The sequence below is a fragment of the Caballeronia temeraria genome, from assembly GCF_001544795.2.
Lineage (GTDB): Bacteria > Pseudomonadota > Gammaproteobacteria > Burkholderiales > Burkholderiaceae > Caballeronia > Caballeronia temeraria.
In genome coordinates this window covers 1-56,629 of the sequence record NZ_FCOI02000037.1, presented here as the reverse complement: position 1 = coordinate 56,629, position 56,629 = coordinate 1, and the positions used below count along the sequence as shown (strand labels likewise).

The 56,629-nt window shown below is 63.8% G+C and carries 50 protein-coding genes and 5 tRNA genes (1 of these 55 cut by a window edge); 14 read left to right on the top strand and 41 right to left on the bottom strand.

The genetic code is table 11. The features are described from left to right. From odhB to typA, 3 genes are all read right to left on the bottom strand, one after another. Positions 1 to 1,010: the 5' portion of a 2-oxoglutarate dehydrogenase complex dihydrolipoyllysine-residue succinyltransferase gene (odhB, locus tag AWB76_RS33110; protein ID WP_061164326.1), read on the bottom strand. The gene continues 292 nt to the left of window position 1, outside the view; only the first 1,010 of its 1,302 coding nucleotides appear in the window; it begins with the start codon at positions 1,008 to 1,010; its stop codon lies off the left edge, out of view. A gap of 85 nt (positions 1,011 to 1,095) precedes the next feature. Then, the gene (locus tag AWB76_RS33105) at positions 1,096 to 3,954 is read right to left on the bottom strand and encodes a 2-oxoglutarate dehydrogenase E1 component (protein WP_061164325.1); all 2,859 of its coding nucleotides are present in this window, start codon (positions 3,952 to 3,954) and stop codon (positions 1,096 to 1,098) included. 333 nt (positions 3,955 to 4,287) lie between these two features. Next, entirely contained in the window at positions 4,288 to 6,114 is a 1,827-nt protein-coding gene (gene typA, locus AWB76_RS33100) for a translational GTPase TypA (RefSeq protein ID WP_061164324.1), read from the bottom strand. A gap of 339 nt (positions 6,115 to 6,453) precedes the next feature. Between typA and AWB76_RS33095 the strand changes: the two genes are divergently transcribed. The 4 genes from AWB76_RS33095 (at position 6,454) to AWB76_RS33080 (ending at position 11,458) form a co-directional block, all read left to right on the top strand. Beyond that, entirely contained in the window at positions 6,454 to 6,969 is a 516-nt protein-coding gene (locus tag AWB76_RS33095; RefSeq protein WP_061164323.1) for a MarR family winged helix-turn-helix transcriptional regulator, read from the top strand. 75 nt (positions 6,970 to 7,044) lie between these two features. Then, a complete protein-coding gene (locus AWB76_RS33090; protein ID WP_061164322.1) occupies positions 7,045 to 8,571 on the top strand; it encodes an efflux transporter outer membrane subunit in 1,527 nt (508 codons plus the stop codon). Positions 8,572 to 8,622: 51 nt separating this feature from the next. Further along, a complete protein-coding gene (locus AWB76_RS33085; RefSeq protein WP_061164321.1) occupies positions 8,623 to 9,885 on the top strand; it encodes an HlyD family secretion protein in 1,263 nt (420 codons plus the stop codon). 13 nt (positions 9,886 to 9,898) lie between these two features. Next, the gene (locus tag AWB76_RS33080; RefSeq protein ID WP_061164320.1) at positions 9,899 to 11,458 is read left to right on the top strand and encodes a DHA2 family efflux MFS transporter permease subunit; all 1,560 of its coding nucleotides are present in this window, start codon (positions 9,899 to 9,901) and stop codon (positions 11,456 to 11,458) included. A gap of 52 nt (positions 11,459 to 11,510) precedes the next feature. Here AWB76_RS33080 and truB read toward each other — a convergent pair whose 3' ends face one another. From truB to AWB76_RS33035, 9 genes are all read right to left on the bottom strand, one after another. After that, complete coding sequence (gene truB / locus AWB76_RS33075; RefSeq protein WP_061164319.1) at positions 11,511 to 12,434, bottom strand: tRNA pseudouridine(55) synthase TruB; 924 nt, start codon at positions 12,432 to 12,434, stop codon at positions 11,511 to 11,513. Continuing rightward, positions 12,435 to 12,812 carry a 30S ribosome-binding factor RbfA gene (gene rbfA / locus AWB76_RS33070; RefSeq protein ID WP_008349233.1) on the bottom strand — a complete coding sequence of 126 codons (378 nt, stop codon included), beginning with the start codon at positions 12,810 to 12,812 and terminating at the stop codon, positions 12,435 to 12,437. A gap of 94 nt (positions 12,813 to 12,906) precedes the next feature. Further along, on the bottom strand, positions 12,907 to 15,921 hold the full coding sequence (gene infB, locus AWB76_RS33065) for a translation initiation factor IF-2 (RefSeq protein ID WP_061164318.1): 3,015 nt from the start codon (positions 15,919 to 15,921) through the stop codon (positions 12,907 to 12,909). Positions 15,922 to 16,014: 93 nt separating this feature from the next. Then, positions 16,015 to 17,490, bottom strand: coding sequence for a transcription termination factor NusA (gene nusA, locus AWB76_RS33060; protein ID WP_061164317.1), 1,476 nt, complete (start codon positions 17,488 to 17,490; stop codon positions 16,015 to 16,017). Then, positions 17,487 to 17,945: a ribosome maturation factor RimP gene (rimP, locus tag AWB76_RS33055; protein ID WP_061164339.1), complete on the bottom strand. Its 459-nt coding sequence runs from the start codon at positions 17,943 to 17,945 to the stop codon at positions 17,487 to 17,489. Before rimP ends, nusA begins: the two co-directional genes overlap by 4 nt. 365 nt (positions 17,946 to 18,310) lie before the next feature. Continuing rightward, a complete protein-coding gene (rluB, locus tag AWB76_RS33050; RefSeq protein ID WP_061164316.1) occupies positions 18,311 to 20,206 on the bottom strand; it encodes a 23S rRNA pseudouridine(2605) synthase RluB in 1,896 nt (631 codons plus the stop codon). Positions 20,207 to 20,337: 131 nt separating this feature from the next. Next, positions 20,338 to 21,285 (bottom strand): SMC-Scp complex subunit ScpB, encoded by a 948-nt coding sequence (gene scpB, locus AWB76_RS33045; RefSeq protein WP_061164315.1) that lies wholly within the window; start codon positions 21,283 to 21,285, stop codon positions 20,338 to 20,340. 322 nt (positions 21,286 to 21,607) lie between these two features. Further along, positions 21,608 to 22,825, bottom strand: coding sequence for a pyridoxal phosphate-dependent aminotransferase (locus AWB76_RS33040; RefSeq protein ID WP_061164314.1), 1,218 nt, complete (start codon positions 22,823 to 22,825; stop codon positions 21,608 to 21,610). Between the two features lie 74 nt (positions 22,826 to 22,899). Beyond that, positions 22,900 to 23,802 carry a LysR family transcriptional regulator gene (locus tag AWB76_RS33035; RefSeq protein WP_061164338.1) on the bottom strand — a complete coding sequence of 301 codons (903 nt, stop codon included), beginning with the start codon at positions 23,800 to 23,802 and terminating at the stop codon, positions 22,900 to 22,902. A gap of 423 nt (positions 23,803 to 24,225) precedes the next feature. Between AWB76_RS33035 and AWB76_RS33030 the strand changes: the two genes are divergently transcribed. Beyond that, positions 24,226 to 24,627: a transposase gene (locus AWB76_RS33030; protein WP_061138582.1), complete on the top strand. Its 402-nt coding sequence runs from the start codon at positions 24,226 to 24,228 to the stop codon at positions 24,625 to 24,627. Positions 24,628 to 24,891: 264 nt separating this feature from the next. Further along, positions 24,892 to 25,149, top strand: a complete 258-nt coding sequence (locus tag AWB76_RS33025) for a hypothetical protein (protein WP_061164313.1) — start codon at positions 24,892 to 24,894, stop codon at positions 25,147 to 25,149. A 242-nt stretch (positions 25,150 to 25,391) separates the two neighbouring features. Here the strand turns inward: AWB76_RS33025 and AWB76_RS33020 are convergent, their stop codons facing one another. Further along, positions 25,392 to 25,703, bottom strand: a complete 312-nt coding sequence (locus AWB76_RS33020; protein ID WP_061164312.1) for a hypothetical protein — start codon at positions 25,701 to 25,703, stop codon at positions 25,392 to 25,394. Between the two features lie 291 nt (positions 25,704 to 25,994). Between AWB76_RS33020 and AWB76_RS33015 the strand changes: the two genes are divergently transcribed. Both AWB76_RS33015 and AWB76_RS33010 read left to right on the top strand, forming a co-directional pair. Next, entirely contained in the window at positions 25,995 to 26,693 is a 699-nt protein-coding gene (locus AWB76_RS33015) for a YdcF family protein (protein ID WP_061164311.1), read from the top strand. Between the two features lie 262 nt (positions 26,694 to 26,955). Further along, positions 26,956 to 27,198 carry a hypothetical protein gene (locus AWB76_RS33010; protein WP_061164310.1) on the top strand — a complete coding sequence of 81 codons (243 nt, stop codon included), beginning with the start codon at positions 26,956 to 26,958 and terminating at the stop codon, positions 27,196 to 27,198. Between the two features lie 85 nt (positions 27,199 to 27,283). Here AWB76_RS33010 and AWB76_RS33005 read toward each other — a convergent pair whose 3' ends face one another. Next, the gene (locus AWB76_RS33005; RefSeq protein WP_061164309.1) at positions 27,284 to 27,700 is read right to left on the bottom strand and encodes a gamma-glutamylcyclotransferase family protein; all 417 of its coding nucleotides are present in this window, start codon (positions 27,698 to 27,700) and stop codon (positions 27,284 to 27,286) included. Between the two features lie 153 nt (positions 27,701 to 27,853). Between AWB76_RS33005 and AWB76_RS33000 the strand changes: the two genes are divergently transcribed. Then, on the top strand, positions 27,854 to 28,696 hold the full coding sequence (locus tag AWB76_RS33000; protein ID WP_061164308.1) for an AraC family transcriptional regulator: 843 nt from the start codon (positions 27,854 to 27,856) through the stop codon (positions 28,694 to 28,696). Positions 28,697 to 28,708: 12 nt separating this feature from the next. On the opposite strand, the gene AWB76_RS32995 is transcribed toward AWB76_RS33000, so the two are convergent. From AWB76_RS32995 to gltX, 7 genes are all read right to left on the bottom strand, one after another. Continuing rightward, on the bottom strand, positions 28,709 to 29,173 hold the full coding sequence (locus tag AWB76_RS32995) for a GNAT family N-acetyltransferase (RefSeq protein WP_061164307.1): 465 nt from the start codon (positions 29,171 to 29,173) through the stop codon (positions 28,709 to 28,711). 165 nt (positions 29,174 to 29,338) lie between these two features. Then, positions 29,339 to 29,415, bottom strand: a tRNA-Asp gene (locus AWB76_RS32990). 68 nt (positions 29,416 to 29,483) lie between these two features. Continuing rightward, positions 29,484 to 29,559 (bottom strand) — tRNA-Glu (locus AWB76_RS32985). A gap of 72 nt (positions 29,560 to 29,631) precedes the next feature. After that, a tRNA-Asp gene (locus AWB76_RS32980) sits at positions 29,632 to 29,708 on the bottom strand. Positions 29,709 to 29,776: 68 nt separating this feature from the next. Continuing rightward, positions 29,777 to 29,852: transfer RNA gene (locus AWB76_RS32975), tRNA-Glu, on the bottom strand. Between the two features lie 154 nt (positions 29,853 to 30,006). After that, positions 30,007 to 30,082, bottom strand: a tRNA-Ala gene (locus tag AWB76_RS32970). Positions 30,083 to 30,218: 136 nt separating this feature from the next. Continuing rightward, the gene (gene gltX, locus AWB76_RS32965) at positions 30,219 to 31,628 is read right to left on the bottom strand and encodes a glutamate--tRNA ligase (RefSeq protein WP_061164306.1); all 1,410 of its coding nucleotides are present in this window, start codon (positions 31,626 to 31,628) and stop codon (positions 30,219 to 30,221) included. A 111-nt stretch (positions 31,629 to 31,739) separates the two neighbouring features. Between gltX and AWB76_RS32960 the strand changes: the two genes are divergently transcribed. Next, positions 31,740 to 32,765: a patatin-like phospholipase family protein gene (locus AWB76_RS32960; RefSeq protein WP_374729968.1), complete on the top strand. Its 1,026-nt coding sequence runs from the start codon at positions 31,740 to 31,742 to the stop codon at positions 32,763 to 32,765. A 72-nt stretch (positions 32,766 to 32,837) separates the two neighbouring features. Here the strand turns inward: AWB76_RS32960 and AWB76_RS32955 are convergent, their stop codons facing one another. From AWB76_RS32955 to AWB76_RS32890, 14 genes are all read right to left on the bottom strand, one after another. Beyond that, positions 32,838 to 34,067: a c-type cytochrome gene (locus AWB76_RS32955; protein ID WP_061164304.1), complete on the bottom strand. Its 1,230-nt coding sequence runs from the start codon at positions 34,065 to 34,067 to the stop codon at positions 32,838 to 32,840. Beyond that, complete coding sequence (locus AWB76_RS32950) at positions 34,064 to 34,636, bottom strand: (2Fe-2S)-binding protein (RefSeq protein ID WP_061164303.1); 573 nt, start codon at positions 34,634 to 34,636, stop codon at positions 34,064 to 34,066. Before AWB76_RS32950 ends, AWB76_RS32955 begins: the two co-directional genes overlap by 4 nt. Then, complete coding sequence (locus AWB76_RS32945; RefSeq protein WP_061164302.1) at positions 34,633 to 37,443, bottom strand: xanthine dehydrogenase family protein molybdopterin-binding subunit; 2,811 nt, start codon at positions 37,441 to 37,443, stop codon at positions 34,633 to 34,635. Before AWB76_RS32945 ends, AWB76_RS32950 begins: the two co-directional genes overlap by 4 nt. Positions 37,444 to 37,819: 376 nt before the next feature. Then, positions 37,820 to 38,017, bottom strand: coding sequence for a Fe-S cluster assembly protein IscX (gene iscX, locus AWB76_RS32940; RefSeq protein WP_061164301.1), 198 nt, complete (start codon positions 38,015 to 38,017; stop codon positions 37,820 to 37,822). A 14-nt stretch (positions 38,018 to 38,031) separates the two neighbouring features. Beyond that, positions 38,032 to 38,373: an ISC system 2Fe-2S type ferredoxin gene (gene fdx / locus AWB76_RS32935; protein WP_061164300.1), complete on the bottom strand. Its 342-nt coding sequence runs from the start codon at positions 38,371 to 38,373 to the stop codon at positions 38,032 to 38,034. A 28-nt stretch (positions 38,374 to 38,401) separates the two neighbouring features. Beyond that, positions 38,402 to 40,267, bottom strand: coding sequence for a Fe-S protein assembly chaperone HscA (gene hscA / locus AWB76_RS32930; protein ID WP_061164299.1), 1,866 nt, complete (start codon positions 40,265 to 40,267; stop codon positions 38,402 to 38,404). A 37-nt stretch (positions 40,268 to 40,304) separates the two neighbouring features. Further along, on the bottom strand, positions 40,305 to 40,832 hold the full coding sequence (gene hscB, locus AWB76_RS32925; RefSeq protein WP_061164298.1) for a Fe-S protein assembly co-chaperone HscB: 528 nt from the start codon (positions 40,830 to 40,832) through the stop codon (positions 40,305 to 40,307). A gap of 83 nt (positions 40,833 to 40,915) precedes the next feature. Next, the gene (gene iscA, locus AWB76_RS32920; protein WP_035501138.1) at positions 40,916 to 41,239 is read right to left on the bottom strand and encodes an iron-sulfur cluster assembly protein IscA; all 324 of its coding nucleotides are present in this window, start codon (positions 41,237 to 41,239) and stop codon (positions 40,916 to 40,918) included. A gap of 49 nt (positions 41,240 to 41,288) precedes the next feature. After that, complete coding sequence (gene iscU, locus AWB76_RS32915) at positions 41,289 to 41,717, bottom strand: Fe-S cluster assembly scaffold IscU (RefSeq protein ID WP_061164297.1); 429 nt, start codon at positions 41,715 to 41,717, stop codon at positions 41,289 to 41,291. A 50-nt stretch (positions 41,718 to 41,767) separates the two neighbouring features. Continuing rightward, positions 41,768 to 42,991 carry an IscS subfamily cysteine desulfurase gene (locus tag AWB76_RS32910; protein WP_061164296.1) on the bottom strand — a complete coding sequence of 408 codons (1,224 nt, stop codon included), beginning with the start codon at positions 42,989 to 42,991 and terminating at the stop codon, positions 41,768 to 41,770. Between the two features lie 84 nt (positions 42,992 to 43,075). Then, positions 43,076 to 43,603 (bottom strand): Fe-S cluster assembly transcriptional regulator IscR, encoded by a 528-nt coding sequence (gene iscR / locus AWB76_RS32905; protein WP_061164295.1) that lies wholly within the window; start codon positions 43,601 to 43,603, stop codon positions 43,076 to 43,078. Positions 43,604 to 43,742: 139 nt separating this feature from the next. Beyond that, positions 43,743 to 44,225, bottom strand: coding sequence for a low molecular weight protein-tyrosine-phosphatase (locus AWB76_RS32900; protein ID WP_061164294.1), 483 nt, complete (start codon positions 44,223 to 44,225; stop codon positions 43,743 to 43,745). 109 nt (positions 44,226 to 44,334) lie between these two features. Beyond that, positions 44,335 to 45,573, bottom strand: a complete 1,239-nt coding sequence (locus AWB76_RS32895) for a patatin-like phospholipase family protein (RefSeq protein WP_061164293.1) — start codon at positions 45,571 to 45,573, stop codon at positions 44,335 to 44,337. A 14-nt stretch (positions 45,574 to 45,587) separates the two neighbouring features. Continuing rightward, positions 45,588 to 46,382 carry a 3-hydroxybutyrate dehydrogenase gene (locus AWB76_RS32890; RefSeq protein WP_061164292.1) on the bottom strand — a complete coding sequence of 265 codons (795 nt, stop codon included), beginning with the start codon at positions 46,380 to 46,382 and terminating at the stop codon, positions 45,588 to 45,590. A gap of 289 nt (positions 46,383 to 46,671) precedes the next feature. Here AWB76_RS32890 and AWB76_RS32885 point away from each other — a divergent pair, with 289 nt between their 5' ends. Then, positions 46,672 to 47,517: a 23S rRNA (adenine(2030)-N(6))-methyltransferase RlmJ gene (locus AWB76_RS32885; RefSeq protein WP_061164291.1), complete on the top strand. Its 846-nt coding sequence runs from the start codon at positions 46,672 to 46,674 to the stop codon at positions 47,515 to 47,517. A gap of 18 nt (positions 47,518 to 47,535) precedes the next feature. Here AWB76_RS32885 and AWB76_RS32880 read toward each other — a convergent pair whose 3' ends face one another. Further along, a complete protein-coding gene (locus AWB76_RS32880; RefSeq protein ID WP_061164290.1) occupies positions 47,536 to 47,907 on the bottom strand; it encodes a hypothetical protein in 372 nt (123 codons plus the stop codon). A 112-nt stretch (positions 47,908 to 48,019) separates the two neighbouring features. Here AWB76_RS32880 and copM point away from each other — a divergent pair, with 112 nt between their 5' ends. Next, a complete protein-coding gene (gene copM / locus AWB76_RS32875; RefSeq protein WP_061164289.1) occupies positions 48,020 to 48,418 on the top strand; it encodes a CopM family metallochaperone in 399 nt (132 codons plus the stop codon). Between the two features lie 89 nt (positions 48,419 to 48,507). On the opposite strand, the gene AWB76_RS39625 is transcribed toward copM, so the two are convergent. Both AWB76_RS39625 and cueR read right to left on the bottom strand, forming a co-directional pair. Continuing rightward, positions 48,508 to 48,654: a DUF3563 family protein gene (locus AWB76_RS39625; protein ID WP_074169005.1), complete on the bottom strand. Its 147-nt coding sequence runs from the start codon at positions 48,652 to 48,654 to the stop codon at positions 48,508 to 48,510. A gap of 235 nt (positions 48,655 to 48,889) precedes the next feature. Then, positions 48,890 to 49,276, bottom strand: a complete 387-nt coding sequence (gene cueR / locus AWB76_RS32870) for a Cu(I)-responsive transcriptional regulator (protein ID WP_061164288.1) — start codon at positions 49,274 to 49,276, stop codon at positions 48,890 to 48,892. 97 nt (positions 49,277 to 49,373) lie between these two features. Here cueR and AWB76_RS32865 point away from each other — a divergent pair, with 97 nt between their 5' ends. Both AWB76_RS32865 and AWB76_RS32860 read left to right on the top strand, forming a co-directional pair. Next, positions 49,374 to 49,580 (top strand): heavy-metal-associated domain-containing protein, encoded by a 207-nt coding sequence (locus tag AWB76_RS32865; RefSeq protein WP_061164287.1) that lies wholly within the window; start codon positions 49,374 to 49,376, stop codon positions 49,578 to 49,580. Further along, complete coding sequence (locus AWB76_RS32860; RefSeq protein ID WP_061164286.1) at positions 49,577 to 50,515, top strand: dTDP-4-dehydrorhamnose reductase family protein; 939 nt, start codon at positions 49,577 to 49,579, stop codon at positions 50,513 to 50,515. Before AWB76_RS32865 ends, AWB76_RS32860 begins: the two co-directional genes overlap by 4 nt. Here the strand turns inward: AWB76_RS32860 and AWB76_RS32855 are convergent. Genes AWB76_RS32855 through imuA form a run of 3 tightly spaced genes read right to left on the bottom strand, consistent with a single transcriptional unit; the run spans position 50,509 to position 56,347 of the window. Then, entirely contained in the window at positions 50,509 to 53,961 is a 3,453-nt protein-coding gene (locus AWB76_RS32855) for an error-prone DNA polymerase (protein ID WP_082864581.1), read from the bottom strand. The two genes, AWB76_RS32860 and AWB76_RS32855, sit on opposite strands and share 7 nt — an antisense overlap. Before the next feature lie 6 nt (positions 53,962 to 53,967). After that, positions 53,968 to 55,539 (bottom strand): Y-family DNA polymerase, encoded by a 1,572-nt coding sequence (locus AWB76_RS32850; RefSeq protein ID WP_061164285.1) that lies wholly within the window; start codon positions 55,537 to 55,539, stop codon positions 53,968 to 53,970. Beyond that, entirely contained in the window at positions 55,484 to 56,347 is an 864-nt protein-coding gene (gene imuA / locus AWB76_RS32845; RefSeq protein ID WP_061164284.1) for a translesion DNA synthesis-associated protein ImuA, read from the bottom strand. The genes AWB76_RS32850 and imuA overlap by 56 nt, the downstream gene beginning before the upstream one ends. Between the last annotated feature and the right edge of the window lie 282 nt (positions 56,348 to 56,629).

The following is a 56,629-nucleotide window of genomic DNA, read 5'->3' as shown; positions in this document are numbered from 1 at the left end:
CCGTCCTTGGCCTTCTGGCCGAATTCGGCGATTTTCTTCTCGATGTCGGCGAGGCTCATCTGATCTGCGTTGCGCAGGATTGGCACGACCAGGCCGCGCGGCGAACCGACCGCGATACCGATGTCGAAGTAGCCGTGATAGACGATGTCGTTACCGTCGATCGATGCGTTCACGAGCGGGAACTTCTTCAGCGCGTGGACGGCCGCCTTCACGAAGAACGACATGAAGCCAAGCTTCACGCCGTGTTCCTTCTCGAAGCGGTCCTTGTACTTGTTGCGCAGGTCCATGACCGGCGCCATGTTGACTTCGTTGAACGTCGTCAGGATGGCGTTGGTTTGCTGCGATTCGAGCAGACGCTCGGCGATACGCGCGCGCAGACGCGACATCGGCACGCGCTGTTCCGGACGGTCCTTCAGCCACTGATCGGCCGATGCCGGTGCGGCAACCGCCGGCAGCGACGGCTTTGCGGCGCGCGCGGGCGCAGCAGCCGGTGCCGGTGCAGCGGCCTTCGCAGGCGCAGCAGCCGATGCCGAAGCGGCGAGCGCGTCGCCCTTCGTGATGCGGCCGTCGCGGCCCGAGCCCGAAACCTGATCGGCCGACACGCCCTTCTCGGCGAGAATCTTCGTCGCGGCCGGCGATGCTGCGCCGCCCGTCGAAGCTTGCGCGGCAGCCGGAGCCGCCGATGCAGCAGCCGTTTCCGCGACCGGCGCGGGCTTCACTTCGGCGTCGCCTGCAGCGGCGACGGCGGCAGGCGCTTCGCCCGCTTTCGCTTCGGTGTCGATCTTCGCGATGAGTTCGTCGGCGGTGACGATATCGCCGTCGTGCTTGATGACTTGCGCCAGCACGCCCGCCGAAGGAGCCGGAACTTCGAGCACGACCTTGTCGGTTTCGATTTCGATGAGGATTTCGTCCTGAGCGACGGCCTCACCCGGCTTCTTCTTCCATTGCAGCATGGTCGCTTCCGAGACCGACTCGGAAAGCTGGGGAACCTTGACTTCTACGATAGCCATTTCTGTATTTTCCTGATGCGTGTCTGTGTGTGTACGAGCTGCGAGACCGGGGAACATTCGTTCGCCCGGCCTCGATCAAGCATGCTTACTTCGCGATGACCTGCGCGCCCTTGAGGCGGCCGAACGCGCCTTCCACGAGCACCTTCTGCTGCTCGTAGTGCTTCGCGTAGTAGCCGACTGCCGGCGATGCCGATGCAGGGCGGCCGCTGTAGGCCAGCTTCATGCCTTCGCGCATGCCTTCGCGCAGATGGTGCTCAACGTAGAACCAGGCGCCCTGGTTCTGCGGCTCGTCCTGCACCCAGACCACTTCGGTCGCGTTCTCGTACTTCTTGAGTTCCGCGTCGAACTGCTTGTGCGCAAACGGATACAGCTGCTCGATACGCACGATCGCGACGTCGTTGCTCTTCGCTTCGCGGCGATGCGCGACGAGGTCGTAGTAGACACGGCCCGAGCACACGATCACGCGCTTGACCTTCTTCGGCTCGATCGCGTCGTCCGTTTCGCCGATGACCGGCTGGAACGAACCCTTCGCGAGTTCCGACAGATCCGACACCGCTTCCTTGTGACGCAGCAGCGACTTCGGCGTGAAGATGATGAGCGGCTTGCGGAACAGGCGGATCATCTGACGGCGCAGCAGGTGGAAGACCTGCGCCGGCGTCGTCGGCTGGACCACTTGCATGTTGTGATCCGCGCACAGTTGCAGGAAGCGCTCGATACGCGCCGACGAGTGCTCCGGACCCTGACCTTCGTAGCCGTGCGGCAGCATCATCGTGAGACCGGAGACGCGGCCCCATTTCACTTCGCCCGACGAGATGAACTGGTCGATCACGACCTGCGCGCCGTTCACGAAGTCGCCGAACTGCGCTTCCCACGCAACGAACGTGTTCGGCTCGGCCGTCGAATAGCCGTACTCGAAGCCGAGCACCGCTTCTTCGGACAGCACCGAGTCGATCACCGTGAACTTGGCCTGGCCTTCCGCGATGTTCTGCAGCGGAATGTACGTGCCGTCGTTCCAGCGCTCGCGGTTCTGATCGTGCAGGACGGCGTGACGGTGCGTGAACGTGCCGCGCCCCGAGTCCTGGCCCGTCAGACGCACGGCGTAGCCCGATGCGACCAGCGAGGCGAACGCGAGATGCTCGCCCATGCCCCAGTCGAGCTTGGCTTCGCCCAGACCCATCGCGCGGCGGTCGTTGATGACGCGCTCGACGAGCGGGTGAACCTTGAAGTTCTCGGGAACCGTGGTGATGCGCTCGGCCAGACGCTTGAGTTCGGCGAGCGGCACCGCCGTGTCGGCGGCGTCCGTCCACTTGCGGTTCAGGAACGGCACCCAGTCGACCGCGTACTTGCTCTTGTAGTTCGAGAGCACCGGATCGATCGTGTGATGGCCTTCGTCCATCGCCTGACGGAATTCCTTGACGAAATTGTCCGCGTCTTCGGCCGTGATCACGCCTTGCTGCACGAGCTTTTCCGCATACACGGCGCGCGTGCCCGGGTGCTTCGCGATGGTCTTGTACATCAGCGGCTGCGTGACCGCCGGCGTGTCCTGCTCGTTGTGACCCAGCTTTCGGAAGCAGATGATGTCGACGACCACGTCCTTGTGGAACTTCATGCGGAAGTCGATTGCGAGCTGCGTCGCCAGCACGACGGCTTCGGGATCGTCGCCGTTCACGTGCAGCACCGGCGCCTCGATCATCTTGACGACGTCCGAGCAGTACAGCGTCGAGCGCGCATCGCGCGGGTCCGACGTCGTGAAGCCGATCTGGTTGTTGATGACGATGTGCAGCGTGCCGTGCGTGCCGTAACCGCGCGTCTGCGCGAGGTTCAGCGTTTCCATCACGACGCCCTGGCCCGCGAAAGCCGCGTCGCCGTGCACTTGCACCGGCAGCACTTGCAGGCCTTCTTCGTCGCCGCGGCGATCCATACGCGCCTTGGCCGAGCCTTCGACCACCGGATTCACGATTTCCAGGTGCGACGGGTTGAACGCGAGCGACAGGTGAACCGGGCCGCCTTCCGTCGCGACATCCGACGAGAAGCCCTTGTGGTACTTCACGTCGCCGGCCGGCAGGTCATCGACGTGCTTGCCTTCGAATTCGGCGAAGAGATCCGCCGGCATCTTGCCGAGCGTATTGACCAGCACGTTCAGACGCCCACGGTGCGCCATGCCGATGACGATTTCCTGCACGCCGTTCTTGCCCGCGTGACGCACGACTTCGTCCATCGACGCGATGAAGCTCTCGCCGCCTTCCAGCGAGAAGCGCTTCTGGCCGACGTACTTGGTGTGCAGGAAACGCTCGAGGCCTTCGGCGGCCGTCAGGCGATTCAGGATGTGCTTCTTCTTGTCGTTCGAGAAGTTCGGCGTCGAGCGGATCGACTCGAGCTGCTCCTTCCACCAGCGCTTCTGTTCCGGATCGCTGATGTACATGAATTCGGCGCCGATGGTGCCGCAGTACGTGTCGCGCAACGCCTTGACGATGTCGCGCAGCGATGCCTGCTCGAAACCGAAGTACAGGTTGTTCGCGTTGAACACCTGATCCATGTCGGCTTCGGTGAAGTCGTAGAAGCCGGGTTCGAGTTCGGGAATGGCCGGACGCTCGCGGCGCTTGAGCGGATCGAGATTCGCCCATTGTGTGCCGAGGAAACGGTACGCGCCGATCAGGGACTGAACGTAGACTTGCTTGCGCGCGGTGGTGAGATCACCGGTGCTTTCGCGCGGCAGGAAGGCGTTCGCCTTCGCGCGCTGGGCGAAGGATTCGACGATGGGGCCGTGAGCCACGTCGTTGTGAGTCGTGCCGTCCGACGCGGGGACGTTCTGCAACGCGTCGAAGTAGGCGCGCCAGGTCTCGGGCACTGACGCAGGATTATCGAGATATTGCTCGTACAACTCTTCGACGTACGGAGCATTACCGCCGAACAAATAGGAGTTCGACTGGAATTGCTTCATCATTTTACGCTCACCTTTCTTCGAGTTTCTCGAGGAAGTGCGGGTTAAGAAACCTTCCGCGCCACGGCCTGACCGTTTAGCGGATTGCGCGAATCAAGTCTGCTTGGAAGGACCTAAAAAGCGACAGCTAATCTTTGAAGCATAGCACAGAACGAATAGTCATATGACGGATCGCCGCATGTGCACTGTGCTTGCTTCTCTCTCGCATCCTTTACCCAACAAGGATGTGCGGGCTTTTCCGAGATAAGCAAGGATCTCTTGCACGGCATCGCAGAATGACAAAAGCCGCCCGAAGGCGGCTTTTGTTCTTACGATCGAAACAGATGCGTGCGCAGCTTATTCCGCGTTGGCTTCGCGGCTCGCGCGGCGACGCTCGTGTTCCTTCAGATGACGCTTGCGCAGGCGGATCGACTGCGGCGTCACCTCGACGAGTTCGTCGTCGTCGATGAACTCGACCGCGTATTCCAGCGACAGCGAAATCGGCGGGACGAGACGCACGGCTTCGTCGGTGCCCGATGCGCGCACGTTGGTCAGCTGCTTGCCCTTGATCGGGTTCACGACGAGGTCGTTGTCGCGGCTGTGAATGCCGATGATCATGCCTTCATACAGCGCGTCGCCCGGCGACACGAACATGCGGCCGCGATCTTGCAGCTTCCACAGTGCGTAGGCGACTGCGGCGCCGTCGTCCTGCGAAATCAGCACGCCGTTGCGGCGCTCGCCGACCGAGCCTTCCTTGACCGGTGCGTACGAATCGAACGTGTGGCTCATCAGGCCCGTGCCGCGCGTGAGCGTCAGGAATTCGCTCTGGAAGCCGATCAGACCGCGCGCCGAAATCTTGTACTCGAGACGCGTGCGGCCACGGCCGTCCGACGTCATGTCGAGCATTTCGCCCTTGCGGCGGCCGAGCTCTTCCATCACGCCGCCCTGGTGGCCGTCTTCGATATCGACGGTCAGGTTTTCGTACGGCTCGCACTTCACGCCGTCGATTTCCTGCAGCACCACGCGCGGACGCGACACGGCCAGCTCGTAACCTTCACGGCGCATGTTTTCGACGAGAATCGTCAGATGCAGCTCGCCACGGCCCGACACTTCGAACGTGGTTTCGTCGCCGGTGTCTTTCACGCGCAGCGCGACGTTGTGATTCAGTTCCTTCGTCAGACGATCGCGAATCTGGCGGCTCGTCACGAACTTGCCTTCCTTGCCCGCGAGCGGCGACGAGTTCACGAGGAAGTTCATCGTGAGCGTGGGTTCGTCGACGGTGATCATCGGCAGCGCTTCGGGGTTTTCCGGCGAGCAGATGGTCACGCCGATGCCGATTTCCTCGATACCGTTGATCAGCACGATATCGCCGGCCTGCGCCTCTTCAACCTGCACGCGCTCGAGGCCGTGGAACGACAGCACCTGATTGATCTTGCGGTTCAGAATGGCGCCGTCCGGACCCGAACGCACGGCCACTTGCATGCCCGGGCGGATACGGCCGCGGGCAACACGGCCCACGCCGATACGGCCGACGTACGAGTTGTAGTCGAGCGAGGTGATCTGAAGTTGCAGCGGACCGTCCGGATCGGCCGGACGCACGGGAACGTGCTCGAGGATGGCTTCGAACAGCGGGCGCATCGTGCCTTCGCGCACTTCGGGATCGAGACCGGCGTAACCGTTCAGGCCCGACGCATACACGACCGGGAAGTCGAGCTGCTCTTCGGTGGCGCCGAGCTTGTCGAACAGGTCGAACGTCTGGTTGATCACCCAGTCGATACGCGCGCCCGGGCGGTCCACCTTGTTGATCACGACGATCGGCTTGAGGCCGAGCGCGAGCGCCTTCTTCGTGACGAAGCGCGTTTGCGGCATCGGGCCTTCGACGGCGTCGACGAGCAGCAGCACGGAATCGACCATCGAGAGCACGCGCTCGACTTCACCGCCGAAGTCCGCGTGCCCCGGCGTATCGACGATATTGATGTGCGTGCCTTCGTATTCGACGGCGCAGTTCTTCGCCAGGATCGTGATGCCACGTTCCTTTTCGATGTCGTTCGAGTCCATGACCCGCTCGGCGACCTGTTGGTTTTCCCGGAACGTGCCCGACTGGCGGAGCAACTGGTCGACGAGCGTGGTCTTGCCGTGGTCGACGTGGGCAATGATGGCGATATTGCGGAGGGCGCGAGTCATAGAAAGTGTCTTGGTTGTGCGCCGTCGGAGCGAGTCTCTTCTACTGCGAGACTCCGTGGCTCGGCAGCCCCCTCAAGATCCGTCATGCAAGCATGACTACGCGGGCCCGGCGCGGTGAGAACCGAAGAGTATAACACGCACGGATGTCCAAACCTTGCAATAGGACTCAACCCGCAAATCGGGTCAGCAATCGTCGCAAGTCCGCGACGCCGCGCCGCAAGGAACCACGCACAAGATACGGCGGCGATTGTTAAGCATATTCATAAAAGATCCTTGCAGCGCCTGAAACGCACACCTATAATCCTGCCTAGTCAACTATTGCAATCGCATAATTTTTCCATGAGCGACGCTCCGAAATCCGCGGCGATCGGCGACTACGTGCTCGCCGAGAGCGTCGGCTACCTGATCAGCCGGGTGCGCTCGACCATGTGGAACATGGTCACGCAACACACCACGTCCGAACTGGGCATCACGAGCACGCAGGCGAGCATCCTGTTCATGCTGGCGGTCGGCAAATGTCTGACGGCGGCGGATATCGCCCGCGAATATGGCATCGACGCCAGCGCCGTCACGCGTCTCATCGACCGGCTGCAAAAGCGCGGCCTGCTCTCGCGCGTACGCAGCGAGGAAGATCGCCGCGTCGTGCATCTCGCACTGACGGACGACGGGCACGCCACGGCCGAGAAGATTCCCGCAATATTCACGAGCGTGCTGGACAAACTGCTCACCGGGTTCACGCCCGAGGAAGTCGGTTTCCTGAAAAGTATGCTTCGGCGCGTGCTCGCCAATTCCTGCGATCCTTCCGTTGTATCGCTGCTCGGCGGCAATGAAAAGCCGGCAACCTCATTGCGATGACAACGAAATTTGTGATCGCAAGCCTACAAAATGATTGCAAGGTCCACCTTTAATTCGCATCTCAAGAGACGAGATATGAAACACCTCTCCCTGTCCGCGCTTCGCAGCGAAAGCCGCCTGAAGAGCGCCGTGGCCACTGCGGTGGCGGCGCTCGCGCTCGCCGGATGCGCGAACTACTCGGGCATTTCGAGCGACAAGCAGATTGCCGCGCCCGACAACTTCGAGGCTACGCAAAGCGTGCCGGGACAAGGCGGCCAGTGGCCCACGCTCGACTGGGCGAAGCAGTTCGGCGATCCGCAACTGCCGCAACTGATCGACGAGGCGCTCGCCGACAATCCGAACATCGCGCAGGCGCAGGCGCGCATCGCGAAGGCGTCGTCGTATATCGAGTCGTCGCGCTCGGCACTCTATCCGAAGGTGAACGGATCGTATTCGTGGACGCGCGAGCTGTATTCGGCCAACGCCCTCTTCCCGCCGCCCTACGGCGGCACGTGGTACAGCGAGAACAATGTTCTGGCGAGCGCGTCGTGGGAACTGGATCTGTGGGGCAAGAACCGCTCGCGGCTGAACATGGCGGTGTCGCAGCAGAAGGCCGCCGAAGCCGACATGCAGCAGGCGCGCGTGACGCTTGCGGCGTCGGTCGCGCGCACCTACAACCAGCTCGCGCTGCTCTATGCGCTGCGTGACGTCGCGCAGCGCGAGATCGCGAACCGTCAGGACGTCGGGCGCATCACGAACGGGCGCGTCGCGGCCGGGCTCGATACCAATGTCGAGAGTCGAACGGCGGAAGGCAATGTCGCGACGAGCCAGACGAATTCGACGGAGCTCGACGGCCAGATCGAAACCGTGCGCTATCAGCTCGCGGCGCTGCTCGGCAAAGGCCCGGATCGCGGCCTCAAGATCGCGAAGCCCGTGATCGATCCGAATGTCAGCGTGACGCTGCCCGACAACGTGCCCGCCGATCTCATCGCGCGCCGCCCGGATATCGTCGCCGCGCGCTGGCAGGTGGAAGCCGCGACGCACAACATCAAGGAAGCGAAGGCCGAGTTCTTCCCGGACATCAACCTCGCGGCGGCCTTCGGCTTCGACGCGTTCGGCTGGAGCCGCTTCCTGCAGGCGAGCAGCCGCCAGATCCAGGCCGGTCCGGCGATCCATCTGCCGATCTTCGACGCCGGCGCGCTGCGCGCCCAGTTGAAGGGCCGCTACGCCGATTTCGAGGGCGACGTCGCGAACTACAATCAGACGCTCATCAACGCGATGAACGATGTCGCGACGAATATTTCCGCGATCCGCTCGCTCGACAAGCAAATGACCGACGCCCAGCGCGCGCTCACGGCGGCATCGAGCGCGTACCAGCTCGCCGTGATCCGCTACAAGGCCGGCCTCTCGCCGCAACTGCAAGTGCTGAACGCCGACGAAAACCGTCTCGCCAACGAGCAGACCGTGACGAATCTGCGCCTGAAGCGCACCGATCTGCAGATCGCCCTGATCAAATCGCTCGGCGGCGGCTTCGACGCGACGAGCGGCGATCTCGCGATCGACGGCAGCGGGCAGAATCAGGCGAGCACGCAGGCGGCGAATCAGGCCACGCCATCGAAATAAGCGCCCACAAGAATACGCATCAGACTAAATACGGAAATTTCGGAGTCTTTCATGAGCGACCCTCAACAAAACGCAGCCGCGGCCGCCGCGCCCGCGCCGAAACAGAGCAACGGCAAGCGCCGCGCGCTGATGACGCTGATCGTGCTCGTCATCATCATCGCGGCGATCGCGTACGGGCTGTACTACTTCCTCGTCGCGCGCTTTCACGAAGCCACCGACGACGCCTACGTGAACGGCAACGTCGTGCAGATCACGCCGCAGGTCGTCGGCACGGTGATCTCGGTGAACGCGGACGACACGCAGACCGTGAAGATCGGCGATCCGCTCGTCGCGCTCGATCCGGCCGACTCCAAGGTCGCGCTCGAACAGGCCGAAGCGAATCTGGCGCAGACCGTTCGCCAGGTGCGCACGTTCTTCGTGAACAACAACCAGTACGAAGCACAGATCGCGCTGCGCAAGTCGGATTTGTCGCGCGCGCAGGACGATCTGAAGCGCCGCATGCAGGTTGCGCAGACGGGCGCCGTGTCGCAGGAAGAAATCTCGCACGCCCGCGACGCGGTGCGCGGCGCGCAGGCCGCGCTCGACGCCGCCGAGCAGGAACTCGCGTCGAACCGTTCGCTCACGGCCAACACGACCATCGCCGATCATCCGAACGTGCTCGCCGCCGCCGCGAAGGTGCGCGACTCGTACATCAACTATGCGCGCAACACGCTGCCGGCGCCGGTGACGGGCTATGTCGCGAAGCGTTCGGTGCAGGTCGGCCAGCGCGTGTCGCCGGGCAATCCGCTGATGGCGATCGTGCCGCTCAACGCCGTGTGGGTCGACGCCAACTTCAAGGAAGTGCAGCTGAAGCACATGCGCATCGGCCAGCCGGTCGAATTGACGGCTGACCTGTACGGTTCGAGCGTCGTGTATCACGGCAAGGTGATCGGCTTCTCGGCCGGCACGGGTTCGGCCTTCTCGCTGCTGCCGGCGCAGAACGCGACCGGCAACTGGATCAAGGTCGTGCAGCGCCTGCCGGTGCGTATCGAGCTCGATCCGAAGGAACTGGAGGCGCATCCGCTGCGTATCGGCCTGTCGATGAACGTCGATGTGACCATCAAGGACGAGCAAGGCGGCCAGCTCGGCAACGCGCAGAACACCGTCTATCAGACCAACGTGTTCGACAACTACGGCGCGCAGGCCGATCAGGAAATCGCACGCATCATCCAGCAGAACGCGGGTACGGGCGCGGGCGCGGGGTCGTCGTCGCAGAGCACGTCGTCGGCGCATGGCCGCGCGACGAAGTCCGCATCGGCCGCGAAGCTGATGTAAGCGGACTCGCCACATGTCTTCGCAAAACGTCGTTCATCCGCCGCTGTCGGGCGGAAAACTCGTCATCGGGACGATCGCCGTGTCGCTCGCGGTGTTCATGAACGTGCTCGACACGTCGATCGCGAACGTCTCGATTCCGTCGATTTCCGGCGATCTCGGCGTGTCGTCGGATCAGGGCACGTGGGTCATCACCTCGTTCGCGGTTGCCAACGCCATTTCGGTGCCGCTCACCGGCTGGCTCACGCAGCGTCTCGGGCAGGTCAGGCTGTTTCTCGGCTCAATCATCCTGTTCGTAATCGCGTCGTGGCTTTGCGGTCTCGCGCCGACGCTGCCCTTTCTGCTCGCCGCGCGCGTGTTCCAGGGCGCGGTCGCCGGCCCGATGATCCCGCTGTCGCAAACGCTGCTGCTCGCGAGCTATCCGCGCGAAAAAGCGCCGATGGCGCTCTCCATGTGGTCGATGACCACGCTGATCGCGCCGGTCGCGGGGCCGGTGCTCGGCGGCTGGATTTCGGACAACATCTCGTGGCCGTGGATCTTCTACGTGAACATCCCGGTCGGCATCGCGGCGGCGATCGCCACGTTCGCGATCTTCCGCGACCGCGATTCGGCCATCCGCAAGGCGCCGATCGACACGGTCGGGCTCGGCTTGCTCGTCGTCTGGGTCGGCTCGCTGCAGATCATGCTGGACAAGGGCAAGGATCTCGACTGGTTCAACTCGACGACCATCGTCGTGCTCGCGCTGATCGCCGTGATCGCGTTCGCGTTCTTCATCGTGTGGGAATTGACGGCGGAGCATCCGGTCGTGGACCTGTCGCTCTTCGAGCTGCGCAATTTCACGGGCGGGACGATCGCGTTGTCCATCGGCTACGGGCTTTACTTCGGCAACCTCGTGCTGCTGCCGTTGTGGTTGCAGACCGACATCGGCTATACGGCGACGAACGCCGGTCTCGTGATGGCGCCGGTCGGGCTCTTCGCGATCCTGCTCTCGCCGATCACGGGCAAGTTCCTGCCGCGCACCGATCCGCGCTATATCGCGACCGCCGCGTTTCTCGTGTTCGCGCTGTGTTTCTGGATGCGCTCGCGCTATACAACCGGCGTCGACACCTGGGCGCTCACGCTGCCCACGCTGATTCAGGGCATCGGTATGGCGGGCTTCTTCATTCCGCTCGTGTCGATCACGCTGTCGGGCTTGCCGGGGCATCGCATTCCGGCGGCGTCGGGACTCTCGAACTTCGTGCGGATCATGTGCGGCGGCATCGGCACATCGATTTTTTCGACGGCGTGGGAGCATCGTTCGATCGTGCATCACGCGCAACTGGTCGAAGGCGCGAATTCGTACAACCCGGTGTTCGCGAACTCCATGCAGCAGATGGGCGCGCTCGGCTACTCGCACGAGCAGACCGTCGGGCTCTACAACAGCATGGCGACGCAGCAGGCCGCGCAGCTCGGCGTGAACGACATGTTCTATATCTCGGCGGGGATTTTCGTCGCGCTGATCGCGCTGATCTGGATCACGCGGCCCGAGCGTTCGGGCGGCGGGGATTCGGCGGCGGCGGCATCGGCGGCGCATTGATCGCCTTGCCATTCGTGCAAAAAAACCCGGTCGATGGTCGACCGGGTTTTTTTTATTGCGCCGTGACAATGAGCCGTTCGGGCGCCAGCACGCCTTCGCCCGCGCGCGCGACACCGAGCAGGCGGCCGCCTTCCTGCGCATAGACGCGCACGCGGCCTTCTTCGAGACGGGTCTTGGCGACGTCCGAGAGTTTCAGACGTTGGCCGTGAAGGAAGCGCTTGGTCGCGTCGTCGTTTAACTGGACCGCCGGAAACGTGGACAGCAGCGCGTCGACCGGTTGAAGCCGCGCGTCGCGCTCCGCTTCGCTCAGGCTCGCGAGCTGATCGAGCGTGACCGCGTGTTCGAGCGTCAGCGCGCCGACACCCGTTCGCCGCAACGCCGTCAGATGCGCGCCGCAGCCGAGCGCCTCGCCGATATCTTCCGCCAGCGTGCGCACATACGTGCCCTTGCTGCATGTCACGCGGAAGCTCACGAGCGGCAGCGCGCACGCGATCATGTGCAACGCGTGAATCGTCACCTGACGGCCTTCGCGTTCGACCGTCTGACCGGCGCGGGCGTACTCGTAGAGCGGCTTGCCGTCGCGCTTGAGCGCGGAGTACATCGGCGGAACCTGCACGATCTCGCCGATGAACCGCTTCATCGCTTCGACGACCGCAGCTTCATCGCACGTCACGTCGCGCGTATCCACCGCTTCGCCTTCGGCATCGCCCGTCGTCGTGCGGATGCCGAGACGCATCGTCGCTTCGTAGGTCTTGTCGGCGTCGAGCAGATCTTGCGAAAACTTCGTCGCTTCGCCGAAGCAGAGCGGCAGCAAGCCCGTCGCGAGCGGATCGAGCGTGCCCGTGTGGCCCGCCTTCTTCGCGAGGTAAATCCGCTTCGCCTTGATCAGCGCGTCGTTGCTCGACAACCCGAGCGGCTTGTCGAGCAGCAGCACGCCGTCGAGCGCGCGGCGCGGAATCTTCGGACCGCCCTTCACTCACGCACCTTCTTCGTCATCTTTCGCGCGCGTCGCGTTCGCTTCGTCGATCAAACGCGACATCTCGACGGCCTTCTCGATCGTCTGGTCGTAGTGGAAATGCAGCGTCGGCACCGTGTGGATGTGCAGGCGCTTGAAGAGCATGTTGTGCAGATGCCCCGCCGCATGATTCAGCCCCTCCTGCGTCTGCTTGGGGTCGCCCGTCAGCGTCGTGAAGTAGACCTTCGCGTGCGCGTAGTCGGGTGTCAGCTCGACGCTCTGAATCGTCACGAGACCCACGCGCGGGTCTTTCACCTCGCGCATGAGCTCCGAGAGATCGCGTTGGATCTGATCCGCAATCTGCACGTTGCGGTTCGCGGATGTCCGTTTTTTAGCCATGATGTCGTTTCCGTATTCTTTTCGCGCCGCCTGAAGCAAAAAGGGCGGAGCGAGCCGCAAGGCTCACCCCGCCCTTTTCTCGGCGGCTAGCGCATTACAGCGTGCGAGCCACTTCCGTCACTTCGAAGACTTCGAACTGATCGCCTTCGACGATATCGCTGAAGTTCTTGATCGACATACCGCACTCGAAGCCCTGACGCACTTCCTTGACGTCGTCCTTGAAGCGCTTGAGCGAATCGAGCTCGCCGGTATGGATCACGACGTTGTTGCGGATCACGCGCACCGACGAGGAACGCTTGACGAAACCGTCCGTGACCATACAACCCGCGATCAGCCCGACCTTCGGCACGCGGATGACCTGGCGCACCTCGACCATGCCCGTGACCGTCTCGCGCTTCTCCGGCGCGAGCATGCCGGACATCGCCGCCTTCACCTCATCCACTGCGTCATAGATGATGTTGTAGTAGCGGATATCGATGCCGTTCGACTCGGCCACCTTGCGCGCCTGTGCATCCGCACGCGTGTTGAAGCCGATGATGACCGCCTTCGAAGCCGTCGCCAGATTGACGTCCGATTCGCTGATCGCGCCGACCGCGCTGTGCACGATCTGCACGCGCACTTCGCTCGTCGACAGCTTGAGCAGCGACTGCACCAGCGCTTCCTGCGAACCCTGCACGTCCGCCTTGACGATGAGCGGCAGGTTCTGCACTTCGCCTTCGCCCATCTGCTCGAGCATGTTCTCGAGCTTCGCGGCCTGCTGCTTGGCCAGCTTGACGTCGCGGAACTTGCCCTGACGGAACAGCGCGATTTCGCGCGCCTTGCGCTCGTCCGGCAACACGATGACTTCTTCGCCCGCCGCCGGCACTTCCGACAGACCCTGGATTTCCACCGGGATCGACGGACCCGCCGTCTTGGTCGGCTTGCCGGTTTCGTCGAGCATGGCTCGAACGCGGCCGTAGGCGCTGCCCGCGAGAACCACGTCGCCGCGGTTCAGCGTGCCCGACTGCACCAGAATCGTCGCGACCGGGCCCTTGCCCTTGTCCAGCTTCGCTTCGATCACGAGACCCTTCGCGGGGGCTTCCACCGGCGCGGTGAGTTCCAGCACTTCGGCTTGCAGCGACACGTTTTCGAGCAGATCGTCGATACCGCGGCCCGTCTTCGCCGACACTTCGATGAACGGCGAATCGCCGCCGTACTCTTCCGGCACCACGCCTTCCGCGACCAGTTCCTGCTTCACGCGGTCCGGGTTGGCTTCCGGCTTGTCGATCTTGTTGATCGCGACGACGATCGGCACGCCGCCCGCCTTCGCGTGGGCGATCGCTTCCTTCGTTTGCGGCATGACGCCGTCATCCGCTGCGACCACCAGAATGACGATATCGGTCGCCTTCGCACCGCGCGCACGCATGGCCGTGAAGGCCTCGTGACCCGGCGTGTCGAGGAAGGTGATGACGCCGCGCGGCGTATCGACGTGATAGGCGCCGATATGCTGCGTGATGCCGCCCGCTTCGCCCGCCGCCACTTTCGCGCGACGGATGTAGTCCAGCAGCGAAGTCTTGCCGTGGTCGACGTGACCCATGACGGTGACGACCGGCGGACGCGGCAGCTTCTCCGCCGTTTCCTCGGTGGTTTCGCCTTCGATCAGCAGCGCTTCCGGATCGTCCAGCTTCGCCGCGACCGCACGATGGCCCAGTTCCTCGACGACGATCATCGCCGTTTCCTGGTCCAGCACCTGGTTGATCGTGACCATCTGGCCGAGCTTCATCATCACCTTGATGACTTCCGAAGCCTTCACCGACATCTTGTGCGCGAGGTCCGCGACGGAAATGGTTTCCGGCACGTGCACTTCACGGACGATCGGCTCGGTCGGCGCCTGGAACGATGTTGCCTCCTGATGCTTGCCGCGACCCTTCGGGCCGCCGCGCCAGCCGCGATCGACGCCGCCGCTCGAATCGCCACGCGTCTTAATGCCGCGGCGCTTCGATGCGTCGTCCTGCTGCCATCCGCCCTTGCCTGCCTTCTTCTTGTCGCCAGCGCCTGCCGGAGCCGTCGATGCGGGTGCCGGCGCGCCTGCAGCCGGCTTCTTCACCGCGGGACGTGCCGCCTGCGCGCCTTCCGGCTTCGCGGGCTTGTGCAGCGTGCCCTTCGCTTCGGCGGCCTTCGCCGCTTCCACCGGCTTCGGTGCGGGCGCCGGTTCCGGCGCCTTAACCTGCGCCTTGCGCGGGGTGTTCATCATCTCGCGGATCGCGCGGGCTTCGGCTTCCGCCGCTGCACGGCGCTTCGCAATGGCTTCCTGCTCCAGACGCGCCTTCTCGGCCTTCGCCTTCGCGTCCTCTTCCGCCTTCTTCGCGGCTTCACGCTGCGCGGCACGCTCGCTCGCGGCCTTCTCTTCCGCTGCCTTTTCGGCGGCTTCGCGTTGCGCGGCGGCTTCGCGTTGCGCGGTGGCTTCGCGTTGCGCGGTGTCGTCCTGCTTCGGTTCCGGCTTCACTTCGACGGCCGGTTGCGTGCGCGCTTCCTGACGCGCAGCCTGCGCTGCACGCGAGATTTCCGCAGCCTGAGCCGCAGCCGCCGCACGGCGCGCCGCTTCCTCTTCCTGCTTCTTGCGCTCGGCTTCCGCTGCTTCCTCGCGGGCGCGGCGCTCGGCCTCTTCGCGTTCGAGCTTCGCCTGCTGCTCCTTCAACTCGCGCTCTTCGCGCTCGAGCTGCTCGGCGGCATGACGCGCTTCTTCCTCGCGGCGCTGCAGTTCGGCTTCGTCGACTTCCGGCTCTTCGACGTGATTCGGCGCCGCTTCGGTCTGTTCCAGACCCGATTCGTCGCGTTTCACGAAAACACGCTTCTTGCGCACCTCGACCTGAATGGTGCGAGCTTTACCCGTTGCGTCGGATTGCTTGATTTCCGACGTATGCCGGCGGGTCAAAGTGATCTTGCGCTTGTCGGCGTCGGCGGAACCGTGCGACTTGCGCAAATGATCGAGCAGACGCGCCTTGTCCGTCTCGGACAGGTCGTCGTTCGCGCTCGCTTTCTGGACGCCAGCCGCCTGCAACTGCTCGAGCAGGACGCCCGCAGGCATTTTGAGTTCCGCGGCAAATTGGGCTACGTTGTTACTCGCCATTCATTCCTCTTGATGCAAGGACCAATCCTTGCGGTTAGATCGGGGTCACGCGGCCAGACAGGCCGCCAAATATCAGTGCGCCATGGTCATTTCTCACTGGAACCAGTGTTCACGTGCTTTCATGATCAACGCCTTAGCGGCATCCTCTTCCATACCAGTCATTTCGACCAGTTCATCGACTGCCAGCTCCGCGAGGTCGTCGCGGGTCTGAATCTGATGCTCGGCGAGCTTCGCGAGAAGCTCGTTATCCATACCATCGAGGCTCTTCAGATCGAGGGCGACGCCTTCGACCTTCTCTTCGTTGGCGATTGCCATCGTGAGGAGCGCGTCGCGCGAGCGGTTGCGCAGCTCGTGCACCGTGTCTTCGTCGAACGCTTCGATTTCGAGCATTTCGTTGAGCGGCACATACGCGATTTCTTCGAGGCTCGTGAAGCCTTCGTCGATCAGGATGTCGGCGACTTCCTCGTCCACATCCAGACGCGCCATGAACAGGTCGCGCAACTTGCCACGCTCTTCGTTCTGCTTCAGCGCAGACTCGTCCGGCGTCATGATATTGATTTGCCAGCCGGTGAGTTCGCTTGCGAGCCTCACGTTCTGGCCGGCGCGGCCGATGGCGACGGCGAGCTCGTTTTCGTCCACGACGACGTCCATCGAGTGTTTTTCTTCATCGACGACGATCGACTGGACCGCTGCCGGCGCGAGGGCGCCGATCACGAACTGCGCGGGGTCTTCCGACCATAGCACGATGTCGACGTTCTCGCCACCGAGCTCGTTGCGCACAGCCTGCACGCGCGAACCGCGGATGCCGACGCACGTGCCGATCGGGTCGATCCGCTTGTCGTAGGCGATCACGCCGATTTTCGCACGCACGCCCGGATCGCGCGCGGCCGCCTTGATCTCCAGCAGGCCCTGCTCGATTTCCGGCACTTCCAGTTCGAACAGCTTCATCAGGAACTCGGGCGCGGTGCGCGAGAGTTCGATCTGCGGGCCACGCGCCGTGCGATCGACCTTGGCGATATACGCACGCACGCGGTCGCCCACGCGCAGGTTTTCCTTCGGAATCAGCTGGTCGCGGCGCAGAAGCGCTTCGACACGGCCCGACTCGACGATGAAATTGCCCTTGTCCAGGCGCTTCACCGAGCCGGTCATGATCTTTTCGCCGCGCTCGAGGAAGTCGTTCAGGATCTGCTCGCGCTCGGCGTCGCGCACCTTCTGCAGGATGACCTGCTTGGCGGCCTGCGCGCCGATACGGCCGAATTCGATCGACGGAATCGGCTCTTCGATGAACTCGTCCACTTGTGCGTCGGGCTTTTGCTCCTTCGCTTCGAACAGCAGGATTTCCTGATCCGGCTCTTGCAGGCCGGCCTCGTCCGGCACCACACGCCAGCGGCGGAAAGTTTCGTGCTCGCCGCTCTCACGGTCGATGGCGACACGGATATCCACGTCTTCCTCGAAGAGCTTCTTCGTTGCCGAAGCAAGCGCAGCTTCCAGCGCTGCGTACACGACGTCCTTGTTGACGTTCTTTTCGCGTGCCAGCGCATCCGCCAGCATCAATACTTCGCGACTCATTGTTTGCGGCTCCTAAAGTCAACCTTGGGGACGAGACGTGCCTTATCGAGGTCCGCGAGCGTGAAATCAAGCATCGCGGCGCCGTCCTTCCCTTCAAATTCCAATCCGATCGTTTCGCCGTCAGGGGCGTGCAGGATGCCGCGGAACGACTTGCGCCCGTCCAGCGGCTTCTTCAATGTAATGGCGACTTCGCTCCCCGCGAAGCGCTCGAAATCGGCCAGCTTCTTGAGCGGCCGGTCGAGCCCCGGCGACGATACCTCGAGCCGGTCGTAATCGATGTTCTCGACTTCAAACAGGTATTGGAGCTGACGCGTGACCTTCTCGCAGTCTTCGATAGCGATCCCAGCCGGCTGGTCGATATATATACGCAGCATGCCGCCTCCCGAACGCTCGAGATCGACAAGCTCGTAGCCTAGGCCCGAGACCGTGGTTTCTATCAATTCCGTCAGTTGCACAGTAACTCCAAGGTGTTCGCGCGCTCCACGCCGAAACACCTGCGGGCGAGCGCCTTCTTGCGGGCGCGCACCCCTGCTCCCGAGATGCCGAACCGAATAGCCAAAAAAAAATGGGCGCAACGCCCACATTTCTCAACCAGGTCGCACTCAGGGCAGCGAAAGAAAACTACGTGCCCAGCGACTTCATGATTTTAGCCATTTTTCAGGATAAACGCAAACGTAACGCACCCTTTCGGCCCTGTTGAGCCCAGTTTCGCGCCGGTTTGTCTCATTGATCCCAAAAGGCAACGCGCTTCGCTGTTGTTGCCGGAAAGCAATTTGATGCTTCCCGGCAACATCTCGACGCTTCTTTACGATTTCCGCGTTCAGCGGCTGCGCGAGCGATTGCGCGGGCCGCGTGCCGCGCCGCCGGCCTTGTTCTGACCGGCGCCTTGCTGGCCACCACCGCCCTGGCGATTGCCGCGCGGTGCGTTGCCTCCCGCGGCGCGCTTGCCCGCGCCGCCGGCGCCCTGCGGACCGCCCTGCGGACGAGGACCGCGCGGACCCGGCCGGGCGCCGTTCGCGCGATTGCCGTTCGGCTCATTGCCGACGCGGTTGCCATTCGGCTCGCGTCCACCGCGACGGCCCATGCCGCCGGCATTGCCGGCATTGCCCGTGCCGCCGCCGAAACCGCCCATGCCGCCGCCGAGCCCGAAACTGCCAGGCAAACCGCCCGGCTGGCCGCGCCGGCCACCGCCGCGCCCGGGCGTCTGCTGCTGCGTCATGCGCGAGTGCGAGCTCAGCACCGGCTCGCGCGTGATGAAGCCCATCGACGTCTGCATCGGATCGGGTTGCACGCGCGGCGCGGCGCTGCGTCCGCCCTTCTCGGCCGTCGGCAGCTTCAGACCGACCGACGCCATCAGGTTGCGCACTTCGTTGTCCTCGAGCTCTTCCCAGCGGCCGCGCTTGAGGCCGCGCGGCAGCGCGATCGGACCGTGACGTGTACGGATCAGACGGCTCACCATCAGACCCGCCGCCTCGAACATGCGGCGCACTTCGCGATTGCGCCCTTCGGCCAGCGCGACGTGATACCAGTGGTTCGTGCCTTCGCCGCCGCCGTCCTGGATGCGCAGGAAGTTGGCGGGGCCGTCGTCGAGTTCGACGCCCTTCAGCAACTTCTGCTTCATCGCTTCGGACAGCTGCCCGACGACGCGCACCGCGTATTCACGCTCGACGCTATAGCGCGGATGCATGAAGCGGTTCGCCAGATCGCCGGAGGTCGTCAGCAGCAGCAGGCCTTCCGTGTTGAAGTCGAGACGGCCGACCGCGAGCCACTTGGCGGTTTTCATCGACGGGAGCTTGTCGAACACGGACGGACGCCCTTCCGGGTCCGCGTGACTGACGATCTCGCCCGTCGGCTTGTGATACAGCAGGATGCGCGGCGGCTTGCTCGCGAGCTTGCGCTTGAGCGGCTTGCCGTTGATGCGCACCTGGTCCGTCGGCATGATGCGCTGGCCGATGTGCGCCGGCTCGCCGTTCACCGATACGCGCCCGGCGATGATCAGCTCTTCCATGTCGCGGCGCGAACCCATGCCCGCGTCGGCGAGCACCTTGTGCAGCTTCGGCGCGTCGTCGTCCGGTTCCAGCACGCGCTTCTGCTGCGGGGCGCTGCGGCCGCGTCGCAGCATCGGGGCGCGCACGCCGGTCGAGCCGTTGTCGGCGTCGAAGGCCGGCGATGTCACGTAGGCAAACACGTCGTCGACGGCGGCAGCGGCCGCGCTCTCGACGGTCGCGGGACCGGCGTCATTGTTGCGCTTGCCGCGCTTTTGCTGCGGCGGGTTCTTGCGCCGGCCGCCTTCGCGCGGCGCGGGCGCGGCGGCTTGCGCGACCGCGTCGTCCCCCGCCTCGACGACAGCGGCTTCGCCCGCTTCCACGCGCGCATTCTTGCGGCCGCGCGGGTTCGCACCTTCGCTCTTGCGCGGCTTCGCGGCCGGATCCTTGCGCGGCGTGCGCACCTGAGCGGCGACGACGCCATCGGGCGGGGTCTCATTCACCGCTTCCGGCGCGCCTTCGGCGCCCTTGGTCTTCGCGACAGCGCGACGCCGTGCGATCAGGCTGCGCGGCCCGCGGCGCAGTCCGCGGCGCGGACGGTCATCGCCCTCGCCGCCTTCATCGGCGCGGTCGGTGCGCGTGCTTTCGCCGGCATCGGCCGACTCAGGTGCGTCCGCGCCATGCACGGGGCGCGCGGATTCAGGCGAATCGCTGTCGTGGGAGTGTGTCAAAACAACCTCAAATGTCGAATCGCGCGCCCGTCGCGGGCGCGTCAAAAAATCCGCTGATCGGTCCGGCCAATTGTCTCGAAATGATCTTTATGGAGAGCCGGGTTGCCAGATCAGGGGCCATGCAATGTGCGTCAGGCGCGGCGCGCCTTCGGTTCTTCGGAGTCGTCGTCCAGTTCGGCTTCGTTCGATGAACTCACGTCTCGTTCCTCTTCACGCGGCGCCGGCACGGGTGAATTGTGCGTGGTGCTCAAAGGCTGCGCGTGCATCCCGGCCGGCACGGTGGCGCGCTCATCCAGCGCATCCGCACGTTCCGTTCCGAGACTTTCCTGCTGTTCTTCTACCTGTTCTTGCTCTGCCGAGGCGCCAGCGGCGCGCTCATCGCCACCCGCCTCTGCGGGTTCGCCAATTCCGGCCGATGCCAGCGCTTCATCGGCGTTGACCGGCGCAGCGGCTTCGTGTTCCCCGCCACTCGGCGCTTCTGCCGCAACCGGCGGCTGCGCGTCCCCGGCGACGCTGTCGGGAAACTCGATCGAATGCTGCGCGAGCAGCGATGCCTCGAGCTGCGCCGACGGATTGTCCAGCGCGGGCAGTTCGTCGAGCGCGCTCAGCCCGAGGTCGTCGAGGAATTGCTTGGTCGTGGCGTACAGCGCCGGGCGGCCCGGCACGTCGCGATGACCGATCACCTCGATCCAGCCACGATCTTCCAGTTGCTTCACGACCTGCGTGTTCACCGTCACGCCGCGAATCTCTTCGATATCGCCCCGCGTCACCGGCTGCCGATAGGCAATGATTGCCAGCGTTTCGAGCACGGCCCGCGAATACCTTGGCGGCTTTTCCGGGTGCAGCCTGTCGAGATACGCCCGCATGGCGGGCTTGCTCTGAAAACGCCAGCCCGAGGCAAGCGCCACGAGTTCGACACCGCGTCCCGACCAGTCGGCCTTGAGCGCTTCGAGCAACGTGCGAACGGTATCCGCCGAAATGTCGTCGGCGAACAGCTTGCGCAATTCATTCAGCCTCAGCGGTTCCTGCGCGCAAATCAAGGCAGTCTCGAGGACGATCTTCGCCTCTTGGGTATTCATGCAGCTTGGGTCAACCCTGTATGGTCAATGATTCAATTCAAATCGAGCTTGCGCAGGACCGAACGCTACCAAAATGGTGCGAACGATAAAGCTGGACGCGGAGTTTCAAGACGCGCTCGCCCGATTGTAATCGGTCATATTGATTGGGAGCACGCACCGGGGAGAGGCGGTATTGGGCGATCGGTGAGCGAACGCCGGGCCATCCCAGCCGGACGAGGTGGCGCTTTCCTAGGCGAAAGCGCGTGACTGAGCGCCATATTACGCAAAAACAATCGAGGCGTAAAGGTGATCGATTGATCGGCGCTCAGACTCACTCGACCGCTCAGGCGACGCCGCGTGCCGCCAGGAAACGCTTCAGCCGTTCGACGCCCGTGTCGAGCCGCGCGGGATCGCACGCGTAGCACCAGCGCACGAAGCCCTCGCCTTGTGCGCCGAAAGCGCTGCCCGGCGCGAGCCCGAGACCGGCTTCGCGCACGAGCGATTTGCATAGCTCCAGACTGTTGTGCGCGCCCGGCAGCGAGAAGAACAGATACATCGCGCCGTCGGGAGCGCGCACGTCGACGCCATCGATCGCCTGCAGCGCACGCACCAGATGATCGCGGCTCGCGTGCAGATCGGCGACGAGCGCCTGCGTGAAGCGCTCGCCCTCTTCCACGGCGACGATGCCCGCCTGCTGCACGAACGACGGCGCGCACGACGTGTTGTATTCGACGAGCTTGCCGAGATCGTCCATCAACTGCGTCGGCGCAACGAGCCAGCCGAGACGCCAGCCGGTCATCAGCCACGCCTTCGAGAACGAATTCACCGCGATCACGCGTTCGTCGCGCGCCGCCAGATCGAGAAACGAAGGCGCGACGCGCGCGTCGTCGCCGTAATAGAGGCGCTCATAGACTTCGTCCGCGACGATCCAGATGCCGTGGCGGCGGCAATGCGCAAGAACGGTGCGTTGCTGATCGCGCGTCATCGTCCAGCCGGTCGGGTTGTTCGGCGAGTTGATCATCAGCATGCGCGTGCCGGGCGTGAGCGCCGCGAGCAAACGGTCGAGGTCGAGCGTCCAGCCGCGCGGGCCGTAATCCAGCGAAACGGTATCGACGCTCGCGCCGAGAATCTTCGGAATCTCGACGAGATTCGGCCACAGCGGCGTCACCGCGACGACCCGGTCGCCCGCGCCCACGACGAGTTGCGCCGCGAGCATCAGCGCGTTCACGCCGGCGCTCGTCACCGCGATGTGCGCGGGCGTCGTCGCGCCGTGCAGCGCGCTCACGTAACGGCCGAGCGATTCGCGCAGCGGCGCGATGCCGAGATTGTGCGTATAGAACGTGGCGCCTTCGGAGAGCGCGCGGCTCGCGGCATCGCGGATGAACTGCGGCGTCACACGATCCGATTCGCCGAACCAGAACGGCAGCACGTCGGCGACGCCGAAGCCCGCGTTCGCCACTTCGCGGATCTGCGACGGCCTCAACGCCCGCACGGCATCGCGCGCATTCGGCGCACCAGGTTCGTGCGCGCCGCCGATCATCGCCCCGTCCGATTCGCTCATCGTTCGCCCCGTCGTCTTGTCTTAAAAAAGGAAGTCTAACGCGCGCGCCGGTTCTTTCGAGATGAAGGAGAGGCTCATCCGAGGTCTTCCGCACGCCGCGGCAGCGACGCGATCAGCGACCAGACCGACTCCGCCGCCGGCGACAACGAACGATCGCGCCGGCGCACGAGTTCCACGGTCCGCTCCGCGCGCGGTTCGAGCGGCAACGCGACCAGCGACGAATCCGCCGGCAGCGGCAACGCGAGCCACGGCAGCACGCTCACGCCGACGCCCGCCTCCACGAGCCCGAACACCGTCGCCGAATGGCCGAGCTCCTGTACGACTTGCGCCTCGACGCCATGCTCCTGCATGACCGCATCGATGATCGGCCGGCTGCCGGACGCGTAGTCGAGCATCACGAGCCGCTCGCCGGCGAGCGCTTCCCATGGCACGGCGGCATCGCGCCCGAGCCGATGATCGCGCCGCGCGACGAGACAAAACGAATCGGTCATCACGGGCTCGCCGTGGAGTTCGTCGGAGGAAAACGGTCCGATCACCACGCCGAAGTCGACTTCGCCGGACTTCACCTTGCGCAGGACGTCGGACTGGACGTCGTCGCGCAGGCTCAGGGTAATCAGCGGAAACCGCTGCAGGCACGCGGCGATCACGCGCGGCATCAGGCGGCAGGCGACCGTCGGACTGGCCGCGACGATCACGCGCCCGCGCCGCTGCTCGCCGAGATCGCGCACTTCGCGCAGGGCTTCGTCGAGATCGGCGAGCAGACGCGACACGGTGCCGACGAGGTTCACGCCGACATCGGTCAGCTGAACCTCGCGCGTCGTCCGGTCGATCAGCTTGAGTCCGATCTCGCTCTCCAGTTCGCGCACGCACCGGCTCACCGCCGACTGCGTCAGGCCGATCTCGTCGCCCGCACGGCTGAAGCTGCGCAGCCTCGATACTTCGATGAAGACGCGCAGTTGCCGCAACGTCACGTTCAATGGCGCGTTCATTCCCGATACTCATCAATATGCCAGTTTCATTCGTGATTATAACGAGCATTGGTGTGATTTCACGCGCGAACGTGCGTTTCGCTGCGGTGCAGCAAACCGTCGTAACGCACGCTGGATGGGCCTGCTGCACTTGATTGGTGATTGTCCCGATTTCTTAATCAGTGTGTTTCGGGTCTGATACGGGCCATGCTGGCATCGCGTCAGCCTACTGCCATGCGGGTTTCCCGGATTTCGCGACATGCATGGCACGGTTCTCGCATTTCATTGCGCACAGAGGTTGGAGCCATCGCGGTTACATCGAACATCGTCCGCCGCAATCGCTCCGGCCTTCCCAGGTATTCGTTCATCGGATTCCGACCAGAGTGCGCGGCGCGGGGCAGCGCACCGGGGTTAGCTTCGCTGAGGTGAGATATGGTGCTGTTCGACGATTTGAGAGATAACGAGTGGGCGCTGGTTGAGGCGTTGTTCTGTTCCGAGCCGGCGCGTAGCGAACGGCGCGGACGTCCGCGCGTCGAAGCGCGGGCCGTGGTCAACGCGGTGCTGTGGGTGCTGTCGACGGGCGAAGGCTGGTCGAAGCTGCCCGGACGCTATCCGTCCCCGCCGACCTGCCGCCGCCGCTTCGATGAATGGCAAGCCGACGGCACGCTGGCCGAGATCGTGAAGCGCCTTTCCGGCAATGGCCGCGAAGTGTCGCTGCGCGGACGCATCGGTTCGAGCGCGGCGAAGCCGCCCGCGCCGCCGAGCCGCGATCGCCTGCGCGGCGCGTTCTGGACGAACCCGGAATCGTGGCGCGCGCCGGCCAAGATGGCTTGAGATCAATCTGCTTCGACCGAAGCCGGTTCTGGCCGGCTTCATTCAGACTTTCCGTCCTCGCGCAGGCTGCGGCCCGCGCGAACGCTGATCCCTTCTGAATTCGTCGCACTTGCGGGTGACTTCGCGCGTGCCCAGTGGCATGGTCGCGCTGAATCGCGCCTGCGACGAAACAACTCTTTACGATTCCTTACAGCGCCACAGTGATTCGCGGCATAGCGTGGTGAATGATCGAACAAGCCCCACGAAGGCTTCGAGGATTTCACCATGAAGGCATCGACTTTGCTCGTGAATGGCGCGTTCGTCGCGCTGGCGAGCACCACGGCGATGAGCCAGGCCCAGCCTCCTCCGCCGGCATCCGATTTTCATGTGGGCACGAAGGCGTCGATCGCCGCGTCGCAGAACGCAGGCCGCAATCACGATGCGACGCCGCCCGCGCCCCGTGGCGACCTCCGCGGCGATATCGCCAGCAACGTGCGCGCACGCCCGGATTCCGAGCGCGATTCGCGTTCACAGCATCATTGAGTCTGGACTTTGCACGAAGTCGCGCGCTTCACGGAACCACTGCGGCGCGCGTCAGTCACACCCCATGCCATGAGCACAGCATGGCAACAGTGAGATCCGGTATGCCCGTGTCGTTCGCGATACGGGCACTTTTTTGGGCTATCGGATTTGGCGGATGGCAGACTGCCGCCGCTTTCGTCCGACGACAACACCCCCTCGACCCACAAGTCGACTGTCGGCGGCTGCCGGCGCTTTCGGCAGTGCTAGACTCGCGCCTCCAGGACCGCTTCCTGACCACCGAACGTATAAGGTTCCGTGCGGCGCAAGTCCCAGTCACTTCCGCGTTCGTCGCGCGAGAGCCGCGTGAATTCGTGCTTGCCACGCTCGGTGACGACCGCGATGTCGACCGGCGCGTGAAATCCGGGCGCGGGCGCCACGGTGCGTTGCCGCGTGAGCTCGAGCAAGCCGAGCGCGCGCAGGAGAGCGAAAACATTGGGGCGTTTCGCCCAAGGAACCTGACGATACTGCGCTCGGCGAAGTGCTTCGAGTACAACTTCGTTGGAATACGTGGTCATCTCGTTCTTTCTTCCTGTGCAGCCGTGACGACGCTCGTGACGGTCGCAAGACTGTCCGCGACGTCGACTAAACGCGGCGCGCCGAATTTCGTCTGCGATGAACGACTCGCTGCCGAATGTTTGGCCGCCGCTTGCGTTAGGTGCTGCTTTCTATTACAAGCCCCCGTTGAGAGCGCGCTAATCACGCGCTTTACTGCGACCTCCGCCGATGCGTTCCAAAGCCCGCGATGACGGAACGATTTGCCCTTAAACCAATACGTTACCCCAATCAAATTGGTTCTATTCACTTTATTGCTGCTTTTTTTCGCATTATTTGCGCTGTGGCGACGCCGCCGCACCGAAATCGCGATCCTCGTCGCGGCGCTCGCGTGGGCGATCGGCGCGGGATGGTTCGCCACGCCGCTGCTCGATCTCGCCCAGCACGGCTACCGTCACACGGATGTGCCTTCGTTCGCGCCGCAAACGACGATCGTGCTGATGGGCGGCGGCACTCAGCCTACCGATTCGGGACTCGTTCCGAAGTACGGTGCGATGCGGCGTATCGACGCCGCCGGGATGCTGTATCGCGAATGCCGCGAAACCAGCGCGTCCTGCAAGGTGGTTCTGAGCGGCGGCGATCCGGAGCATCACGGGCAGGCCGAAGCCGATAATTACGCGCCTTACGTGCTCGCACAGGGCGTCGCCTCGGGCGATCTCGTGCGCGAGAACCAGAGCCTCAACACGTATCAGAACGCGCGCAACGTGGCCGGTATTCTGGGCCCCGCACATGACAGCCGTTTGATCGTCGTCACATCCGCCTATCACATGCGGCGCGCGATGCTCGCCTTCGAGGCGTTCGGCTATGCGCCGGTACCCTATGTGTCCGACGTGCGGCCCAATCGGGCGACGTTGGTTCCGCGCATCCGCGGCTTCATGAACAGCGAACTGGCGATGCACGAGCTCGTCGGACTCGCGCGCTTCCGAGTGTATCGCTGGCTGAATCTCTACTAGCCGGGGCCGCGCCGCATCATGCCGCGATGATAAGCACTCGAAAGTAATTCGACGATCACGCTGCGTCGCGCGTAGACGCCCGGGCGGACACACGACACACCAATGCCCGATTCCGGGCTTATGATTCAGTTTGTCTGATCGTCAGGCGTGCGAGGTTCGCGGCTGACAGCCTGCAAAGCGGGAGCGATTTTTGCTCAGACACATTGTCGTTCAACGGATCGGACAGACGATTCCCAGGTCCAACTGCTACTAGGAGGTAACAATGAAGAAAGTGTCCCTGGCTGTTCTGTTGTCCCTCAGCGCGGTCGCATCGGCCGTCTATGCCCAGAGCGATCAAGGCGTGACCATGAGCACCGATCCCGCCAAGATCGCTGACGTCGAGTCGCGCGCGCAGGCGCTGCAGTCGCGTCAGGAAACGCAACGCATGACGGAGCAGACGCCTTCGCACAAGTCGATGCATCACAAGAAATCGCACAGCAAGCCGGCGGACAGCGCCACCCAATAACGCCGGTCTCGCTACAAGGCACGGGGCCATTCGCGCCGCCGTGGGTCGACCGATCGGCCCACGGCGGCGCCGACATCCGGAGCACTCAGGCGCGCGCCGCGCGATGCGCCACCCAGTCGCCGCCCTCGATGCGCGGCAGTCCCGCTACGGCGGCAGCCGCGACGGGATAGATCAGGCAATCGATCCGGTCTCTTCTCCCCTCGACGTCCACCTCCACATGCAGGCGATGCGAGCGGAACAAGCCCTCCACGCCCGGGTACACGTCTTCGATTTCATCGAGGACCGGCACGAGCGCGTCGTCGATCCGGTAGACATCGCCGAGAATCGGCGCACCGTTTTCATCGATCACCAGTCCCGGGTACGCGCCGAAATCGAATAGCCGCCCCTGAACGTGCGCAACGCCGATCCATTCGGGCGTCGCGATGCCGTGCCGCCCTGCGGCGCGGTTGATATCGTTGGCCTCGCCCGCGCGCAGCGTGCCGTAGACAAAAACGTATTGCATCGACGAAATGCTCCTGTTGTCGCAGAGATAATCAGCGAGGATTATGCGCCGCGCAAAATTCGTCGCGCGCCCGGGCGAGCGCTTTCGGCTACCATCGGCGCGTGGCGGTCGATGAGACGCGAACGCCCCGAACACACCTCAACCCGAACGCACATGGCCACGTTTGTCGAATCGAGATCGTCGAGCGAGGAAGTCGAGCATCTCGACATTCCCGTCGAGCATTCGCCGACGCTCGATCATCCCATTCGCGTGCGCTCGCGGCCCGTGCCCTACGGCGTACGCATCGCGCTGCACACGCATCCGTGGGCGCAGGTCGCCTACACGTCGCGCGGCGTGCTGCGCGTCGCAACCGCCGATTCGACCTGGATGGTGCCGCCCTCGCGCGCGATCTGGGTGCCCCCCAATGTCACGCACGAGGTCGTGATCGTCGAGGACGCCTATCTGCGCACGCTTTATGTCGATGCGAGCGTCGTGCCGGCGGGTCTCGGCGCGTGCCGTGTCGTGGAGGTGTCGCCGCTGTTGCGCGAAGTCATCGCCGCGCTCGATGAGGAGCCGATCTCCCGTCAGCGCGAACGGCTGCTCGGCACGCTCGCGCTCGATGAAATCATCCGTTCGCAACCGCTGCCGCTTTCCGTGCCGATGCCCAATGAGAAGCGCCTGCGAGCGTTGTGCAACGCCGTGCTGGCCGATCCGTCGCATTCGGATCTGGAGCGCTGGTCGTCGGAAGCGGGCGCGAGTTCGCGCACGATCGCGCGGCTTTTCAGGCGCGAACTCGGCGTGAGTTTTTCTCAGTGGCGCCAGCAGGCTGTTCTCGCGCGCGCCATTCCCTTGCTGAGTCAGGGCCGTCCGCTCGCGCAAGTCGCGCGTGAACTGGGCTATCAAAGCCAGAGCGCATTCTCGGCGATGTTTCGGCGTGCATTCGGCGAGAGTCCGCGCGCATTTTTCGCCCGCGATAGCCGCGATGAGCGCGACACGCGCGACGTCGAAGGTGCGTAGGACGCGTTTCCCTTAGACCCGCCGCACCATGTGACGAATCGCACCGAGTTGCGCGAGACGCGGACCGGCCGGCCGGTACCCGAGGCGGATATAGAGACGCGCCGCCGGGTTATCGACGAACACGCGCAGCTGACATTCGGCCAGCCCGCGGGCCCTCGCCCAGCGATGCGCCGTATTCAACAAGAACGTCCCGGCGCCGCGCCCGCGATAACCCTTCGCGATTTGCACGTCGCGGATATGCAGGGAGTTGTCTTCCTCGGTGACGCGCATGACGCCGATCGGAATTCCGTCCGCCTGAAGAATGAAATTTTCTGACTCGCGCCAGCTGGAGAGGAAAAGATCGCCGCGCCACACGAGATTGTGACGCCGGTAGTAGCCGACCATGTTGTCGTGCGTGAGCGTTTCCGCGAAGGCGAAGTCCGCCATGTTCGCCTGGCGCAATTGATAGAGCGAGAGATCTTCGGTCGGGTCGAGCATCGCACGGGCACGAGAAACAAGTGCCTAAACACTAAGACAGTGCGCGCGGGCTGGCAATGGCCATTATCACCGTCGAATGCGGAGCCCGAGTGTACGAAAGGGAATCGCCTGCCGCGAACGGGCAAAAAAAATCCAGCCCGAAGGCTGGATTTTCGTACAACGATTTGGCGGAGCGGACGGGACTCGAACCCGCGACCCCCGGCGTGACAGGCCGGTATTCTAACCAACTGAACTACCGCTCCACTTCTTTTCATCCGTTCGCAGTGTCATCTGCGAACTTGCAGCGCTTCACTAGCAGCCGCCGATGTTCTGGCGTCCCCTAGGGGATTCGAACCCCTGTACTCACCGTGAAAGGGTGATGTCCTAGGCCTCTAGACGAAGGGGACTTCAACTTCTACACAGCCTGCGGCGAAAAAAAACCGGCTCTCTTTAGCCGGAGTGTTCCTGCTCGCAAGTGTTGGCGGAGCGGACGGGGCTCGAACCCGCGACCCCCGGCGTGACAGGCCGGTATTCTAACCAACTGAACTACCGCTCCACTTCTTTTCATCCGTTTGCAGTGTCATCTGCAAACTTGCAGCGCTTTACTAGCAGCCGCCGATGTTCTGGCGTCCCCTAGGGGATTCGAACCCCTGTACTCACCGTGAAAGGGTGATGTCCTAGGCCTCTAGACGAAGGGGACAGAAACTTGTGATTCTGCCTTGACTCTCGTTTCGCTGATCTATTTGCTTCTGGTCAGCGAAGACCGAGATTCTATACAACTTCGTGTTACTTGTGAAGTATTTTTTGCGACTTCCGATTCCGGAGAACAACCTTCGCGTTACTTCATCTGCTCTTGGTGGAGGTAAGCGGGATCGAACCGCTGACCTCTTGCATGCCATGCAAGCGCTCTCCCAGCTGAGCTATACCCCCTTGCAGAACAGAAACGAGATTGTATAGGGCGTTTTTGAAGTTGTAAATACCCTCTGACGAGTTAAGTGAAACTTTTTTGTCTCGTCTGACGCCGATGCGCGCAATGGATGACGCACCGCCATCCATTGCGACACGTTCAGGCCGCCGCTTTATCCAGACGCTTCAACACGGCATCGCGGCCGAAAAGCATCAGGACGGCATCGATCGACGGCGTGTGCGTCGTGCCCGCCACCAGGAGCCGAACGGGCATCGCGAGTTGCGGCATCTTGAGCTTGTGCGCCGTGAGCGTCGCTTTGAGCGCCGCCGCGATCGCTTCCTTCGTCCACTCGACGCCCGCGAGCGCCGTGCGTAGTTCCGCGATCGCCGGACGCACCGCCTCCGTGACGTGCTGCGCGAAGGCGTCCGGCTCGATGGCGGGCTCGCGATAGAACATCGCGGCGTTGTCGGCGATCTCCTTCACCGTCGATGCACGGTCCTTCAGCAGCCCGATCACCTGATCGAGCGGCGCGCCCTGCTCGACCGTCGCCGCGTCGATGCCGGCGGCGAGCAGGAACGGCTTCGTCAGTTCCGCGAGACGCGCGTTGTCCGCTTCCTTGATGTAGTGCGCGTTGAGCCAGTTGAGCTTGTCGTGGTCGTACTGCGCGGGCGACTTGCCGAGATGCTCGAGATCGAACCATTCGACGAACTGCTCGCGCGAGAAAATCTCCGCATCGCCATGCGACCAGCCGAGGCGCGCGAGATAGTTCACCACGGCTTCCGGCAGATAGCCGTTGTCGCGATAACCGGTCACGCTCATCGCGCCGTGACGCTTGCTCATCTTCTCGCCCTGCTCGTTCAACACGGTCGGCAAATGCGCGTACACCGGCGCCTCGCCGCCGAGCGCGCGCAGGATGTTGATCTGGCGCGGCGTATTGTTCACGTGGTCGTCGCCGCGAATGACGTGGGTGATCTTCATGTCGAGATCGTCGACGACCACGCAGAAGTTATAGGTCGGCGTGCCGTCGGGACGTGCGATCACGAGATCGTCGAGCTCTTCGTTCGAGATTTCGATGTGCCCTTTCACCGCGTCGTCCCACGCGACCGCGCCCGTGAGCGGATTGCGAAAGCGCACGACCGGCTTCACGCCTTCCGGCACCGGCGGCAGCACCTTGCCCGGCTCGGGGCGCCACGTGCCGTCGTAGCGCGGCTTTTCGCCCGCGGCGCGCTGGCGCTCGCGCAGCGCATCGAGCTCTTCCGTCGACATGTAGCAGTGGTACGCGAGGCCCTTCTCCATCATCTGCGCGACGACCTCGCGATAACGGTCCATGCGCTGCATCTGATAGAACGGGCCTTCGTCGAAATCGAGACCGAGCCACGCCATGCCTTCTAGGATCGCATCGACCGATGCATCGGTGGAACGCTCGAGATCCGTATCCTCGATGCGCAGCACGAAAGTGCCCTTCATCTTGCGCGCGAACGCCCACGGATAAAGCGCGGAGCGGATGTTGCCGAGATGGATGAAGCCGGTCGGGCTCGGTGCGAAACGGGTGCGGACTTGGGTGGTCATTGCTGTTTACTCGATGATTGGCGGTGCGCGCAGGCGCTCGAAACCCCGCGCAAAATGAGACGAAATTATACTCGCCACCCGCTTTGCGCCGGTCCGCGCGCCTTTTGTTTTATGATGTGCGCGCTTTTCCCGATCTCCCGGAACGCCCGCACGCACGGGCCAGCCCGGACCTGCTGCACCGCTGCACCGCCGGAGTCCATCTTGAGTTCATCGTCACCCCGTCTTTCGCGCCGCGCGTTCTCGCTCGCGGCCGCATCGTCCGTTCTCGCCGCCTGCACGACCACGAGCGGCAGCATCTCCGGTGCGGCCGACACGCCCGTCACGCCGGCGAAGCCCGAACCGCAGCAGCCGGTGCGCATCGGGCTCGCGCTCGGCGGGGGCGCCGCGCGCGGTTTCGCGCATATCGGCGTGATCAAGGCGCTCGAAGCGCGCAACGTGCGCGTCGATCTCGTCGCGGGCACGAGCGCGGGCTCGGTGATCGCGGCGCTGTACGCATCGGGGATGAGCGGCATCGCGATCAACAAGCTCGCCCTGACGATGGACGAAGCCTCCATCAGCGACTGGGCGATGCCCTTTCGCGCGCGCGGCATCCTGCAAGGCATCGCGCTGCAGAACTATCTGAACAAGACGCTCGACAACCGTCCGATCGAAAAGATGGCGAGGCCGCTCGGCATCGTCGCGACGGATCTGAAAAGCGGTCAGCCGATTCTCTTTCAGCGCGGCAACACGGGCGTCGCGGTGCGGGCGTCGTGCAGCGTGCCGTCGATTTTCGAGCCGGTGAAGATCGGCGATCGCGAATATGTGGACGGCGGGCTCGTGAGTCCGGTGCCGGCGGCGTTCGCGCACAAGATGAGTGCCGATTTCGTGATTGCGGTCGATATTTCGGCACGGCCGGAAAGCGGCCTGACGACGAGCTCGTTCGACGTGCTGATGCAGACCTTCACGATCATGGGCCAGACCATCAAGGCCTACGAACTCGACAAATACGCGAACGCGGTGATCCGCCCCAATCTCAACGCGATGAGCAGCAGCGATTTCAGCCAGCGCAACGCGTCGATTCTCGCGGGCGAGGAAGCGGTCGCGAAAATGTGGCCGACGTTGCAGCGCCAGCTTGCGGAGCGCGGCGCGCGAGTCTGAGCTTTTTCGTGCCGTGAATGCGACGAGGCCACGCAAGTTTGCGTGGCCTCGTTCTTTTTGAGCGTGTCGCGTTTAGCGCAGCGACTTCACCTTGTCGGCGGTCACATCGCCTGGCTGTCCGCCCCACGTCGCGCGAAGATAGTTCGCGAGCTGCGCGATCTGTTCGTCGCTATACGTCGAAGCGAAGCCCGGCATATGCTGCATGTTCTCCACGCCGGGGAAACGCTGTGCCTCGATGCCATCGAGCATCGACACGACGAGGTTGCGCGGATCGGCCTGACGCAAGGTCGAGTTGCCGTCCATCCCGACCGCCACATGCGGCTTGCCCCGGCCGTCGATGCCGTGGCAGCCTGCGCAGGAATCGAGATAGAGACCGCGCCCGGCCGCGAGTTGCGCCGCATCGTCGAGCTTTGCGGCGCTGAGCGGCGCAGGCTTGATCGGCGCGTCGCCGAGCAGATAGGTCGCGAGCGCGCGCAGATCGTCGGCATTCAGATGCTGCGTGCTCAATTCGACCACCGGATGCATCTCGCCGAACGCGGAACCTTGCTTGGCCATGCCCGTGGCGAAGAACCCCTGCAGATCCGCGCCCGTCCAGCCGCGCGCGGCAAGCGCTGCCGGCGTGATGTCCGGCGCACCGATGCGCCCGAGTTCGCCGCCCTGCAACGTCTTCGCGTCCTGCATCTGACCGAACGCGCCGCGCGGCGTATGGCATTCCGCGCAATGGCCGAGTGCGTTGGCGAGATAGCGTCCGCGCGTCCAGTCGGCGGATTGCCCCGTCGATGCATCCGGCAGCGTGTCCTTCAGGAACAGCATGTCCCAGAAGCGCACGGCGAAGCGCACGTTATACGGGAACTTGAGATCGGCGTCGACGTTCTGCACCGACGCGGGCTTCTGCGCCATCAGGTACGCATAGATCGCGTCGCTGTCCTCGCGCGACATCTGCCGATACGACGTGTACGGCATCGCCGGATAGAGCGTGTGCTTCGGCGACACGCCGTCATGCAGCGCGCCGTAGAAATCGTCGGCGCTCCACGTGCCGATGCCGTGCTTCGGATCGGGCGTGATGTTCGTGCCGTAGAACGTGCCGAATTGCGATTCGAGCTTCACGCCGCCCGCGAACGGCGCGCCGTCCTTGGCCGTGTGGCACGCGACGCAGTCCGCGGCATGGGCGAGATAGCGCCCGCGCGCGATCTGCTCGGGCGAGCTTTTCACGGGCGTTGCGGCCTCCTTCTGACCGCATCCGACGAGCGCAAACGCGGCGAACGCGAGCGGTGCGAGGCGTTTCAGGATCGATCGCTTCATGCTGCGTCCTTCACGAGTCCGGGCGTGGACAGCACGAGATCCTTGACGGCCTCGTAGTAGCGCACGTAACCGGTGCAGCGGCAGATGTGTTCGTTCAACGCGTCCATGATCGTCGACTCGATCTGGTCCTTTGCGATCGGATGGCGCTTGAGCCGTTCGAGCAGCACGGTCGTCGCGTTGACGAAACCCGGCGTGCAGTAGCCGCACTGGAAGCTGAAGTGTTCGAGAAACTTCTGCTGCACCGGCGACATCTCGACGACTTCGCCCTGCTCGTTGCGTTTCGCGTGACCTTCGACCGTGCGCACGGTCTTGCCGTCGAAGAAATGCGCGCCGTTGATGCACGTGCGCACTTCCTCGCTCGTGCCGTCGGCGTTGTCGACGATCAACACGCACGCGTGGCAGATGCCTTGCCCGCATCCGAGGCGCGAGCCGGTGAGCCCGACGTATTCGTGCAGAAAATCGATCATCGGCAGACCGGCGGGCACCTGCATCGGGCCAACCTTTGCGCCGTTGATCGTCATCGAGAGCGCGCGCATTTCGACGCCCCCAGCGGATTGGATGGCCGTCATGCGAGCACCTCCTGAATGTTTTGCGGCGTCACCGGCAGATCGGTGAAGCGATGGCCGATCGCATGCGCGATCGCGTTGACGATGGCGCCGACCACCGGAATCATCACCACTTCGGCGATGCCCTTCGGCGGATCGGTTTCGGAAAGCGGCGGCAGCACTTCGCCTGTCTGCTTCCACACCGCGACGTCGCTCGCGAGCGGCAAGTGATAGCGGTTGAAGTTCCAGGTGCCGTTGCCCGGGCCGTCTTCGTAAAGCGGCAGATACTCGTGCAGCGCGTGGCCGATGCCCATCGCGAGGCCGCCCTGCAACTGGCCCGACACGAGCTGCGGCGCGATCTGGTTGCCGCACTCCATGATCGAGTGATGCGAAAGCAGCTCCACCTGGCCGCTCGACTCGCTCACCGCGAGCTCGACGAGCGTGCCGACCGCGCTGTAGTACGTGACCGTCGCGTTGTTGCGTTGCACGGGCGGGATGAAGACGCGCTTGCGGTCCTGCACGGTGTAGCCGTTGGCCGTGGCTTTGCCCTTGCCGTCGCCGAAGCGCAGCGAGAGGCCGTCGACCGGAATCTGCTGGACGTCGCCGGCGATATCGAACTGCGCCTCGCTCCACTGCCAGCGATTGAACGTATGCACGACCGCGCCCGTCACGAGCCCGAGTTCGTGCGCCTTCTGTGCGAGCTGCTCGAACGCGAGCGGCTCGAGGCCGTCGGCGGAAAGCTTGCCGTCTTTCCAGCGCGCGTCTTCGATGCGCACGACGAACGACGCCGCCTGACCGCCGCCGATGCCCTGCCCCCAGATCGCGAGCGCCGCGGGCCAGATGCCGTGACGGAACGCGACGCGCGCCGCCTCGTGCGTCGCGTGCGTGAAGTAGTAGGCCGAGTTCGTCGCGCTCGCCGGCGACATGTACGTCGGCGACCAGCGCGGATTCTTGCTCAGACGATCCTGCTCGGCCTGCGACATGATGTACGGATCGCCGCTGGAGACGACCGGCAGGTCCGTCCAGTCGATGGTCGCCATATGCACGTCGGCGGCGGGCTTGCCAAGCCACTTCGCGCAGGCGAGCGCCTGCGCCGTCGATGACCCGGTGCCGATTTCCGCGCCCGAGTGATGCAGCGCGATGCGGCCATCGGCGGTGAATTCGACTTTTGCGAACGCGCTCTCCGCGCCCGTGCCGAAATCCTTCTGCGTGCACGCGAAGCCGATGCCGTAGCGCTTGCCCGGATTCGCCGCTTCGAACTCGCTCTTGCGCGTCGCACGATCCGTCCACAGCGGATGCGCCTGCGCGCGGCGCAGCACGTCTTCCGCGCGCACGGCGCCCGCCGGAATCGCGCCCTGCGTGTTCTTCATGCCGGTGCGCATGACGTTCTTCAGACGCAGATCGATCGGATCGATCTCGAGCGTCTGCGCGATCTCATCGATCATCATTTCGGTCGCGGCCATGCTCTGCAGCGTGCCGTAGCCGCGCGCCGAACCGGCGTCCACCGCGCGCGAGGCGATCGCGGTGGCCGTGAGATCGCTCTTCGGGATGTAATAGATGGACTGCGCGGCGGTTGCGCCCACCATCGCGACCGATGGCGAAAAGTTGCAGCGCCCGCCGCCATTGGCGATGAAATCGCCCTTGAAGGCCTGGATCATGCCTGTCTTTTTATCGATCGCCATGCGATAGCGCATGTCGAACGCGTGCCGCTTGAGCGAGCTCTGGAACTGCTCGAAGCGATCGTTCGCGAGACGCACCGGGCGGCCGTCGCCGTACAGCGACGCGAGCAGCCCGTAGAACGGCATGTTGTAGTGATCCTTCGACCCGTAGCCGACCGTGTAGCACGGATGCAGGAACAGGTTCTTCACCTTGAAGTGCGACTTCGCCGTCATTTCGATGGCGCTTTCGACCACTTCGCGCGGGCCTTGCGTCGGGATGACCATGTGCAGCGACTGCGTCGCGGCGTCATACCAGCAGTTCGCGTTGTCGGGTTCGAGCGCGGCCGTATCGACCGATTGCGTGCGGTACTCGCGATCGACGACGAGCCAGTCGGCCGGCGGATGATCGAGCGCATCGGCGATGGCGTTCGCATGGAACACGCCCTGCTCGTCGAGCTTGCCGTGCTCCGCGGCGCTCGCCCAGACCGGCTCGCGCTTCTTCATCATGTGCGGGAAAAGCGGCGAGTCCTTGAGACTGGAGAACGTGTCGTCGTCGTAAGCCGTCTTGCCGCCGACGCGCACGAAGCGGAACGCCGCCCACGGATCGCGCTCGATCGGGCCGGTCGTCGCGCCATAGCGAAGCACGCCTTCGCGGAACTGGAGCTTTTCCTTGGCGAAGCGAAACCGCGCGAAATCGTGATAAATCAGGATTGCGACCGCCTGACCCAGATAGGCCGGCGTCTTGCCCGCGGGCAGCAACATGTCGTCGCCGTAGAAGGCGGGGAACGCGATCTTGTCGCGCGCGAGATCGTCCGCCGTGACGATGCGATCGGGCGCGAGACCGCCATCGAGCATCGAAAGATCGAAACCGGCGTAGATGCGGTCGGCGAGCGTCGTGCGCAGGATCAGCGCGTGCGACTGCTCCTTCGGCCAATGCGGCATGTCCGACGCGCGGATGTCACGTGCGAACACCTTCGCGCCCGTTACTTTCGCGATACCGTCGATGCGGAATTTCGCGCCGCCGCTCGTCGCATCCCACTGAACCGGGGTCAGAATCTTCTCTTCGAACAACGCGGCGAACGCGCGGCTGCCGAGCGGTGCGACGAACACCGACACGCCGGCGAGCGCACCCGCTTTCAGAAAACCGCGCCTCGACAGGCCGAGTTTCCCCATGTACTTCTCCTCAAGTGATCGCCCGAAGGGCCGTCCGCGCGCGGGCCGGCCTCACGCCGCCTTGACGCGGGCGTGTAAAAATTTGTCTGCAATGCGAAACATCGACGCGTGAAACGTCGTGACGTCCGGGCATGACGCAGCGCGGCCAGCATTTATTGCTCGATGTCAGCCAACGCGAAGCGGCGCGATTTTAAGTCGCAGGGGAATAGCGAACAACGCTCTTGACGTGAAGTTCTGTCAAAGATTGAAACCGTTGCACGCGTGCAAATTCGAGATGGGAAACGCGACGCGCTGCATCACGCACGCGCACAAAACAAAACAGCGGCTTCTCGCGAAGCCGCTGTTGTCTGGGGACCGGAATCGGGACCGGAGACGCTTAGTAATCCGCGTCCTCGATCCACGCCGCCTGGATCGCCTCGAGAATCTTCTCGTTGGATTTTTCCGGATCGTCGTCGAAACCGTCCAGTTCCGTGATCCAGCGATGCAGGTCAGTGAAACGCACATATTGGGGATCGACATCCTGATGCGCGTCGGTGAGTGCCATCGCGATATCTTGAGTATCTGTCCACTTCATGGGCGAGCCTCCTGTCAGTGATTTTCTTTGGCGTGATTGATGGAGTACCGTGGGATCTCGACCACCAGATCCTCGTCGGCAGGCACCATTGCCTGACATGATAACCGCGATGTCGGTTCGAGACCCCACGCTTTGTCGAGCAGATCGTCCTCGTCTTCCCCGGACGGCTCGAGCGCGTTGAAGCCTTCGCGAATGATGACGTGGCACGTCGTGCACGCGCACGATTTCTCGCAGGCGTGCTCGATTTCGATGCCGTGATCCAGCAGGTTGTCGCAAATGCTCTTGCCGATATCGGCGTCGATCACCGCGCCGTCCGGGCAAAGCTCCACGTGAGGCAGCACAACGATTTGAGGCATGTTTTCGTGATTTCTCGAATGGGGTGATTTAGACGTCGTCGAGCTTGCGGCCCGCGAGCGCGCGCCGGATGCTCTTGTTCATGCGGCGCGCGGCGAATTCGTCGGTGCCGGTGGCGAGCGTCTTGGTCGCATCTTCGATCTGTTCGACCGAATCGCCGTTCGCGAGCGCCGCCAGTTCCGTGACGAGCGTCAGGATTTGTGCGCGTTCTTCGTCGTCGAGCAATTCGCCGTCGGTTTCGAGCGCGGCGTGCGTCGCTTCGATGAGGCGCTCCGCTTCCACCTGCGCCTCGCGCAACGCACGCGCGCGCATGTCGGTTTCGGCGGTCTTGAAGCTCTCTTCGAGCATGCGCGCGACTTCGTCGTCGGCGAGGCCGTAGGACGGCTTCACCACCACCGACGCCTCCACGCCCGACAACTGCTCGCGCGCGAACACGGACAGCAGGCCGTCCGCGTCGACCTGATAGGTCACACGGATGCGCGCCGCGCCCGCGGCCATCGGCGGGATGCCGCGCAGCTCGAAGCGCGCCAGCGAGCGGCAATCCGACACCAGCTCGCGCTCGCCCTGGACGACGTGAATCGCCATCGCGGTCTGGCCGTCCTTGAACGTCGTGAAGTCCTGCGCGCGCGCGGTCGGAATCGTCGAGTTGCGGGGAATGATCTTTTCCGTCAAGCCGCCCATCGTCTCGACGCCGAGCGACAGAGGAATCACGTCGAGCAGCAGCCAGTCGTCGCCTTCGCCGCGACGGTTGCCGGCGAGCAGATCGGCCTGAATCGCCGCGCCGAGCGCGACGACCTGATCCGGATCGAGATTGATGAGCGGCGGCTGGCCGAAAAACGCCTCGACCGCGCGGCGGATCACCGGCATGCGCGTCGCGCCGCCGACCAGCACGACGCCCTTGATGTCCTTCGCACTGACCTTCGCGTCGCGCAGCGCCTTCTTCGTCGGCGTAAGCGTGCGCGCGACGAGCGCCTCGGCGAGCGCGGCGAATTGCGCTTCGGTCACGGCGACATCGATGTCGACGCCCGTGGACAGCGTCGCCTGCACGCGCGTTTCGGGCGCGTCGGACAACGCTTCCTTCGCCGAGCGCACGCGATCGAGCATCAGGCGCACGTCTTCCGGCGTATCGAGCGCGACGCCCGCCTGCTCCAGCACATGCCGATACAGCGCATGATCGAAATCGTCGCCGCCGAGCGCGGAATCGCCGCCCGCCGCGAGCACTTCGAAGACACCTTTCGTGAGCTTCAGGATCGACAAGTCGAAGGTGCCGCCGCCGAGGTCGTAGACGGCGTACAGGCCTTCGGAGCCGTTATCCAGACCGTAGGCGATCGCGGCGGCCGTCGGCTCGTTCAGCAAACGCAGCACGTTCAGGCCGGCGAGCTTCGCGGCGTCCTTGGTCGCCTGGCGCTGGGCTTCGTCGAAATACGCGGGCACCGTGATCACCGCGCCGACGAGATCCTCGCCGAGCGTGTCTTCCGCGCGGTAACGCAGCGTCGCGAGAATCTCCGCCGACACTTCGACCGGGCTCTTCACGCCGTCGATGGTGCGAATCTGCACCATGCCCGGCGCGTCGATGAAATCGTACGGCGCGTTTTCGGCGCCTTCGACTTCGCTCTTGCCGCGGCCCATGAAACGCTTGACCGACACGATCGTGTTGCGCGGATCGGTGACGGCCTCGTCTTTCGCGATGCGGCCGATGCGCCGTCCGCCCTTCTCCAGATAGCGCACGACCGACGGCAGCAGCACATGGCCGTCCTCGTCGGGCAGCGCTTCGGGCACGCTGTTGCGCACGGCCGCGACGAGCGAGTTCGTCGTGCCGAGATCGATGCCGACCGCCACGCGCCTTTGATGCGGCGCCGGCGCCATGCCGGGTTCTGAGATTTGCAGTAAAGCCATCGTTGGTCTTATGGGGTTGTGTGCGGCGCGTTTGCCTTTAATGTTCGAGCCGCTCGATCTGCGCGCCGATTTCCGTCGCCACGCGTTCGATGAACATCAATTGACGCACGGCCTCGCTCGCCGCCTGATTCGATCCGCTGTCGATGAGCGCCTCGAGCTTGGTGAAGCGCACGCGCTCTTCGTCGCGCAAGTCGTCGAGCAGCGCTTCGAGCGCGCCGATATTCTTCGCGTCCGCCGCATCCTCGATGTTCTCGCGCCATTCCATCTGCTGCATCAGGAAGGCGGGCTCCATCGCGGTGTTGTTCTCCGCGCCGACGTCAATGCCGCGCTGCGACAGCATATAGCGCGCGCGCTTGAGCGGATCGCGCAGCGTCTGATAGGCCTCGTTCGCGTGCGTCGCCCATTGCATCGCGAGACGTTTCTGCGCATCGCCGGCGGCGGCGAAACGGTCCGGATGCACTTGCGCCTGCACGGTGCGATAGGCGTCGTCGAGCTTGTGCGGATCGACGGCGAAAGTCGGCGGCAGATCGAAGAGATCGAAGTGACTGTCTGTGAGCGAAGCCATGCTATGTCTGTGAATTCAGTGTGCGCGAATGAAAAAGGCGGCACGCGCCGCCTCTTTTGCCGATGCCACCGGCGTCATGCACGTCAGACGCGGAACGATTCGCCGCAGCCGCACTCGTCCTTCGCGTTCGGGTTGTTGAACTTGAAGCCTTCGTTCAGGCCTTCGCGGGCGAAGTCCAGCTCGGTGCCGTCGAGATACGGAAGACTCTTCGGATCGATCACGATCTTCACGCCCGACGTCTCGAACACGGTGTCTTCCGGCGTGAGCTCGTCGACATATTCGAGCTTGTACGCGAGGCCCGAACAGCCCGTCGTGCGCACGCCCAGCCGCAAGCCGACGCCCTTGCCGCGCCGCGTCAGATACTTCTGCACGTGTTGTGCCGCTTTATCCGTCAACGTGATTGCCATAGTCTTCGCTTCTCTCTCCGGGGCGCCTCGCCGGACGCCCGTCGTCCAGTTACGCCGCTGCCTGCTTCGTTTCAGCCGCTGCCGCTTCCGGCGCCGCGACGCCGTGACGCTGCTTGTAGTCAGCGACCGCTGCCTTGATCGCGTCTTCCGCGAGAATCGAGCAGTGGATCTTCACCGGCGGCAGCGCCAGTTCTTCGGCGATCTGCGTGTTCTTGATCGTGAGCGCCTGATCCAGCGTCTTGCCCTTCACCCACTCGGTCACGAGCGAGCTCGATGCGATCGCCGAGCCGCAGCCGTACGTCTTGAACTTCGCGTCTTCGATCACGCCATCCGCGCCGACGCGGATCTGCAGCTTCATCACGTCGCCGCATGCGGGCGCGCCGACCATGCCGGTACCGACGGTGTCGTCGTCCTTCGAGAACGAGCCGACGTTGCGCGGGTTTTCGTAGTGGTCCAGAACCTTGTCGCTATAAGCCATGATTCAAACTCTCCTAATATTCGGTGTCGCGTGTCGCTCAGTGTGCCCGCTTAGTGCGCGGCCCACTGGATGGTCGAGATGTCGATGCCGTCCTTGTGCATTTCCCAGAGCGGCGACAGATCGCGCAGCTTCGCGATCTTGTTCTTCAGCAGATTGATCACGTAGTCGACGTCCTGCTCGGTGGTGAAACGGCCGACCGTGAAACGGATCGAGCTGTGCGCGAGTTCATCGTTGCGGCCAAGCGCGCGCAGCACATACGAAGGCTCCAGCGACGCCGACGTGCACGCCGAACCCGACGACACCGCGACATCCTTCACCGCCATGATCAGCGATTCACCTTCGACGAAATTGAAGCTGATATTGAGGTTGTGCGGCACGCGGCGCTCCATGTCGCCGTTGACGTACACCTCTTCGATATCCTGCAGGCCTTTCAGCAGACGGTCGCGCAGCATGCGGATGCGCTCGTTTTCCGTCGCCATTTCTTCGCGCGCGATGCGGAACGCCTCGCCCATGCCGACGATCTGATGCGTCGCGAGCGTGCCCGAACGCATGCCGCGCTCGTGACCGCCGCCGTGCATCTGCGCTTCGATGCGCACGCGCGGCTTGCGACGCACGTACAGCGCGCCGATGCCCTTCGGACCGTACGTCTTGTGCGCCGAGAACGACATCAGATCGACCTTCAGCTTCTGCAGATCGATTTCGATCTTGCCGGTGGCCTGCGCCGCATCGACGTGAAAAATGATGCCCTTCTCGCGCGTGATCTCGCCGATCGCCTCGATGTCCTGGATCACGCCGATCTCGTTGTTCACGCTCATCACGGAAACGAGGATCGTGTCCGGGCGGATGGCCGCCTTGAATTTGTCCAGATCGATGAGGCCGTCGTCCTTCACGTCGAGATACGTGACTTCGTAGCCTTCGCGCTCCAGCTCACGCGTGGTGTCGAGCACGGCCTTGTGCTCGGTCTTCACGGTGATGATGTGCTTGCCACGGCTCTTGTAGAAGTGCGCCACGCCCTTGATGGCGAGGTTGTCCGATTCCGTCGCACCCGACGTCCAGATGATCTCGCGCGGATCGCAATTCACGAGCGCCGCGACGTTCTCGCGCGCTTCCTCGACCGCACGCTCCGCATCCCAGCCGTACTGGTGGCTGCGCGAGGCGGGATTACCGAACTGCTCGCGAAGATACGGGATCATCTTGTCCACCACGCGCGGATCGACGGGCGTCGTCGCGCTGTAGTCCATGTAAATGGGCAGGTGGGGAATATCGTTGTTCATCAGTCGCTCCGGGAAAATCGGTCAAAGCTCTTGGCTGGGATGTTCTTCTCTGCGCGCCCGGCCCGTGCCGGCGCGGCATTTATGTCATCCGGCCAGATTGAAAATGGAATTCGGACCCTTGGGCACGACGCGCGCGGTCTCGACGCCAGCCGATTCGGCACGCCGGTCGCGCAGCACCGCCGATGAGCCTTCGCGTGCGCGTTGCTGATCCACCAGATCCTTCAACGAGACGGAATCGAGATACTCGACCATCTTCTGGTTGAGCGTCGCCCAGAGTTCGTGCGTCATGCAGTGGCCGTCGTGCTGCTTCGTGCCTTCGCACGTGCCCTTGCCGCCGCACTGCGTGGCGTCGATCGGCTCGTCGACCGCGATGATGATGTCGGCGACCGTGACGTTCTCCGCTCGGCGCGCGAGGTTGTAGCCGCCGCCCGGCCCGCGGACCGATTCGACGATCTCATGCCGCCGCAGCTTGCCGAAGAGCTGTTCGAGGTAAGAAAGCGAGATGCGCTGGCGCTGACTGATGCCTGCCAGCGTCACCGGGCCCTGCTCCTGGCGCAATGCCAGGTCGATCATCGCCGTGACGGCGAAACGGCCTTTCGTGGTGAGTCTCATAATTGGGGGCTACCGCTAATACTCGATGATTTTCGTCAAGTATAAATAGCCCACAGTTTTAGTCAAGTATCCCGGGCGTGATATGTAGTCTTTTAACGAGATTTTTTGCTATGTGGGATGGCTGCCGCTCAGGCGGCCCTCAGGCGGCCAACTGTCCGCGCAGGGCTTTCAGCAAACCTTCGCAGGCGTCTTCGCACTGATCGAGGACCTTTTCGAAACCTTCGTCGCCGCCGAAATAGGGATCGACGACGACGCGGCTGTCATCGCGCGTCGCGAATTCCATCAGCAGACGAATCTTGTCGCGATGCTCGGGCGGACAGACTGCGGTCAGCGCGGCGGCGTTGGCGTCGTCCATCACGATGAAAAGGTCGAAGCGCGCGAAATCGGCTGCGGCGACCTGCCGTCCGCGCAGCGTCGACAGATCGTAGCCGCGCTTCTTCGCCGCCTTTTGCGCGCGCTCGTCGGGCGGCTCGCCGATGTGCCAGTCGCCCGTTCCGGCCGAATCGATGACGATGCGGTCAGCCAGCTTCGCCCGCTCGACGAGATCGCGCATCACCGCTTCCGCGCTGGGCGAGCGGCAGATGTTGCCGAGACAGACGAAACAGACCGCGATCGAATTCATCTAGCGCCGGAGAAAGTCGTGAAGCCCGGCGGCGTCAGCCGATGACGCCACCGGAATGCGTCCCGGATTATACAAAGCGTCACAAATTCTCGCCCAACGCGCTCACCGCCTACCGCTCGTCGCGATGGATGTCATGCGTGACGAAGCGGGATTCGCCGTTGGGCATGTCGAGCCAGTCGCGATGCGCGAGCGTGCGGCGCATATCCGCGAGGCCGCTTTCCCAGTGCTCGCGCATGGTCGAGAAACCGAACTGGAAATCCTTGTAGTGGCCTTCGTATTCCTTGTGCCGGTAGATCAGATGGATGATGTTGTAGCGCTTCGAACACGCGAGGTTGGCGGCGAGCCTGCACCACTCGTCGCGCTTGCGGACGTCTTCGGGCACGAGATCGAGCACGTGCTGCAACACGTTCCGGTAGCGCTGCGAGCGCTGCATCTGATCCGTGACAAGACGGGTGCGGCTCGAATACTGCACGTCCTTCACGCGCCCCATCACGTCGACGATGCTGTCCGGCACCGGCCCGCGCGCGCTCCACAGATCGACCTGGAACGCGAGCGTGTCCTGGCGCGGCGTCGCCTGCGCGATCTCGTAGAGCGGCGTGTTCGACATGAGACCGCCGTCCCAATAGAACTGGCCGTCGATCTCGACCGCGGCGAAGCCCGGCGGCAACGCGCCCGAAGCGATGAAATGCTCGGCGCGCAGCTTGATCCGCGTGTTGTCGAAATAGGCGAAGTTGCCGGTCGCGACGTTCACCGCGCCGACCGACACGCGCGTTTCGCCGGAATTGATGCGATCGAAGTCGCAAAGACGTTCGAGCGTGGCCTTGAGCGGCGTCGTGTCGTAATAGCTCGCGGTTTGCGGCGATGTCGACACGATCGGCGATGGCGTCGGGAAACGCGGGATGAAAAAGCCCTTCTGCCCTTCGACGAGCGCGCCGAAAGCCTGCATCGCGGTGAACGCCTTGCGGATTTCATCGGAGGAATCGAATAACGCGCGCTCGACAAAGGCCGGCAGCGGGAAACCGAACGCGGGCTGGCAGATCGTCTCCCAGAACTCCTGCAGACGCGTCACGCGATGCTCGGGCGCGTTCCCCGCGATGATCGCCGTGTTGAGCGCGCCGATCGAAATGCCGGCGATCCAGTTCGGATGAATGTCCGCCTCGTGCAGCCCCTGATAGACGCCCGCCTGATAGGCGCCGAGCGCGCCGCCGCCCTGGAGCATCAGCGCGATCGTCTCGTAGGGCGGCAAAGGGATGCGAGATTGCGTTTCAGCGGATTCGTCACACGCGGCGGAATTTCGATGTACCGCGCGTCCCCTTCGGACGACTTCTTCGTTCTCGATTTCCGACATCCCGCGTGTTCTCCTTATTGCATGAACCAGCCGTGACTCACGACGAACGATTGCCCCGTCAGCGCCGCCGTTTCGAACGCGGACAAAAAGAGCACGGTTTGCGCGACATCCTCGACGGTCGTGAACACGCCGTCGACCGTGCCGCCGAGCATCACGCGCTTGACGACTTCCTCCTCGCTGATTTTCAGCTCCTTCGCCTGCTCGGGAATCTGCTTGTCGACGAGCGGCGTGCGCACGAACCCCGGACAGACGACGTGCGAGCGCACGTTGTGTTTCGCGCCTTCCTTCGCGAGCACGCGCGCGAGGCCGAGCAGACCGTGTTTCGCGGTCACGTACGCCGACTTCAGCGGCGACGCTTCGTGCGAATGCACCGAGCCCATGTAGATCACGACGCCGCCGCGATCGTCCTTGTACATGTGTTTCAGCGCGGCCTTGGTGGTGAGAAACGCGCCGTCGACGTGGATCGCCATCATCTTTTTCCAGTCGGCATACGCGTAGTTTTCGATCGGATTGACGATCTGAATGCCCGCATTCGACACCAGAATGTCCACCGAGCCGAGTTCCGACGCGACCCGGTCGATGCCCTGATTGACCGCGTCTTCGTTCGTCACGTCCATGGCGATGCCGATGGCCTTGCCGCCCTTCGTGCGAATCTCTTCGGCGACCGCGTCCGCGCCCGCCTGATTCAGATCGGCGATGGCGACCGCCGCGCCCGCGTCCGCGAGCGTGAACGCGATTGCACGGCCGATGCCGCTCGCCGCGCCTGTCACGACCGCGGTCTTGCCGTCGAGCTTACCGTTTGATGACATGCGAACCTCCTATCCAGTGGAAGACATCGGGTGTATGACAACATCCGTAGGCGCGGCCATCAAGCTGGCCATTCGGCATAGGAGACGTCGCACGCAAAATCAGAATGCCTAGGCCATTCAGCCGACTGTTCACGCGTATCCGGGAGCGGTTATTGTGCATGAAGGACGCAGTGCGCTGCAGCACAGCCCGGCGTCATGACGATTGCGCAGGACCGGGTCGGCTAGAATAGGCGCCCTTCCCTCGCACCTTTTCACTTCTGCTTCTCGCGCCCGGCGCGGGCCTCCTGTCATGCTCAGTTATCGTCACGCCTTTCATGCGGGCAATCATGCCGATGTGCTGAAACACGCGATCGTCATCCAGATGCTTCGCTATCTCGGCCAGAAGGACAAATCGTATTGGTATATCGATACGCACGCCGGCGCCGGCGTCTATTCGCTCACCGAGGGCTTCGCGACGAAAAATGCGGAGTTCGAGACGGGCATCGGCAAGCTCTGGGACCGAACCGACCTTCCGCCGCTCCTCGCCGACTATGTCGATGAAGTGAAAGCGTTGAATCCCGATGGCGGACTGCATTTTTATCCCGGCTCGCCCTATATCGCGTGGCGCACGATGCGCGAACAGGACCGCATGCGGCTTTTCGAGCTGCACAGCACGGAGATTGACGTACTGAGCCACAATTTCCGCGATGCCGGCCGCCGCGCAATGATCTACGAAGGCGACGGCTTCGACGGCATCAAGGCGCTTCTTCCGCCGCCGCCGCGCCGGGCGCTCGTGCTGATCGACCCATCGTACGAGGACAAGCGCGACTATGCGCGTACGCTCACGTGCCTCGAGGAAAGCATCAAGCGCTTCGCGACGGGAACGTATGCGGTCTGGTATCCGATCGTCACGCGCCCGGAATCTCAGCGCTTCGCCGATCAGTTGAAGGCCATCCAGCCGAGCGGCTGGCTGCACGCGGCGCTGACGGTGAGAAAACCGCCAACGGACGGCTTTGGCCTCTTCGGCAGCGGCATGTTCATCATCAATCCGCCGTACACGCTCGCGAAGGAACTGAAGGCATCACTGCCTTATCTCGTCGATGCTCTCGGCGAGGACGACAACGCATCGTTCAAGCTGGAGCATCGCGCGGACTGAGTTGGGCTCGGCCGGTGATCACGGATGAGTCGTGCGCGGAACTCTTGGCCGCACGCCGCCGCCGGGCTGGACGGGCACACTGCTCTGTCCGCTCGAATATTCGACGTACGGTGAAACGACGATCGGCGGTTCGGCCTGCTGGGGAATGCCGGGCAACGTCGCCATCGGCACCATGCCCGGTCCGCCGAGCGGCCCGCTCTGGAGTACGGTTCCGCTCACGCCGCTGTGAATGCCGGTTTGCGTATCGAGCACGAGCGGCTCGCCACCCGGCTTGGCGACGACCGGCTGAGAACCGAGAAAAGCCGCGGCGAGCGCGATGCAAAAACGTGTGCCTGCCGCGACTCGAACGCGGAAACGGATATTCGTCGTGTCCTTGATGTGCCCTGGCATCGCGCGCTTTTTATGTAGACGAAACCGCTTTACCTTACCCCGGTGGCAAGCTTTAGGCTAGGCGTTCCGACACACATGCAGCTTCGCACCCGCCCATTTCACAGGAGATACGATGAAATCAACAAGAATTGCGCTTGCCATCTTCGCCACCCTCTGTAGCGCCAGCGCGTTCGCCCAGACCGCGGCCCCCGCGAGCGATGCCATGCCCGGCATGAACATGGAACAGCACGCGGCCAAGCCCACGGATGTCTCGTCGACCGCCGCGTTCCAGGCTGCCGATCAGAAAATGATGTCAGGCATGTCGAGCATCGAGTACACGGGCGATGCCGACCGCGATTTCGTCGCGCACATGATTCCGCATCATCAGGGCGCGGTGGAAATGGCGAAAGTCGAGCTGAAGTACGGCAAGGACGCCAAGCTGCGCAAGCTGGCGAAGGACATCATCGCCGCGCAGGACAAGGAAATCGCATTCATGAAGCAGTGGCTGGAGCAGCATCCGCGCAAACAGTAACCAGACGCGAGCCACGGAAAAGCAAAAGCCCCGCAATGCGGGGCCTTTCATTTTTACGCTCGGCGTTTTCGACGCCAGAAACGTGACGCTTACGCGTTGTAGCCGTTCGACTCGAGCGAGCGGATGCGCTGTTCGAGCTGGACGATGTCCGTCGATTGCGCAAGATAAGCTTCGCGACGGCGTTGCTCGGCGGCTTCAAACCAGATGCTCAGTTTTTCGATCAGGAATGCAAACATGATGTTCTCCAAGGTCTTCAAAAGATCCCTGGCAGTTCGGGTCAGGGATTACCCGCGTTAGGGAATACCCGGAGTATAGAGCAGAACACACGCGCAGTGGTAGTGAAATGCTTGAATAGTGTGCATTCGGTTTCGGAATGGTGCAGGCTCGGTTGCTGCTTCAAATCACTGATTTTTCAGATTAATACGCGATTTTCGAAGCCTCTGGATCGCTTTCAAGCACCAATTGGGTGCATCACTGGGCGAGCTTATCCAGAATCGGGCAATCCGGCCGGGTATCGCCGTGACAATGATTCGCCAGATGCGACAGCGTGTCGCGCATCTCCGTCAATTCGGCGATCCGACGGTCCAGTTCCGCAACGTGCTCCAGCGCAATCGACTTCACCTCGGCGCTCGCACGCGACCGGTCGTGCCACAGCGCGAGCAGCTTGCGGATATCTTCGACGAGAAAGCCCAGCCGGCGCGCCTGCCGCACGAAGCGCAGCGCATGCACTTCGTGATCGCCATAGACGCGATATCCCGATGACGTTCGCCCAACCGGATTGAGCAATCCGACGCTCTCGTAATAGCGGATCATTTTCGCCGTCACCCCCGAGGCGCGGGCCGCTTCGCCGATGTTCATCGTTCGCTCCTGAAAAATGTCATTCCGACTCTACACCTTCCCATGATGGCAAGGTATACGATGTCGTTGATCGAGGACTTTTCAAGAGGAAACCACAATGACCGAATTCGAAGTTCAGGGCATGAGTTGCCAGCATTGCGTCGCCGCTGTGACGCGCTCCATCCACGAAATCGATCCGCAGGCGCAGGTCCGCGTCGATCTGGAGCGCGGCAAGGTCGCCGTCGAGTCGGCGCAATCGAGCGATGCATTGAAAGAAGCCATCGACGAAGCCGGTTATACCGTCGTGGGCATCGCCTCCGCATGAGCGCGGGCGAGCGTTTTACCGTCGCGCTCATCGGCGCGTCGGGGTTGTTGGGCCGCGCGGTCGCCAACGAGCTGGCGAGCGCGGCCAGCACGCAGCCATGGCGCGTCGTGCGCACGGCCCGCAGCCGCGCCGACGCAGCGAGCGTGAAGCTCGATCTGCTCGATCATGACGCGGTGCGCGCCTTCCTCGGCGAGGTCGCGCCCGATGCGATCGTGGTGGCGGCGGCGGAGCGGCGTCCGGACATCTGCGAAAACGATCCGGCGCTCGCGCGCGCGTTGAACGTCGATGCGCTCAACGTGATCGCGACCGAGGCCCGCGCGCTCGGCGCCTGGGTGCTGTCGATTTCGACCGACTACGTGTTCGACGGCACGTCGCCACCCTACTTGCCCGACGACGCGCCCGCGCCGCTCAACGCGTACGGCCAAAGCAAGCTCGATGGCGAGCGCGCGCTGCTCGCGAGCGATCCGCGTTCCTGCGTCCTGCGCCTGCCGCTGCTTTACGGCCCGTTCACCGGCTGGAATGAATCGGCGGTGACGAGCCTCACGCCCGCAATCGTGAAATCGGCCGATGCAGCGAACCCGCCCGCCTCGATGGACGCCTGGGCGACGCGCTATCCGACGTTCACGCCCGATGTCGCCGTGGTGATCCGAGGCATGCTCGAACAGCATGCAAAAGGCGCGACGATCTCCGGCATCGCGCAATGGTCCGGCGACGAGCCGATGACCAAGTTCGATATCGCCGAACGAATCGCGCGAGCGCTGAACGTGGACGCAAAACTCATCGCGCAGCGCACGCCGACCGACGCGACACCGCGCCCGCGCGACTGTCATCTCGATTCCGGCCGGCTGGAAGCGCTGGGAATCGGCCGTCGCACGCCGTTCGACATCGCGATCGGCGGGCTGCTCGCCAACTGTCCGGACGTCTCGTCTCAGTGAAAATCGCGGCTCGGCGCGGCGAGACGGCCGAGCAACGCGCTATGGTCTTCGAGCCGCTGCGCCACCAGATGGCGCACCTCGCCTTCCATTTGCCAGACGCCGTGCACGCCGAGCAACGACGCCCCTAGCAGCACCTTGCGCTGCTTCTCGACGAGGCCCGGCCAGACGATCACGTTGATCGCGCCCGTTTCGTCCTCGATCGACACGAAAATCGTGCCGTTCGCCGTGCCCGGCCGTTGCCGCACCGTCACGATGCCGCACGCCCGCACGACGCGTCCGTTTTTGATGTCCGCCAGATCCGCCGCGGTCTTGAAGCGCATACGCGAAAGTTTCTCGCGCAAAAGTGCGAGCGGATGCCGATTGAGCGTGAGCCCGAGACTCGCGTAATCGTCGACGATTTCACGTCCTTCCGATGCTTCCGGCAGCGCGAGCGGCGCCTCGCTCATCGGCGCGTCGCGCAGCAATTCAGGCGCGCGCTGCTGCGCGGTCACCGCCCACCACGCCTGACGCCGATGTCCCGCGATGCTCGCAAGCGCATTTCCCGCCGCGAGCGCTTCGAGTTCGCGCCGCGACAACGCGGCACGGCGCGTGAGATCGTCGACATCGCTGAACGGCGCCTGCGCGCGCGCGGCCATGATCCGCTCGGCTGCCGCTTGCGGCAGACCTTTGATCAATTGCAGGCCGATCCGCACGCCCGGCCCTTGCGCTCCGTATTGCCGGCCATCCAGCCCGATGCGCTTTCTGAGCCTGCGCGCCGCGCGCCGCACCGTCTTCCGGAACACGCGATCCAGCGCGGCCGCGCCATAAAACTGCTGACGCCGCCGCTCCTTGCCGGCATCGAACGCGATGCGCTCGCCGTCGCCGGCGCGCGCTTCCAGCACCGATTCCCAATCGCTCAGGGAAACATCCGGCGCGAACACCGGCACGCCGTGACGCCGCGCATCCTGCACGAGTTGCGACGGCGAATAGAAACCGAGCGGCTGACTGTTCAACAGGCCGGCCAGAAACGCCGCGGGCTCGTAACGCTTGATCCACGCGCTGATGTAGACGAGCAGCGCGAAGCTCGCCGAGTGACTCTCCGGAAAGCCGTATTCGCCGAAGCCCTCGATCTGCTTGCACACGCGCGCGGCGAAATCGTGCTCGTAGCCGCGCGCGAGCATCTTCTGCATGAGATCGGCCTGATACTTCTCCAGATGACTGCCGCGGCGCCACGCGGCCATCGCGCGACGCAACTGATCGGCCTGTTCCGCCGTATAGCCCGCCGCGACCATCGCGAGCTTCATCACCTGCTCCTGAAAAATCGGCACGCCGAGCGTGCGGCCGAGCACCGGCCGCAGTTCCTCTTTCGGATAATCCTCGGCTTCCAGCCCCTGCTTGCGGCGCAGATACGGATGCACCATGCCGCCCTGGATCGGACCGGGCCGCACGATCGCCACTTCGATGACGAGGTCGTAGTATTTCTCCGGCCGCAAACGCGGCAGCATGCTCTGCTGCGCACGCGATTCGATCTGGAACACGCCGATGGTGTCCGCGCGGCAGCACATCTCGTAGACGGCCTTGTCCTCGCGACGAATATGCGGCAGCCCGAAGCCCGGCACGCCACGCCGCAGCGCGACGAACTCGAGCGCGCGCCGGATCGCCGAAAGCATGCCGAGCGCGAGCACGTCCACTTTCAGGAGCTTCAGTTGATCGATGTCGTCCTTGTCCCACTGGATCACGCAGCGGTCCTTCATCGCGGCGTTTTCGATCGGCACGAGCCGCGACAGGCGCTCCCGCGCGATCACGAAGCCGCCGACGTGCTGCGACAGATGCCGTGGAAAGCCGCGTAGCTCGCGCGTCAGCCGGATGAGATGCTTCGTGACGTGCGAATCGTCGCTGAAGCCGGCTTCCCGCAGATAGCCCGCCACCGCCGACGGCCCATCCCACCATTGCTGCGACTTGCCGATACGTTCGATCAGCGACGCATCCAGCCCGAGCGCCTTGCCGACATCCTTCAGCGCGCTGCGCGTGTGATACGTGATGAGCGACGCCGCCAGCGACGCGCGATGTCGCCCGTACTTCTGATAGATGTACTGGATGACTTCCTCGCGCCGCTGATGCTCGAAATCGACGTCGATGTCGGGCGGCTCGTTGCGCGCCTGCGAAATGAAGCGCTCGATGAGCAAGCCCATCCGCACCGGGTCGAGCTCGGTGATGAACAGGCAAAAACAAATGATCGAATTTGCCGCCGAGCCGCGCCCCTGACACAGAATCCCTTTGCTGCGCGCAAACGCGACGATGTCGTAGACCGTCAGAAAGTACTTCTCGTATTCCAGCTTCGCGACGAGCGCCAGTTCCTTCTCGATGAGACCGATCGTCTCGGCATCCATGCCGTTCGGCCAGCGTTGCAGCGCACCCGCCATCACCCGCTTGCGCAGATAGCTCGCGGGCGTCTCGCCGGGCGGCACCAGTTCCTCGGGATACTCGTACTTGAGTTCGTCGAGCGAAAAGATGCAGCGAGCGGCCACTTTCAGCGTTTCCCTGATCGCCTCTTTCGGATACAGCGCGCCGATGCGCAGCCGCGTGCGCAAATGCCGCTCCGCGTTCGCTTCGAGCGCATAGCCGCATTCGGCGAGCGGCCGGTTCAGGCGAATCGCGGTGAGCGTGTCCTGCAATGGCTTGCGCGAGCGCGCGTGCATCAGCGCGCCGCTTGCCGCGACGAGCGGCAACCCGCTCGCTTCGGCGATCACGCGGCATGAGGCGAGCCGCTCGTCGTCGCTGCCGTCCTGCCAGAGCTCCAGCGCGAGCCACGCGCGGCCGGCCGCGAAACCGGCCAGCCAGTGCGCGCGCTCGAGCGTATCGGCGAGCGTCGCCGAGCGCTGCGGCACGAGAATCAGGAGGCAATCGGGCAAGTGCTTCAGATGCGCGACATCGCCGCGCAGGTCGGCTGTATCGGATGATGCGGCGGGATCGGTGAAATCGTCCGGACCGATCCTGTAGCTGCCCTTGGGCGAACGAGCGCGCGCGTGCGAAATCAGCTCCGACAGATTGCCGTAGCCCGCGCGATTCGTCGCAAGCGCGATGAGCGTGCAGAACGGTTCGCCGTTTGCATCCGTGAGATGCAGTTCGCTGCCGATGATCAGCTTCAGATCCTGCTTCTTGGGCGGCGGCTCGCCGGCTCGCCGTGCGGCTTCGGCTTCGGCTTGCGCCTTTGCCTCGATGTCCTTGATCGCGGCATGTGCGCGCACGACGCCCGCGAGCGAGCATTCGTCCGTGATCGCGAGCGCGGTATAGCCGTGCTCGAGCGCGGCCGCCGCCAGTTCCTGCGGATGCGACGCGCCGCGCAGAAACGAGAAGTTGCTCAGGCAATGCAGCTCGGCGTAACCCGGCAACAACGCCGATGCCGACATCGAGCCGGGAAACGCGCTGTCTTCATCCAGACCGATGATGTCGCTCAGATCATCCATCGCGCATCATCCGAAAAAACCGTGCAGGAACCAGTCGCCCGTGAGACGTTCTCGATAGAGCCAGAACATGCGGCCGCGATCGTCGGCGGCGACGTAGTAATCGCGCTGGACGCCGTTGCCGTCCCACCACCCCGCCTCGATGCGCTCGGTCCGGCTGATCAGCTTCAACGGACGCCGATAGAAGGGCCGCTCGTTGCGCAGCATCAGCTTTTGCGGCGTTTCGAGTATCCACGACGGACGCGGCTGCTGGGGCACGGCGAGATCGGGAAGTTCGAGCGGCCCGTCAGGTTCCGTGTGCGCTTCGGGTTCTGCTTCGACAGACGTGTCCGTCTTTGCCGCTTGCGTCTGCGGCGATTTCTTCCCGCGCCTGGGCTTCGTTTCGCTCGCAGGCTTGTAAGGTTCGACCGTCATCGCCGCCTCAGGCCGGTGATCGTCGCGCGCGACCAGTTGCACGACGTTCTCGGCGCCAAGCCGCGCGCTCAGACGTTCGAGCAGTTGCGCCATCGACTCGCTGTCGGAACCGGGCATCGGAAACAAGGTGTCGGGCGGCGGCGCATGCTCGCTGACCTTGTCGGCCAGAAGCTTCATCTCGATGACGGGCGCGGCGAGCGTCGTCTGATTCAGTTTCTCGCGTAGCAGCCACAAGATGTGGTCGGCTTCGCGCGTCGGCACGGCCCACGCCACCTTGAACGTCGACGTTTTCGGCGCATGGCGGGCGGCCAGCTCATGTTCGAGCAACAGCGAGAATTCACTGACCGCCGCATGATGCGCGCTCAACCAGCCGGCGAGCTGCAGCACGAGCCGGCGGGCGGCGAACAGCAACGCCTCGGCGCTTTCCACGCGCGCCTGCAATTCGAGCCGCGCCTCGAACGACGCCGGCGCGCAAAACGCCTCGCGCGGATCGGGCGCTTGTCCGTACGCTTGCGCGAGCCATTGCAGGACGCCTTGTCCGAATCGTCGCGCGACGCCCTTGCGCGGCAGACGACGCAAATCGGCGAGCGTCGCGCAGCCGATCTGCTCGAACACGTTGCCGTGCGAATGCGCCGACGGAATGAGCGACACGGGCAGTTGATCGAGCGCGTGCACGAGCGTCGTCTCTTTCACGATGCGCACGCGCCGCGCAACCCGGCGCGTGCGCGCGTGAGCCAGCAGCCACGCGCCCCACGCGGTCGGCGCGCAGCCCATGCGCGACGTGAAGCCGCACCCTTTTACCGTCGATGTCACTTTGGCCAGCAACGCGCGTAATCCGCCGAAGAGCCGCATGCTGGCGCCGACTTCGAGCAGCACCGTATTCGCATGCGCGAGCACGACTTTCGGCGTGAACGCGAGCAGCGCCAGCGCGACGGCTTCGAGCGCGCTCTGCTCTTCGCGAATGTCGACGGCCAGCAGCGTCAGTTGCGGCGCCAGCGCGAACGCATGCGAGCGCGTGCTGCCGGGCCGCACACCGAGCCGAAACGCGACGAGATCCGGCATGAGGATGCGCGCGTGATCGGCGAGCGCGAAGCATGGCTGATCGATATCGTCATTCGTCTTCGAGCTCGCTCCAGGCGATGTCGAGTTCGCCGGCGCTGAGGGCATCGAAGGCGGCCTGACGGCTTCGAGCGATAAAAGCGGCAATGTCACCGCTATCCACAACATGTTTGACCTCTCGTGCTTTCCTTGCCTGATGCGCACGACGAATCCGTTCGGGCAGAGCAGGCATCTGCAGCGGCAAGCTCAACTGCAACGGCTTGCCGAGCAATGGACCGCGCCGCTTGATGATGTCGATTTCGAGCATGACGGCCTGCATCCATTCGCGACGATTCATCGTCTGCGCGTTGGCCGGAAGTATCGGTTTGCAGATCATGCGCAGCGGCGCGGCAGAAGACTGCTTCGCCGCTTTGAGCGGGCGGAACAGAAATGCCAGCGACTGCGCCTCCTGAGCCGCCACCTGTAACCTTCGCAGCGCGTCGGGACGCACTTGCGGCAGCCAGATCAGCACCGCGCCGATGCCTTCCTGCTTCAACGACTGTTCCGCCGCCCAGAGCACCTGATCCTCGGGCGCTTTGACCCAGACCAGTTTGTTCACGGCGATGTTCATCGCCCGAAGCGCAGCCAGATTAGGCTTCCACGGTGGTGCAACAAAGATGACGGAGCGCCCCTTGCCTGCAGTCAGTTCGCGAATCGTGCGCGCGAGCAGTCTGATTTCGCCTACGCCGCTCTCTTCGATCAGCAATTCGGTGACGGTGCCGGGCATCCAGCCTGCACCAGGCATGACCAGATCAAGCGCTCGAAAGCCGCTCGATACGATGTTCGAATCGGGATCGTTGATTGGGCTGCCCTGCCAGATCTGACGCTGCAGATGCGATGTCAGCCCGATGTCGAGCAGTGAAAGTGCGGCACCCATAAGTTTCCCCGTCCAACGCGAATGCAAGGGCCTGCTCATGACGCGAGCACTCGCTGGCCTCTGGTTTTACTGTATATTTATACAGTATTTTGAGGTGGGAAGGTAAACAACTAGTGAGCGGGGAGGCTCGGCGGTGGAAGTGCTAAGGGCGAAAGAAAGTGGGGAAGGATGATTGCAGAGGGACTTGCCGTTTCGCTGCGACGCACGCCCCAACGCAAAAACCCCACCTTTGCGGGGTGGGGTTTTTGTCGTACGGCATAAGGAGCCTGACGATTACCTACT

Excerpts from the sequence above, each read along its gene's own strand:
- AWB76_RS33105 (WP_061164325.1), bottom strand. The coding sequence starts at position 3,954 with ATGATGAAGCAATTCCAGTCGAACTCCTATTTGTTCGGCGGTAATGCT.
- typA (WP_061164324.1), bottom strand. The coding sequence starts at position 6,114 with ATGACTCGCGCCCTCCGCAATATCGCCATCATTGCCCACGTCGACCAC.
- AWB76_RS33095 (WP_061164323.1), top strand. The coding sequence starts at position 6,454 with ATGAGCGACGCTCCGAAATCCGCGGCGATCGGCGACTACGTGCTCGCC.
- AWB76_RS33090 (WP_061164322.1), top strand. The coding sequence starts at position 7,045 with ATGAAACACCTCTCCCTGTCCGCGCTTCGCAGCGAAAGCCGCCTGAAG.
- AWB76_RS33085 (WP_061164321.1), top strand. The coding sequence starts at position 8,623 with ATGAGCGACCCTCAACAAAACGCAGCCGCGGCCGCCGCGCCCGCGCCG.
- AWB76_RS33080 (WP_061164320.1), top strand. The coding sequence starts at position 9,899 with ATGTCTTCGCAAAACGTCGTTCATCCGCCGCTGTCGGGCGGAAAACTC.
- rbfA (WP_008349233.1), bottom strand. The coding sequence starts at position 12,812 with ATGGCTAAAAAACGGACATCCGCGAACCGCAACGTGCAGATTGCGGAT.
- infB (WP_061164318.1), bottom strand. The coding sequence starts at position 15,921 with ATGGCGAGTAACAACGTAGCCCAATTTGCCGCGGAACTCAAAATGCCT.
- nusA (WP_061164317.1), bottom strand. The coding sequence starts at position 17,490 with ATGAGTCGCGAAGTATTGATGCTGGCGGATGCGCTGGCACGCGAAAAG.
- scpB (WP_061164315.1), bottom strand. The coding sequence starts at position 21,285 with ATGAATACCCAAGAGGCGAAGATCGTCCTCGAGACTGCCTTGATTTGC.
- AWB76_RS33040 (WP_061164314.1), bottom strand. The coding sequence starts at position 22,825 with ATGAGCGAATCGGACGGGGCGATGATCGGCGGCGCGCACGAACCTGGT.
- AWB76_RS33030 (WP_061138582.1), top strand. The coding sequence starts at position 24,226 with ATGGTGCTGTTCGACGATTTGAGAGATAACGAGTGGGCGCTGGTTGAG.
- AWB76_RS33025 (WP_061164313.1), top strand. The coding sequence starts at position 24,892 with ATGAAGGCATCGACTTTGCTCGTGAATGGCGCGTTCGTCGCGCTGGCG.
- AWB76_RS33020 (WP_061164312.1), bottom strand. The coding sequence starts at position 25,703 with ATGACCACGTATTCCAACGAAGTTGTACTCGAAGCACTTCGCCGAGCG.
- AWB76_RS33010 (WP_061164310.1), top strand. The coding sequence starts at position 26,956 with ATGAAGAAAGTGTCCCTGGCTGTTCTGTTGTCCCTCAGCGCGGTCGCA.
- AWB76_RS33005 (WP_061164309.1), bottom strand. The coding sequence starts at position 27,700 with ATGCAATACGTTTTTGTCTACGGCACGCTGCGCGCGGGCGAGGCCAAC.
- AWB76_RS33000 (WP_061164308.1), top strand. The coding sequence starts at position 27,854 with ATGGCCACGTTTGTCGAATCGAGATCGTCGAGCGAGGAAGTCGAGCAT.
- AWB76_RS32995 (WP_061164307.1), bottom strand. The coding sequence starts at position 29,173 with ATGCTCGACCCGACCGAAGATCTCTCGCTCTATCAATTGCGCCAGGCG.
- gltX (WP_061164306.1), bottom strand. The coding sequence starts at position 31,628 with ATGACCACCCAAGTCCGCACCCGTTTCGCACCGAGCCCGACCGGCTTC.
- AWB76_RS32960 (WP_374729968.1), top strand. The coding sequence starts at position 31,740 with ATGATGTGCGCGCTTTTCCCGATCTCCCGGAACGCCCGCACGCACGGG.
- AWB76_RS32955 (WP_061164304.1), bottom strand. The coding sequence starts at position 34,067 with ATGAAGCGATCGATCCTGAAACGCCTCGCACCGCTCGCGTTCGCCGCG.
- AWB76_RS32950 (WP_061164303.1), bottom strand. The coding sequence starts at position 34,636 with ATGACGGCCATCCAATCCGCTGGGGGCGTCGAAATGCGCGCGCTCTCG.
- AWB76_RS32945 (WP_061164302.1), bottom strand. The coding sequence starts at position 37,443 with ATGGGGAAACTCGGCCTGTCGAGGCGCGGTTTTCTGAAAGCGGGTGCG.
- iscX (WP_061164301.1), bottom strand. The coding sequence starts at position 38,017 with ATGAAGTGGACAGATACTCAAGATATCGCGATGGCACTCACCGACGCG.
- fdx (WP_061164300.1), bottom strand. The coding sequence starts at position 38,373 with ATGCCTCAAATCGTTGTGCTGCCTCACGTGGAGCTTTGCCCGGACGGC.
- hscA (WP_061164299.1), bottom strand. The coding sequence starts at position 40,267 with ATGGCTTTACTGCAAATCTCAGAACCCGGCATGGCGCCGGCGCCGCAT.
- hscB (WP_061164298.1), bottom strand. The coding sequence starts at position 40,832 with ATGGCTTCGCTCACAGACAGTCACTTCGATCTCTTCGATCTGCCGCCG.
- iscA (WP_035501138.1), bottom strand. The coding sequence starts at position 41,239 with ATGGCAATCACGTTGACGGATAAAGCGGCACAACACGTGCAGAAGTAT.
- iscU (WP_061164297.1), bottom strand. The coding sequence starts at position 41,717 with ATGGCTTATAGCGACAAGGTTCTGGACCACTACGAAAACCCGCGCAAC.
- AWB76_RS32910 (WP_061164296.1), bottom strand. The coding sequence starts at position 42,991 with ATGAACAACGATATTCCCCACCTGCCCATTTACATGGACTACAGCGCG.
- iscR (WP_061164295.1), bottom strand. The coding sequence starts at position 43,603 with ATGAGACTCACCACGAAAGGCCGTTTCGCCGTCACGGCGATGATCGAC.
- AWB76_RS32900 (WP_061164294.1), bottom strand. The coding sequence starts at position 44,225 with ATGAATTCGATCGCGGTCTGTTTCGTCTGTCTCGGCAACATCTGCCGC.
- AWB76_RS32895 (WP_061164293.1), bottom strand. The coding sequence starts at position 45,573 with ATGTCGGAAATCGAGAACGAAGAAGTCGTCCGAAGGGGACGCGCGGTA.
- AWB76_RS32890 (WP_061164292.1), bottom strand. The coding sequence starts at position 46,382 with ATGTCATCAAACGGTAAGCTCGACGGCAAGACCGCGGTCGTGACAGGC.
- AWB76_RS32885 (WP_061164291.1), top strand. The coding sequence starts at position 46,672 with ATGCTCAGTTATCGTCACGCCTTTCATGCGGGCAATCATGCCGATGTG.
- AWB76_RS32880 (WP_061164290.1), bottom strand. The coding sequence starts at position 47,907 with ATGCCAGGGCACATCAAGGACACGACGAATATCCGTTTCCGCGTTCGA.
- copM (WP_061164289.1), top strand. The coding sequence starts at position 48,020 with ATGAAATCAACAAGAATTGCGCTTGCCATCTTCGCCACCCTCTGTAGC.
- AWB76_RS39625 (WP_074169005.1), bottom strand. The coding sequence starts at position 48,654 with ATGTTTGCATTCCTGATCGAAAAACTGAGCATCTGGTTTGAAGCCGCC.
- cueR (WP_061164288.1), bottom strand. The coding sequence starts at position 49,276 with ATGAACATCGGCGAAGCGGCCCGCGCCTCGGGGGTGACGGCGAAAATG.
- AWB76_RS32865 (WP_061164287.1), top strand. The coding sequence starts at position 49,374 with ATGACCGAATTCGAAGTTCAGGGCATGAGTTGCCAGCATTGCGTCGCC.
- AWB76_RS32860 (WP_061164286.1), top strand. The coding sequence starts at position 49,577 with ATGAGCGCGGGCGAGCGTTTTACCGTCGCGCTCATCGGCGCGTCGGGG.
- AWB76_RS32855 (WP_082864581.1), bottom strand. The coding sequence starts at position 53,961 with ATGGATGATCTGAGCGACATCATCGGTCTGGATGAAGACAGCGCGTTT.
- AWB76_RS32850 (WP_061164285.1), bottom strand. The coding sequence starts at position 55,539 with ATGCCCTCAGCGCCGGCGAACTCGACATCGCCTGGAGCGAGCTCGAAG.
- imuA (WP_061164284.1), bottom strand. The coding sequence starts at position 56,347 with ATGGGTGCCGCACTTTCACTGCTCGACATCGGGCTGACATCGCATCTG.